The sequence below is a fragment of the Bacteroides sp. K03 genome, assembly GCF_019734355.1.
In the GTDB taxonomy this organism is placed as follows: domain Bacteria; phylum Bacteroidota; class Bacteroidia; order Bacteroidales; family Bacteroidaceae; genus Bacteroides; species Bacteroides nordii.
Genome location: NZ_JAASHC010000034.1, coordinates 1 through 57,671, shown reverse-complemented (window position 1 = coordinate 57,671; position 57,671 = coordinate 1). Strand labels below are relative to the sequence as shown.

64 protein-coding genes and 5 tRNA genes (1 of these 69 running past the window's edge) are annotated in these 57,671 nt (G+C 39.1%); 12 read left to right on the top strand and 57 right to left on the bottom strand.

Annotation, left to right across the window (positions count from 1 at the left end; translation table 11 throughout):
* From HCG69_RS17895 to HCG69_RS17860, 8 genes are all read left to right on the top strand, one after another.
* A protein-coding gene (locus HCG69_RS17895; RefSeq protein WP_221651154.1) for a sugar-binding protein crosses the window boundary here: on the top strand, positions 1 to 2,975 show its 3' portion. Its footprint begins 190 nt before the window's first position; the window shows 2,975 of its 3,165 coding nt (coding positions 191-3,165); the start codon falls outside the window, past its left edge; its stop codon occupies positions 2,973 to 2,975.
* A 32-nt stretch (positions 2,976 to 3,007) separates the two neighbouring features.
* Positions 3,008 to 6,241: a DUF6443 domain-containing protein gene (locus tag HCG69_RS17890; protein WP_255586226.1), complete on the top strand. Its 3,234-nt coding sequence runs from the start codon at positions 3,008 to 3,010 to the stop codon at positions 6,239 to 6,241.
* 52 nt (positions 6,242 to 6,293) lie between these two features.
* Positions 6,294 to 6,662: a hypothetical protein gene (locus HCG69_RS17885; protein WP_221651153.1), complete on the top strand. Its 369-nt coding sequence runs from the start codon at positions 6,294 to 6,296 to the stop codon at positions 6,660 to 6,662.
* A gap of 179 nt (positions 6,663 to 6,841) precedes the next feature.
* Positions 6,842 to 7,153 carry an RHS repeat-associated core domain-containing protein gene (locus tag HCG69_RS17880; protein ID WP_255586225.1) on the top strand — a complete coding sequence of 104 codons (312 nt, stop codon included), beginning with the start codon at positions 6,842 to 6,844 and terminating at the stop codon, positions 7,151 to 7,153.
* Complete coding sequence (locus HCG69_RS17875) at positions 7,104 to 7,841, top strand: hypothetical protein (RefSeq protein WP_221651152.1); 738 nt, start codon at positions 7,104 to 7,106, stop codon at positions 7,839 to 7,841. The genes HCG69_RS17880 and HCG69_RS17875 overlap by 50 nt, the downstream gene beginning before the upstream one ends.
* 132 nt (positions 7,842 to 7,973) lie before the next feature.
* Entirely contained in the window at positions 7,974 to 8,387 is a 414-nt protein-coding gene (locus tag HCG69_RS17870) for a hypothetical protein (RefSeq protein ID WP_221651151.1), read from the top strand.
* 6 nt (positions 8,388 to 8,393) lie between these two features.
* Positions 8,394 to 8,612, top strand: coding sequence for a hypothetical protein (locus HCG69_RS17865; RefSeq protein ID WP_221651150.1), 219 nt, complete (start codon positions 8,394 to 8,396; stop codon positions 8,610 to 8,612).
* Positions 8,613 to 8,807: 195 nt separating this feature from the next.
* Positions 8,808 to 9,140, top strand: a complete 333-nt coding sequence (locus HCG69_RS17860) for a hypothetical protein (RefSeq protein ID WP_221651149.1) — start codon at positions 8,808 to 8,810, stop codon at positions 9,138 to 9,140.
* A gap of 197 nt (positions 9,141 to 9,337) precedes the next feature.
* Here the strand turns inward: HCG69_RS17860 and HCG69_RS17855 are convergent, their stop codons facing one another.
* From HCG69_RS17855 to rpsU, 55 genes are all read right to left on the bottom strand, one after another.
* On the bottom strand, positions 9,338 to 11,569 hold the full coding sequence (locus tag HCG69_RS17855; RefSeq protein WP_221651148.1) for a GH92 family glycosyl hydrolase: 2,232 nt from the start codon (positions 11,567 to 11,569) through the stop codon (positions 9,338 to 9,340).
* A gap of 16 nt (positions 11,570 to 11,585) precedes the next feature.
* Positions 11,586 to 13,598 carry a glycoside hydrolase family 2 protein gene (locus HCG69_RS17850; protein ID WP_221651147.1) on the bottom strand — a complete coding sequence of 671 codons (2,013 nt, stop codon included), beginning with the start codon at positions 13,596 to 13,598 and terminating at the stop codon, positions 11,586 to 11,588.
* 634 nt (positions 13,599 to 14,232) lie between these two features.
* Complete coding sequence (locus HCG69_RS17845) at positions 14,233 to 14,772, bottom strand: hypothetical protein (RefSeq protein ID WP_221651146.1); 540 nt, start codon at positions 14,770 to 14,772, stop codon at positions 14,233 to 14,235.
* A gap of 97 nt (positions 14,773 to 14,869) precedes the next feature.
* The gene (locus HCG69_RS17840; protein WP_221651145.1) at positions 14,870 to 15,265 is read right to left on the bottom strand and encodes a hypothetical protein; all 396 of its coding nucleotides are present in this window, start codon (positions 15,263 to 15,265) and stop codon (positions 14,870 to 14,872) included.
* 139 nt (positions 15,266 to 15,404) lie between these two features.
* A complete protein-coding gene (gene rplQ, locus HCG69_RS17835) occupies positions 15,405 to 15,896 on the bottom strand; it encodes a 50S ribosomal protein L17 (RefSeq protein WP_221651144.1) in 492 nt (163 codons plus the stop codon).
* A gap of 3 nt (positions 15,897 to 15,899) precedes the next feature.
* Positions 15,900 to 16,892 carry a DNA-directed RNA polymerase subunit alpha gene (locus tag HCG69_RS17830; RefSeq protein WP_002558047.1) on the bottom strand — a complete coding sequence of 331 codons (993 nt, stop codon included), beginning with the start codon at positions 16,890 to 16,892 and terminating at the stop codon, positions 15,900 to 15,902.
* Between the two features lie 11 nt (positions 16,893 to 16,903).
* Positions 16,904 to 17,509, bottom strand: coding sequence for a 30S ribosomal protein S4 (gene rpsD, locus HCG69_RS17825; RefSeq protein WP_221651143.1), 606 nt, complete (start codon positions 17,507 to 17,509; stop codon positions 16,904 to 16,906).
* Positions 17,510 to 17,629: 120 nt separating this feature from the next.
* Complete coding sequence (rpsK, locus tag HCG69_RS17820) at positions 17,630 to 18,019, bottom strand: 30S ribosomal protein S11 (protein WP_002558049.1); 390 nt, start codon at positions 18,017 to 18,019, stop codon at positions 17,630 to 17,632.
* A gap of 11 nt (positions 18,020 to 18,030) precedes the next feature.
* Positions 18,031 to 18,411 carry a 30S ribosomal protein S13 gene (rpsM, locus tag HCG69_RS17815; RefSeq protein WP_002558050.1) on the bottom strand — a complete coding sequence of 127 codons (381 nt, stop codon included), beginning with the start codon at positions 18,409 to 18,411 and terminating at the stop codon, positions 18,031 to 18,033.
* Between the two features lie 33 nt (positions 18,412 to 18,444).
* A complete protein-coding gene (ykgO, locus tag HCG69_RS17810; protein WP_002558051.1) occupies positions 18,445 to 18,561 on the bottom strand; it encodes a type B 50S ribosomal protein L36 in 117 nt (38 codons plus the stop codon).
* A gap of 8 nt (positions 18,562 to 18,569) precedes the next feature.
* Positions 18,570 to 18,788 carry a translation initiation factor IF-1 gene (gene infA / locus HCG69_RS17805; protein ID WP_002558052.1) on the bottom strand — a complete coding sequence of 73 codons (219 nt, stop codon included), beginning with the start codon at positions 18,786 to 18,788 and terminating at the stop codon, positions 18,570 to 18,572.
* 3 nt (positions 18,789 to 18,791) lie between these two features.
* Positions 18,792 to 19,589 (bottom strand): type I methionyl aminopeptidase, encoded by a 798-nt coding sequence (gene map, locus HCG69_RS17800; protein WP_221651142.1) that lies wholly within the window; start codon positions 19,587 to 19,589, stop codon positions 18,792 to 18,794.
* 14 nt (positions 19,590 to 19,603) lie between these two features.
* Positions 19,604 to 20,944: a preprotein translocase subunit SecY gene (secY, locus tag HCG69_RS17795; protein ID WP_002558054.1), complete on the bottom strand. Its 1,341-nt coding sequence runs from the start codon at positions 20,942 to 20,944 to the stop codon at positions 19,604 to 19,606.
* Between the two features lie 4 nt (positions 20,945 to 20,948).
* Entirely contained in the window at positions 20,949 to 21,395 is a 447-nt protein-coding gene (gene rplO, locus HCG69_RS17790) for a 50S ribosomal protein L15 (protein WP_221651141.1), read from the bottom strand.
* A 31-nt stretch (positions 21,396 to 21,426) separates the two neighbouring features.
* On the bottom strand, positions 21,427 to 21,603 hold the full coding sequence (gene rpmD, locus HCG69_RS17785) for a 50S ribosomal protein L30 (RefSeq protein WP_002558056.1): 177 nt from the start codon (positions 21,601 to 21,603) through the stop codon (positions 21,427 to 21,429).
* A 9-nt stretch (positions 21,604 to 21,612) separates the two neighbouring features.
* Positions 21,613 to 22,131 (bottom strand): 30S ribosomal protein S5, encoded by a 519-nt coding sequence (rpsE, locus tag HCG69_RS17780; protein ID WP_221651140.1) that lies wholly within the window; start codon positions 22,129 to 22,131, stop codon positions 21,613 to 21,615.
* A gap of 5 nt (positions 22,132 to 22,136) precedes the next feature.
* Entirely contained in the window at positions 22,137 to 22,481 is a 345-nt protein-coding gene (rplR, locus tag HCG69_RS17775) for a 50S ribosomal protein L18 (RefSeq protein ID WP_221651139.1), read from the bottom strand.
* 21 nt (positions 22,482 to 22,502) lie between these two features.
* Positions 22,503 to 23,072 carry a 50S ribosomal protein L6 gene (rplF, locus tag HCG69_RS17770; protein ID WP_221651138.1) on the bottom strand — a complete coding sequence of 190 codons (570 nt, stop codon included), beginning with the start codon at positions 23,070 to 23,072 and terminating at the stop codon, positions 22,503 to 22,505.
* Positions 23,073 to 23,087: 15 nt separating this feature from the next.
* A complete protein-coding gene (gene rpsH, locus HCG69_RS17765) occupies positions 23,088 to 23,483 on the bottom strand; it encodes a 30S ribosomal protein S8 (protein WP_002558060.1) in 396 nt (131 codons plus the stop codon).
* A 54-nt stretch (positions 23,484 to 23,537) separates the two neighbouring features.
* Entirely contained in the window at positions 23,538 to 23,807 is a 270-nt protein-coding gene (gene rpsN / locus HCG69_RS17760) for a 30S ribosomal protein S14 (RefSeq protein ID WP_002558061.1), read from the bottom strand.
* Between the two features lie 6 nt (positions 23,808 to 23,813).
* Positions 23,814 to 24,371 carry a 50S ribosomal protein L5 gene (rplE, locus tag HCG69_RS17755; RefSeq protein ID WP_002558062.1) on the bottom strand — a complete coding sequence of 186 codons (558 nt, stop codon included), beginning with the start codon at positions 24,369 to 24,371 and terminating at the stop codon, positions 23,814 to 23,816.
* Positions 24,371 to 24,700 (bottom strand): 50S ribosomal protein L24, encoded by a 330-nt coding sequence (gene rplX / locus HCG69_RS17750; RefSeq protein ID WP_002558063.1) that lies wholly within the window; start codon positions 24,698 to 24,700, stop codon positions 24,371 to 24,373. The genes rplE and rplX overlap by 1 nt, the downstream gene beginning before the upstream one ends.
* Positions 24,701 to 24,720: 20 nt before the next feature.
* Positions 24,721 to 25,086 carry a 50S ribosomal protein L14 gene (gene rplN / locus HCG69_RS17745; RefSeq protein ID WP_002558064.1) on the bottom strand — a complete coding sequence of 122 codons (366 nt, stop codon included), beginning with the start codon at positions 25,084 to 25,086 and terminating at the stop codon, positions 24,721 to 24,723.
* A gap of 2 nt (positions 25,087 to 25,088) precedes the next feature.
* A complete protein-coding gene (rpsQ, locus tag HCG69_RS17740; protein ID WP_085929666.1) occupies positions 25,089 to 25,358 on the bottom strand; it encodes a 30S ribosomal protein S17 in 270 nt (89 codons plus the stop codon).
* On the bottom strand, positions 25,355 to 25,552 hold the full coding sequence (gene rpmC, locus HCG69_RS17735) for a 50S ribosomal protein L29 (protein WP_221651137.1): 198 nt from the start codon (positions 25,550 to 25,552) through the stop codon (positions 25,355 to 25,357). The genes rpsQ and rpmC overlap by 4 nt, the downstream gene beginning before the upstream one ends.
* Before the next feature lie 5 nt (positions 25,553 to 25,557).
* Positions 25,558 to 25,992: a 50S ribosomal protein L16 gene (rplP, locus tag HCG69_RS17730; protein ID WP_002558067.1), complete on the bottom strand. Its 435-nt coding sequence runs from the start codon at positions 25,990 to 25,992 to the stop codon at positions 25,558 to 25,560.
* Positions 25,993 to 26,015: 23 nt separating this feature from the next.
* Positions 26,016 to 26,750 carry a 30S ribosomal protein S3 gene (gene rpsC / locus HCG69_RS17725; protein WP_221651136.1) on the bottom strand — a complete coding sequence of 245 codons (735 nt, stop codon included), beginning with the start codon at positions 26,748 to 26,750 and terminating at the stop codon, positions 26,016 to 26,018.
* Positions 26,751 to 26,755: 5 nt separating this feature from the next.
* Complete coding sequence (gene rplV, locus HCG69_RS17720; RefSeq protein WP_221651135.1) at positions 26,756 to 27,166, bottom strand: 50S ribosomal protein L22; 411 nt, start codon at positions 27,164 to 27,166, stop codon at positions 26,756 to 26,758.
* Positions 27,167 to 27,201: 35 nt separating this feature from the next.
* On the bottom strand, positions 27,202 to 27,471 hold the full coding sequence (rpsS, locus tag HCG69_RS17715; RefSeq protein WP_002558070.1) for a 30S ribosomal protein S19: 270 nt from the start codon (positions 27,469 to 27,471) through the stop codon (positions 27,202 to 27,204).
* Positions 27,472 to 27,491: 20 nt separating this feature from the next.
* A complete protein-coding gene (rplB, locus tag HCG69_RS17710) occupies positions 27,492 to 28,316 on the bottom strand; it encodes a 50S ribosomal protein L2 (RefSeq protein ID WP_002558071.1) in 825 nt (274 codons plus the stop codon).
* A 5-nt stretch (positions 28,317 to 28,321) separates the two neighbouring features.
* Positions 28,322 to 28,612 (bottom strand): 50S ribosomal protein L23, encoded by a 291-nt coding sequence (gene rplW, locus HCG69_RS17705; RefSeq protein ID WP_002558072.1) that lies wholly within the window; start codon positions 28,610 to 28,612, stop codon positions 28,322 to 28,324.
* Positions 28,613 to 28,628: 16 nt separating this feature from the next.
* On the bottom strand, positions 28,629 to 29,255 hold the full coding sequence (gene rplD / locus HCG69_RS17700; RefSeq protein WP_221651134.1) for a 50S ribosomal protein L4: 627 nt from the start codon (positions 29,253 to 29,255) through the stop codon (positions 28,629 to 28,631).
* Positions 29,255 to 29,872 carry a 50S ribosomal protein L3 gene (rplC, locus tag HCG69_RS17695; protein ID WP_221651133.1) on the bottom strand — a complete coding sequence of 206 codons (618 nt, stop codon included), beginning with the start codon at positions 29,870 to 29,872 and terminating at the stop codon, positions 29,255 to 29,257. The genes rplD and rplC overlap by 1 nt, the downstream gene beginning before the upstream one ends.
* A gap of 18 nt (positions 29,873 to 29,890) precedes the next feature.
* Positions 29,891 to 30,196: a 30S ribosomal protein S10 gene (rpsJ, locus tag HCG69_RS17690; protein ID WP_002558075.1), complete on the bottom strand. Its 306-nt coding sequence runs from the start codon at positions 30,194 to 30,196 to the stop codon at positions 29,891 to 29,893.
* 86 nt (positions 30,197 to 30,282) lie between these two features.
* Positions 30,283 to 32,400, bottom strand: a complete 2,118-nt coding sequence (gene fusA, locus HCG69_RS17685) for an elongation factor G (RefSeq protein ID WP_221651132.1) — start codon at positions 32,398 to 32,400, stop codon at positions 30,283 to 30,285.
* A gap of 61 nt (positions 32,401 to 32,461) precedes the next feature.
* Positions 32,462 to 32,938 (bottom strand): 30S ribosomal protein S7, encoded by a 477-nt coding sequence (rpsG, locus tag HCG69_RS17680; protein ID WP_221651131.1) that lies wholly within the window; start codon positions 32,936 to 32,938, stop codon positions 32,462 to 32,464.
* A gap of 145 nt (positions 32,939 to 33,083) precedes the next feature.
* Positions 33,084 to 33,494: a 30S ribosomal protein S12 gene (gene rpsL / locus HCG69_RS17675; RefSeq protein WP_042366837.1), complete on the bottom strand. Its 411-nt coding sequence runs from the start codon at positions 33,492 to 33,494 to the stop codon at positions 33,084 to 33,086.
* 135 nt (positions 33,495 to 33,629) lie between these two features.
* Entirely contained in the window at positions 33,630 to 33,935 is a 306-nt protein-coding gene (locus HCG69_RS17670) for a DUF3467 domain-containing protein (RefSeq protein WP_221651130.1), read from the bottom strand.
* 380 nt (positions 33,936 to 34,315) lie between these two features.
* On the bottom strand, positions 34,316 to 38,599 hold the full coding sequence (gene rpoC, locus HCG69_RS17665) for a DNA-directed RNA polymerase subunit beta' (protein WP_221651129.1): 4,284 nt from the start codon (positions 38,597 to 38,599) through the stop codon (positions 34,316 to 34,318).
* Between the two features lie 113 nt (positions 38,600 to 38,712).
* Complete coding sequence (rpoB, locus tag HCG69_RS17660) at positions 38,713 to 42,525, bottom strand: DNA-directed RNA polymerase subunit beta (RefSeq protein WP_221651128.1); 3,813 nt, start codon at positions 42,523 to 42,525, stop codon at positions 38,713 to 38,715.
* A gap of 104 nt (positions 42,526 to 42,629) precedes the next feature.
* Positions 42,630 to 43,004: a 50S ribosomal protein L7/L12 gene (rplL, locus tag HCG69_RS17655; RefSeq protein WP_005928990.1), complete on the bottom strand. Its 375-nt coding sequence runs from the start codon at positions 43,002 to 43,004 to the stop codon at positions 42,630 to 42,632.
* Between the two features lie 94 nt (positions 43,005 to 43,098).
* Positions 43,099 to 43,620, bottom strand: coding sequence for a 50S ribosomal protein L10 (rplJ, locus tag HCG69_RS17650; protein WP_221651127.1), 522 nt, complete (start codon positions 43,618 to 43,620; stop codon positions 43,099 to 43,101).
* 15 nt (positions 43,621 to 43,635) lie between these two features.
* The gene (gene rplA, locus HCG69_RS17645) at positions 43,636 to 44,334 is read right to left on the bottom strand and encodes a 50S ribosomal protein L1 (protein WP_221651126.1); all 699 of its coding nucleotides are present in this window, start codon (positions 44,332 to 44,334) and stop codon (positions 43,636 to 43,638) included.
* 15 nt (positions 44,335 to 44,349) lie between these two features.
* Positions 44,350 to 44,793, bottom strand: a complete 444-nt coding sequence (rplK, locus tag HCG69_RS17640) for a 50S ribosomal protein L11 (protein WP_002558085.1) — start codon at positions 44,791 to 44,793, stop codon at positions 44,350 to 44,352.
* Positions 44,794 to 44,850: 57 nt separating this feature from the next.
* Positions 44,851 to 45,393 carry a transcription termination/antitermination protein NusG gene (nusG, locus tag HCG69_RS17635; RefSeq protein ID WP_002558086.1) on the bottom strand — a complete coding sequence of 181 codons (543 nt, stop codon included), beginning with the start codon at positions 45,391 to 45,393 and terminating at the stop codon, positions 44,851 to 44,853.
* A 15-nt stretch (positions 45,394 to 45,408) separates the two neighbouring features.
* Positions 45,409 to 45,600 carry a preprotein translocase subunit SecE gene (gene secE / locus HCG69_RS17630; protein WP_044094928.1) on the bottom strand — a complete coding sequence of 64 codons (192 nt, stop codon included), beginning with the start codon at positions 45,598 to 45,600 and terminating at the stop codon, positions 45,409 to 45,411.
* A 14-nt stretch (positions 45,601 to 45,614) separates the two neighbouring features.
* Positions 45,615 to 45,687 (bottom strand) — tRNA-Trp (locus HCG69_RS17625).
* Positions 45,688 to 45,741: 54 nt separating this feature from the next.
* Entirely contained in the window at positions 45,742 to 46,926 is a 1,185-nt protein-coding gene (gene tuf, locus HCG69_RS17620) for an elongation factor Tu (protein WP_002558087.1), read from the bottom strand.
* A 50-nt stretch (positions 46,927 to 46,976) separates the two neighbouring features.
* Positions 46,977 to 47,048 (bottom strand) — tRNA-Thr (locus HCG69_RS17615).
* Between the two features lie 12 nt (positions 47,049 to 47,060).
* A tRNA-Gly gene (locus HCG69_RS17610) sits at positions 47,061 to 47,133 on the bottom strand.
* Positions 47,134 to 47,167: 34 nt separating this feature from the next.
* Positions 47,168 to 47,250 (bottom strand) — tRNA-Tyr (locus HCG69_RS17605).
* A gap of 157 nt (positions 47,251 to 47,407) precedes the next feature.
* Positions 47,408 to 47,481: transfer RNA gene (locus HCG69_RS17600), tRNA-Thr, on the bottom strand.
* Between the two features lie 96 nt (positions 47,482 to 47,577).
* Entirely contained in the window at positions 47,578 to 47,877 is a 300-nt protein-coding gene (hpf, locus tag HCG69_RS17595) for a ribosome hibernation-promoting factor, HPF/YfiA family (protein WP_002558088.1), read from the bottom strand.
* A gap of 14 nt (positions 47,878 to 47,891) precedes the next feature.
* Positions 47,892 to 48,773, bottom strand: coding sequence for a tyrosine recombinase XerC (xerC, locus tag HCG69_RS17590; protein WP_221651125.1), 882 nt, complete (start codon positions 48,771 to 48,773; stop codon positions 47,892 to 47,894).
* 73 nt (positions 48,774 to 48,846) lie between these two features.
* Positions 48,847 to 49,038, bottom strand: a complete 192-nt coding sequence (gene rpsU, locus HCG69_RS17585; RefSeq protein WP_002558090.1) for a 30S ribosomal protein S21 — start codon at positions 49,036 to 49,038, stop codon at positions 48,847 to 48,849.
* 190 nt (positions 49,039 to 49,228) lie between these two features.
* Between rpsU and HCG69_RS17580 the strand changes: the two genes are divergently transcribed.
* Both HCG69_RS17580 and HCG69_RS17575 read left to right on the top strand, forming a co-directional pair.
* A complete protein-coding gene (locus HCG69_RS17580) occupies positions 49,229 to 51,010 on the top strand; it encodes an aminopeptidase P family protein (RefSeq protein ID WP_221651124.1) in 1,782 nt (593 codons plus the stop codon).
* A gap of 15 nt (positions 51,011 to 51,025) precedes the next feature.
* Positions 51,026 to 51,547, top strand: coding sequence for a gamma carbonic anhydrase family protein (locus HCG69_RS17575; RefSeq protein WP_221651123.1), 522 nt, complete (start codon positions 51,026 to 51,028; stop codon positions 51,545 to 51,547).
* Between the two features lie 131 nt (positions 51,548 to 51,678).
* On the opposite strand, the gene HCG69_RS17570 is transcribed toward HCG69_RS17575, so the two are convergent.
* Positions 51,679 to 52,899 carry a 3-deoxy-D-manno-octulosonic acid transferase gene (locus HCG69_RS17570; RefSeq protein ID WP_002558093.1) on the bottom strand — a complete coding sequence of 407 codons (1,221 nt, stop codon included), beginning with the start codon at positions 52,897 to 52,899 and terminating at the stop codon, positions 51,679 to 51,681.
* Between the two features lie 17 nt (positions 52,900 to 52,916).
* Positions 52,917 to 54,434, bottom strand: coding sequence for a glutamate--tRNA ligase (gene gltX, locus HCG69_RS17565; protein WP_002558094.1), 1,518 nt, complete (start codon positions 54,432 to 54,434; stop codon positions 52,917 to 52,919).
* Between the two features lie 94 nt (positions 54,435 to 54,528).
* On the opposite strand from gltX, the gene HCG69_RS17560 reads away from it, so the two are divergent.
* On the top strand, positions 54,529 to 56,589 hold the full coding sequence (locus HCG69_RS17560; RefSeq protein WP_002558095.1) for an HD family phosphohydrolase: 2,061 nt from the start codon (positions 54,529 to 54,531) through the stop codon (positions 56,587 to 56,589).
* Positions 56,586 to 57,362, top strand: a complete 777-nt coding sequence (locus tag HCG69_RS17555; RefSeq protein ID WP_221651122.1) for a hypothetical protein — start codon at positions 56,586 to 56,588, stop codon at positions 57,360 to 57,362. Before HCG69_RS17560 ends, HCG69_RS17555 begins: the two co-directional genes overlap by 4 nt.
* Positions 57,363 to 57,671 lie beyond the last annotated feature (309 nt).

The window sequence follows — 57,671 nt, the reverse complement described above, 5'->3', positions numbered from 1 at the left end:
ATATCACCATTCCGTTGTATACCATTAAAGCCGGCGATTTAGAGCTTCCTATCACTTTGACCTATCATTCTGCCGGAATTAAACTCCATCAGTTAAGCGGCTGGGTGGGTACAAACTGGACATTAAATGCCGAGCCTTCCGTCATGCGGGAAATCAAAGGTATTCCGGATGACGCAAAACGCGGAGGATACAGAACCTTAGAATACCTTAAAAACAAAGATAACAGTAACTCCGATGAACTAACTCGCTTCTTCAGACGAATTGAAGATAAGGATTGTGACAGCGAACCCGATCATTTCTATTATAAATTACCTAACCGAAGTGGTACTTTTTATTTAGGAGTAAAATATACAGGATACAACTATATTCCTTACAATGCAGGTTTTGGTATCTATCCGTATACGCCTTTAAAAATTTCCGGTTGGGAACTTATTGGCGAAAATGGTGTCGATATAGAGGACGAAAATGGTGTCTGGTATGAGTTTGGTGGAGAAATGGATGGATATACGGAGAAGACCGGAAATTATAATACCCGCTGGCTATGCAAGAGTATTAATTCCCGTCAAACAAGAGCGTGTATATCATTTAGATACAGCGGTTTACAGCGAAAGCGAATTAATCCCAGCTATTCTTCTGATTATGTTGTATTGGAAGATAAAATGGAATATAATGTTGGCAGCGGCAGAAGCTCTGTATCTGATTCTACTTGGTTTCCAATAAAAGAGAACACTTTCTTACGTCGTTCAGACAGTGTGAATGTCCCCATGTCTCGTTCTAATTATTATGGAGGCTATAGACTACTAATCAAGCAAAGAGGTCGGGTTTATTATGGAAATATCACAGATGGAAAAGTCGAGATACTCAGTTCATCTTATCCCAGCGAACAGGAATATGCGATTTTCAATCCTTACGATTCCGACTTTGTGGACGAACGCAAGCTAACGCGTATTGACTTTGGCGGAGGTATCGTTTTATTTGAGCAGGACCCGGAAGACAACCTAAGTACCATTACAGTCAAGTCAAAAGACGGAAGTATTATCCGGAAATTTCAATTCTATATCTCCAGGTACAATGCATACACGGAACTCACAAAATTAGATTCAATCGCTGTTACTGCCGGTAGAGATCCCGAGCGTCGTTTGTATTCTTTTTTATATGATAAGCCTGATTATGTTCAGCCTGTATCCAGCTCGGCAATGGATCATTGGGGATATTATAATGGACAACATGAATTAAACAACGGCACTCGACTCTTTATTCCCTACGGTCGTTATTATGTAAACGACAATTATTACTTCCATTATGGAGATAGTGCCCGCGAATGCAATGAATACTATATGAAAACAGGCGTCCTAACCGACATCTTCTCACCGGAGGGAGTACGTACAAACTTCAGTTATGAAGCCAATCGGTACGGAAAGGTATTCAGTGGTGCTGCGAATTATCAAAAGAAAGTCTATTTGGCAGGAGGACTGCGGGTAAGCATGATTAGAGAGAGCGATATGCATGGTGGCTTTTCCAGATATCGTTATTTTCAGTATGGTCTTTCTGCTCCGGAAGGAAAATATGGCAATGACGGTACCGGACTTGGTGTAGCTAAGGTAGCAGTAACTCAACGAGATTATTGTACGGAACAAGAGCGACTGACTATTGACCATCTCGGCGAAAGAAATCTTTGTCGCACACATACATGGGGCGCGACTCCTGTTTCCAATATCTCGTTCGGCAATGGTAATTCAGTGATTTATCCTTATGTGAGGGAACAAGTGATCGCCGATGGAGCAGAAATTCGTACAGACTATCATTTCAGTGCTCCTGAGTGGGATTTATATGGTGGCATTCCGCAGGATCCTTTCTCTCCGAGACAAGTTCGCCAGGATATTTCAAAACCCTTTGATCCCGACAAAGGCGAAGATGCTTTACGCTATGGGCACCTTATCAAGAAAGAGATATACAGCGGAGATACGTTGGTAGAAAAGCACGAATACGAATATTCCATTTACCAAAAGCCATTCAAAGAGGATAATGATTATACTTTCGCAGTTGTTTTTGGACGGCCTTATAAGACTCGTGTTTGTAACGTTCAGGAGTATGATAGTCGTCCTCAAGAATTATATAAAGATTATACGTGGATGAAAGAACGAGGCGCTTCCCGTTTGAAGCGTGAACGCACCACCCGTTTTTCGGATACAGGCGAGACAAGCATCCTAACTCGCGAGCATGTTTATCATCCCGACAGTAGTAATGTATACGATGGATTTGATGCAGAGTTAAATGGAGGAGGTACACTTTATGCAACCAACCACTTAAATCCACTATGGACCCGAACCCGAACAGGCAACAGTGAGATTATGGAACAGTTTATATATCCTGAAGAGGCAAAGAAGAATATAACAATAAATTTGGGGCAAGACTTTCTACTGTCATGCAATGCGATCAATAAATTACTGGTTTATAAACGCGTTTGCGGAAAAGATACGACCTCTTTAAGGAATGTATATGCGGGGCTCAATATTTACGCCGTTCAAGCCTGGAACCCAACATTATCCCAATACGAAGATCGCCTCAAATACACCTATAATGATTTTGGAAATATCAGTTCGGTCACTTCCGATGGCAAGATTTACACCAGCTATCTTTGGTCGTATTACAATCAGTATCCTGTCTTTAAAGTAGAAAATGCCAATATTGCCAAGGTACTTTCCGCACTCAATAAAGATCAGGCATGGCTTACACAGTTGGAAGCACAAGGGCAGCCCGATGTCTTCGCCTTATCCGGCACCAGCCTCCCGCATACCACCTTATATACCTATCGGCCCTTGATAGGAGTTTCCTCCATCAGAGGTGCCGATGGAGTTAATACCTATTTTGAGTATGATTACTGGGGACGTCTTATTCGTTCGTATATCCTTGAAGATGGAGTTGAAAAGACTATTTCCACATTCACATACAATACTCCCGGTTATCATCTATAGTATAAAAGTATAATCAATAAAAGTAAATCAACATGAATCGAACCATTCATTTTACACTTCTACTTTTGTGCATATCCCTGTCTCTGCCTTCTCTGCTAAAGGCTCAGAACAAAAACAAACATTATGTGCAAACTCATCTGATGACAGAGGAGGACGGTAGCCGTTCACGCGAAACAGTAACATACTACGACTCTTTCGGCCTGGAATACGAAACACTGGAAGTAGGTGCCACCCCACAAGGAAAAGACCTACAGACTCCCATTGGCTATGATGGCTTTTTCCGGAAAACGATGGAGTTCCTTCCCCGTCCCGCCGGGAATACTGATTTTTATGCGGATACCAATCCCTATCATTACACGGTATACGAAAACTCCGAGTTGAACCGGGTCCGTGAAGCATATGGACCCGGACAGACCTGGCAAGAGAACGGAAAGGCGGTGAAATATGCCTATCTGGTCAACAAAGCGTCGGGGGTTCTGTCCTGCTCCTATTACCAGGTGGAAGAGCTGGATCGTGATATAAAGCTTACCCGTTCCGGCAATTATATACCCGGCGAGCTAACCATCACCCAAGTCACGGATGAGGATGGACATATCACTTACACTTTTTCTGATTCTTCCGGACGTTTAGTTTTAACCCGCCAAATGAATGGAACCGTTGCCCATGACACCTATATCGTTTATGACGACAGAGGGCGCAAACGAATCGTCCTCCCCCCTTCCGCCGCCGATGCGCTTACCGCTGTGGAAAGTTGGCTTTGCAGTCAGAGCGAACCTATCCAATTGTATGGATATATATACCGATATGACGGGAGGGACCGTTGCATCGAAAAGAAACTTCCGGGCTGCGCACCGATCTACTACGTCTATGATAAGTCCGACCGCATGGTGCTTAAACAAGACGGCAACGACCGAGAGGTGAAACGGTGGCAATCTTATCAGTATGATCACTTGGGGCGACAGGTTATCTGGGGATTCTTAAAATCATTCAATAGCCACCAATACTGGATAACATTCTGTCAGAATAAGGTACTATCTGTTGGATATACAGGGGCTCAAACACCTATGGAAAATTACGGGTATTCTTCGGTAGCACAAATCAGCCTCCGATGCACCCCACTGATTATTAACTATTATGACGACTATGACTATACCAATATCTTTAGTGAGTTTATCGGTTCTCAAAACCGCCCGGGTTATTATTCCTCTTTTGCGTCCTCGCCAAAGTCCTCGTACGGGAAACTTACCGGGCAGGTTGTCGCACTATTGAATGATCCCTCTAAAAAGGACTACATCGCCTACTATTACGACCGGCGGGGTCGTGAAGTACAGCGTACGGCAAATTCCGCTTTTGGTTTCAAGAACTATACCTTCACTAATTACAATTTTACTGATCAGCCTGTTTCTGTTCGTAAGGAACATACAAGTATTTATCCGGACGCTGCTTCCGGCTCTACGGGAGTTGCCAGCCATGTAACCACGTATGAGTATGAGTATGACCCTGCCGGGCGTGTATCAAAATTGTATCATACATTCGACAGTGATCCCCGTGTATTGATGGCAGATTATCGGTATGACGAGGTAGGACGTTTAGAAACGAAGTTGATCCACAATCACGCTGATACGGCAAGTTATAAATACAATGTCAGGGGGTGGCCTACGGAGATCAACGAACCGGGCATGAGAGAGAAGATTTACTACAATGAAGATCTTCCGCAGGGGGTAACCCCTTTGTATAACGGGAATATTCCCTGCCTGTCAAATTCGGTAAATAAGATTCCGGTAGCTCGTTTCACGTACGACGGACTCAATCGTTTGCTGAGCACACGCAGATATAAGATGGACGGTAGGCCGACGGAACACGGGGAGAATTTTACATACGATAAAATGGGGAACCTACTTACCTACCAGCGTGTCTTTGAGGACTTTTACCCTGATTACACAACCAAATTGGCTATTAAGTATCATGGTAATCAAATTCAGTCTGCAACCGATGAAAGGCGCTCTGTTGGTTATTACAATCTTCGTTATCTTGATGACCAAAATGCTGATGTTGAATATTTCTACGACAGCAATGGTAATTTAGTGAAGAACCTTGATAATCGGATTGGAAAGATCAAGAATAATATCCTGAATCTCCCGGAGGTAGTTGCTTTCACTGATGGAAATCTCCTCACGTTCTCCTATATGGCGGATGGCCGCAAGGTGCGTGATTCTTATGGTTCTTACCCTATTAAACCGACGACCCCTTTAGATACGGTGGTAAACAACACTGACCCCTATATTACCGGAATTAATGACTGGAGTGAAGACTATTATTATCAGTCGAAAAAGCTCCGGCGGGTCACCACATCGGATGGTCATTTGAATTTTTATGATTCCCCGGATCATACCACGTATTACACTACTAAAGATCACATTGGCTGTACATGGCAACGCAAAGTAGGTAGTAGGAACGCTTTGATGTATCCGAACTATTACCCATCCGGTATAATGGATTTAAAACCTTACCCGACTTATCCGTTTGGTTTGGGTGGCAAAGAATTCATGAGTACGAATTACTTGGATGAATATTACTTTGGCGCGCGTACAATGTATGCCATCATGAACCGTTTTAATCAGGTAGACCCGTTGTGCGAGGAGTACTATTCGGTGAGTCCGTATGCATATGCATTGAATAATCCGGTGAGATATAAAGACCCGACGGGGAAATATGTAGAATCAGCATGGGATATTTTTAGCCTTGTCACCGGTGTTGAAAGTTTTGTTAGCAATGTTAGCGCGGGGAACGTTGGTGCTGCAATTGTAGATGGTTTAGGAGTAGTGGTAGATGTGGCAGCTGTCATCTTGCCGGGAATACCAGGAGGGGCAGGTGCAGCGGCTAAGGGGTTTAGGGCGTTGGATAAGGCGACGGATGCGGTTAAGGCGGTGGATAAAACCGTTGATAGCGGTAAAGCAGTGGGTAAGGCCTCACTCTCTGGTAAAGCAAGATTCATTGGCGATACTAATGGCAGCTTAATTGATACAAAGACTACATCCAAGGGATCTTATACACACCCCGATGGTAGCCGAACAGATATATTACAAGATAAGGCACATTTTGATAAAAAAACTCAAACAGATCATGGGACGACACATACCCATGAGGGACGTCAAAATGTTAATCCTAATACAGGAGAGGTAAAGAAAGTGGCTGACAGAAATAAGACACATATACCAACTTATGAAGAAATGGAACGTATTTGGAGTGGAACATCAACAAAATAGTTCATTAAAATATCTGTAGCCACTATTTATAAAATGAGATAATATATAATTAATGATTAAAGAAATGATTTACAAAAATGAAGAGATTGACTTTATCAATTTAAATGAAAGTGGTATTGTTGCCATGGCTTGGACGGGTGATAATGAAACCGATTTTGAGACGATAATAGATTGGAATGGACAAGAAAATCTAAAGAATAAATACGATTTTTTATATATCAAGACAAAGATTGTATTTGAATTTGTTACCAATTTAAGCATTCAAATTGATAGTAAAGAATTTATGGGTGCTTTAGAAATTTACGATTTTTCTTATATAAAACGGGAAGACAATACTTATAATATTACTTTTCGATTTGAACTTAGCCAAAAAGGGTTTATTAACTTGGACTGCGTTGGATTCTCTTTTGTTATTTACTGAAATTTATATCACCATTATGACAAAAAAACATCTATAAAAACGAAGAAGTTGATTCCATTATTATTGGGAATACGAGATCGGAAATAAGAAATCGTTTAGATACCCCAATTATTATCCATCCGGTATAATGGATAGAAAGCCTTATACAAACTATCCATTTGATTGGGGGCAAAGAATTCATGAGTACGAATTATCTGGATGAATATTACTTTGGTGCACGTACAATGTATGCCATCATGAACCGTTTTAATCAGGTAGACCCGCTGTACGAGGAGTACTATCCGGTGAGTCCGTATGCGTATGCATTGAATAATCCGGTGAGGTATAAAGATCCGACGGGGAAATATGTAGAATCGGCATGGGATATATTTAGCTTAACAACCTATACTAAGAGTTTTGTTAGCAAATTGATATTACAAAATTTATTTGGAGGTGAAAGAAATGAAAAAGTATTTATTGATAATATTATTTCCCTTATCGAGCTTATTTAGTTGCAAAAGCTCTTTACCTAATTCCGCGCAGGCTAATTATACTTCTCATGATGCAATATATGACATGTCGCGGTATATTAAAATGTATTACTGTAGCTATTTGGACTATCCTAATATAGAGAACCTTTATACCTATTGTTGGAGAATAACTAATAGTGCCAATGATTTTCACTTTCAGTCCTTTACCGACTATGAAAAGGCTGGGAAAAGAAATACAAATGGAACAGGTGTAGAATCTCTTTTGGGCTTTCTTTTAAAAAATAATCAGCAGCTGGTTTTCGAAAGAAAAGGTGGAACATTACAAATTCTATGGAAAAGCAAAAAGTTTTTTTTATTAGACTATGATTATTGTAAAATGAAAGACGATTATCGTGAGCAAAAAAACTTTTATTGTTTATTTGACTCACTTGGTGTCTCTATGCCAATGGATTTTGATGATGAAGAAATTTTTTATGAGCTAAGAAATAAAACTCATCAAAAATATTATCCTAATAAACAATCACAACCTATAAAAACTACCATTTTGAGATATAACAGAAATACTGGGTATAAATCATATTGCCTTACAGATATTAGTATTTACAAAAACAATTACTTAAAAGAGTTAGCACATACTTTAGATACATTTTTATTAAACAGGGATATGCAAACGATACAATTTATAGCATCAGTGGAAAACGCTTTTTAGGAATATTCCAGTAAATGTCCTTGAGACTATACACGATATTGTATGAATAAAATTACAGAGTTCAATCCTACCGGGAGTCAGATTATATCCCGGTAAGATATCCTCTGTTTCTCGGTGAGAAGCAAAATACAGGTGAGTAATAATAATATAAGAAATCGTTTTATTACTGGTGTTACAGAATTATCTGATACATACATAGAGTTCAAAAATAAGTTAGCAAGTCTTGTCACCACAGTAAACTATGGAGAAAATGGTGTTATTCAAAGTAGTACAGAACTTGTGATTAATGATCCTGAGTTAGCAATACAGCAGCTCAATTATGAGGTACAAGCAGCGGATATGAATGAGAGTTTGGGTAAACTTGATTTTACAGGTAAATCGTTAGTAGAAATTTTAAAGATGTCTGCAGAGAGAAAGACCACAATACAGAAAAAGTTAGGATTATCACCCAAAGATCTAATAATGACTGAACTTTTTACGAATCCGAACGCTTTTCAATCTATACAACAGGAAAGAAGAATTTTACCGGAATTTAATCAACGATAATAAATTATGGATAAGAAAAAATGGACAACTAAAAATACTCATATAAAAAGATTAAATAAGAGTAGTAATATAGAACTGATAAAATGGTATGATAAAGTAGCGGCATGGATTATTATAGCATGTGCTATTTTACTTATAATATTAATAGCTTCAAATAATCATATTGTAGGTTATGATAATTATATCGGTATTCCAAAGGTATGGGTACAGTCACTGTTTGAGTAGTTAGTTTAAGCAGTTTCGTTAGTCTGAAAATGAGTAATAGAATTACCCGAACGGTTATGGTTGCAATAATGCTTCTTATTTTCAATGATTCTTTTAAAAAATAATCAGCAGCTGGTTTTCGAAAGAAAAGGTGGAACATTACAAATTCTATGAAAAAGCAAAAAGTTTTTTTTATTAGACTATGATTATTGTAAAATGAAAGACGATTATCGTGAGCAAAAAAACTTTTATTGTTTATTTGACTCACTTGGTGTCTCTATGCCAATGGATTTTGATGATGAAGAAATTTTTTATGAGCTAAGAAATAAAACTCATCAAAAATATTATCCTAATAAACAATCACAACCTATAAAAACTACCATTTTGAGATATAACAGAAATACTGGGTATAAATCATATTGCCTTACAGATATTAGTATTTACAAAAACAATTACTTAAAAGAGTTAGCACATACTTTAGATACATTTTTATTAAACAGGGATATGCAAACGATACAATTTATAGAATCAGTGGAAAACGTTTTTTAGGAATATTCCAGTAAATATCCTGATACTATACAAAATATTGTGTAAACTACAGAATTCAATCCTACCGGGAATCGGATTATATCCCGGTAAGATATCCTCTGTTTCATGCCTCGAAACAAAGTATTTCCCGGTATGAAACAAAATTTTCTTCAGTATGAAACAAAGTATGCCCCGATACTTTATTTATCAGCTGCTTATCAATACCCACCAGGACGATCGTTCATAACAAAGCGAATCTCCTTAGCATCTATCAGATCAAAATAATTAATAAATGGGTTCAGAATTTTCTTTCCGTCCAAAAACACGGATTGGACATATTTATTCTCCTCCGAAAGATTATCTGCTTTTATTAACAGATCATGATCTTTCAACCGAATTTTAATTTCTGAAAATTGAGGAGCACCCATGGCAAACTCATTACTCCCGGGAGTTACAGGATAAAATCCCATAACAGAAAAAAGATACCAGGCAGACATTTGCCCACAATCATCATTTCCGTTTACACCATCAGGAGTATCTTTATAGTTCAGCTTTACATGCTTCCGTACTAACTCCTGGGTCTTCCAGGGCTCATTACAGTAATTATATAAATAGATATAATGATGGCCTGGCTCATTATCATGCTTATAATGATCTTCTTCAAAATTCCGATCCAACTTATCAGAAAAAGCCTGTGGTCCTCCCATCAAATCAATCATTCCGGGAATATCCTGAAGGACACAAAACAAATAAGTCCACTTCGAACCTTCCGTCAATCCATGCCGTGAATTATCATCCAGATCAATCCAGGTTCCATCATAGTTACGAGGCAAGAAAAAACCTTTCTCAGGATTGTATAAGTTTTTATAATTTCTACTAAATCGCATCAAATGGGCATAATCTTCCATCTTTCCCAACGATTTCGCCATTTGTGCTACACACCAGTCATCATATGCATATTCCAGTGTCCTTGAAACCGATTCGGCTGTTTTATCATCTGGCACATATCCTATCGAATGGTAATAACTTGCCCCCGCACGTCCCTCATAAGAAGTCCAATAATCACGGTCACCGTATTTTCTGTTTGTATCGCAATCAGGAGGAACCATTGCATCTTTTCGTATAGCTTCATAGGCCAGATTGACATCAAAGTTACGAATCCCTTTCATATAGGCATCTGCAATAACTGCATCCGCATGAGTGGCTATCATAATATTGGTATAGGTTGGATTAGGCCACATAGGAAGCCAGCCGCCTTCTTTATACATTTGCAATAATGAAGTGATCCAGTCACCGGTTAACTGTGGTTCTAGCAACGTCATCAGGGGATGAAAAGCTCTGAATGTATCCCATAAAGAATAATCATTATACGAAATACCCTCATGAATCTGGTCGTCAAATGCACTGTAATATCTTCCATATTCAGAAAACTCGCGAGGGAAAAGATAAGAATGATACAGTGCCGTATAAAAAATACGGGCCTCTCTTTCGCTTCCTCCTTTGATAGTTAACCGGGATAATTTATCATTCCATTCTTTTTTAGTATTCTCATATACCTGTTTTAAACTCCATCCGGGTATTTCACGCTGTAAATTCAAGCGGGCTTGCTCCAGACTTACAAAAGAGGTAGCTATCTGAGCCTTTATTTCCTTGTCCTTTTGAGAGAAATTAATATATGCTCCCATGCGTGTACCATATAGTTCCTCGGCTCCCGGGTAAAGAATAGAATCATTCCAACAACCAAAATCCTTTATATCACAATTGAAACGAATGACAAAATAACCTTTAAAGTTGGGTAGGTCTGGTCCTAACTGAGCCGACTGCCTGTCTGGATTATACCCCACAATTTCATTATTCAGTGTATCAATCTTCATCCAGCCTTTGATTTTCTGGAGACGCTGATTATAATGATTACACCAATCGTTCAACTGCGGATTCAAATTTATACCCTGAATAATCAACCGGGGAGTTTTATTTTTAGGAAAACGAAAATTCAAAATGCCACAACGTCCGGCAGCAGTCATCTCCGTAAAAATCCGGTTATTCTGTTTATCGGTTAAAGTAACAGAGTAATAATAGGGAGAGGCCTTCTCATCCTTATGACTAAAATTCATTTTTCGATCTTCCGGAAGTACTCTTATCTCCTCTCCGATTTGTGGCATAACTGATACATATCCATAATCTCCCATCCATATAGTTGGTTGATGAGATCCTAAAAAGCCCATTATAGACTCATCATCGTAAACATACGCCATACTTCCCATTTTATTCTCCCTGGTTTGAGGTAAAAAATTGGTCATTGCAAAAGGAGGACCCACAAAAGGTACCGTACCTCCCTCACCCTTAATAGCCGTTCCAATAAGCGGGTTTACCAGATCTACTACATTCTGGCTATATGAATAAATCAGATTTATACAAAATATTAGAATTAAAAACAGATATTTTCCCATGATGCTGATTATTACATTATAAAAGAATCCAATTACATTTTTCAGATAAAACATGACGATCTCTATCGCCACAAACTTCAATCTGGTTTTCGCCTTTCCTTAGACTAACGCCTTGCCAAATATAGATATTTTGCCTCTTTATAGGATCTCCACACTCTTGTCCATTCACTTTCAAACGAATATTTTCGCAATTGGAATATACCTTTACGTCTGTAATCGAATCTCTTCTTGCCACATCTCTTCTACTTGTAATATGTAGAACAGGTGATTTCGCCCAAGCTGACTTGTAGAAATAAAAAGCATCTTTCTTGATCTTTCTGTCGTAGGTTACTAAACCTTTATCGTTTCGTCCTGGTAAATTTCCTTCATTCCTGAAAGCACTTGCAAAATCAAACATATTCCAGACGAAAGATCCCCAGACAAAGTTACAATCGCTTATTGCCTGATAATTTTGTTCATGTACAATAGACTGCCACTCTTCCGGATGAAAAATCCCATCAGTCCTTGGGGCCGATTTAACATCCTGCTGGTGATGCCAGACGTTAGCCCCAGCTCCATATTCACTGACACCAATACCTTTGTTTCCAACCAAACGGTTCCAATGTGCTACCGAAGATTTCATCATGGAGGGCTGAGCCCAGTACCATCCCGGATAAGTATTGTAGGCCATAATATCTGTGACTTTATTCTCCGGCCTGTTCTCTATGTTAGCAGCAGCTACTGTCAAACGTCCCGGATCTTCCTGATGAGCCAGATCATTTAACTCTCCAATCAAATTCTTGACCTCGCCTTCAGACAATTCGTTGAACAGACTCCAACAAAAAATAGATGGATGGTTAAAATTCTGCCGAATCAATTCCGTGAGTTGTAACTTTATATTCTCCGTAAAAGCAGAACTGGTATTTACCTTACCGATAAGGGGAATTTCCGCCCATACCAACATACCTTCCCGATCACATAAAGAATAGAAATAATCGGCATGTGGATAGTGTGCCAACCTGATTCCAGTAGCTCCTATTTCTTTAATCAGATCCATGTCCTCGCTATGATCTTCATTCGATATAGCCCATCCTTTACCTTCCCGGTCCTGATGTCTGTTTACACCTTTTATTTTATAAGGTTTACCATTCAGGAAAAAGCCTTTTTCCGCGTCAACTGTATAATATCTTAAACCAGTATATTGGGATAGTGTATCCACAACCGCATCACCTTTCAACACTTCTACAAAGACACGATACAGATAGGGTGATTTACATCCATCCCATAAGATAGGACGATCTATATTCAGCTTATTAATAAACTTAGCCGTTTTTCCTTTTACATATAACTTATTGGTAGTTGTGGTGCTACCTATTGCTTCCCCTTGGGCATCAAACACACTGGTTCTAACAGATAATGCTTTCCCGGCCTGACTACTATTAACTTTTGTCACAATGGATAACTCAGCCTGTTTTGAATCGACCTGATCCTGATGAATGTAAATCCCAGAAGAAGCATAATCTAATGGAGTTATACACGTCTTAGGCAATAAGAGTAGTGATACAGGACGATAAATCCCACCAAAAACAGTAAAATCTCCAGCCAGAGGAGCAATATCATTATCCGGACTATTCGATACTTTGACCTCTAAAAAATTATCTCCTTTCTTCAACAAAGAGGTTATTTCAAAACAGAAAGCATTGAAGGCTCCTTTATGTGCACCAGCTTTTATTCCGTTAACAAAAATATCCGCAACCTGACTAACTGCCTCGAAACGCAAAAAAACACGTTTCCTCAGCATTTCCGGTAATATATCTAAGTGATAACGATATTGAGCTGTTCCACGATAATAATCGGCAGTTATACCATCTTTCGCATTCCAGCAATGAGGAACTGTTACTTTTTCCCAAATAGCATCAGCAGTCGGTTGATCAGATCGGAACTCCCAATTATTTTTCAATATATACTGTTGCCGCAATTGGGCAGAAGATTGTAAAAAAGGAAAAACACATAAAAGTCCAATTAACATTCGCTTCATTTGTATATACATAAGTACATATAGCTTTAAGATAACAATTATAAAATAGATACTCTGACAAATATAATGCGAATATCACCAACATCTAATTACAAACTATTCAATTTATAACACAGATGTATTAGAGCAAGAAGAAATCTACTTAGAGAACAGAGAGTGAAACTAACATTCTATATTTTAAGACAGTTATAACCTTTTATTTTTACCCTATAGATTGAAAGAAAAGTATTACTATTCAATAACGCATGGATTACTATACAAAATTTATAGATATCATGCGCTCGCCCTAAAAGATAAACACAATAAAAACCTCATCAATAAATGACAGAAAATTAATAATAAACATCCGAAATAGATTACTAAAAAGCAATCTTATGTAACTATAATAGTGGTTACATAAGATTGCCAAAGCTAAGTATAATTTAGATCCTTATATTTGTAATAGGAGAAAACATCCTAACAAACTTGTATCAAATTATATCAAGACACAAAAAAGTGTTTGATTTTTAGATTTCAAAAAGGAAATCATTATCCTATCCGTGAAAAAGAGATAGCAGGCGAAACATATCATCTTTATTTATAAAAGAAATATAATAAAGCTTTACCTATATCTTCTTATAAAATTAAATCACTAATAACATAAAATTTAGTGTAATCTACATTTTGAAAGAAAGTCAGCAACGGCTGATGCTTCTCCATTAGTAAAATACTGCACTGAAGTTATCGGATTATAAGTATAAGGTACAAACTGAAACAGCTGTACTGCCGCAAACTTTTTATCTTCAGAAAGAATTATGTCCATACGAAGATTACCACTTGCCCCACCTCTTAAATTTGTATCAGCAGAGAAAGTTCCCGACTTTACAATTTCTTTCAATTGATCCATATATTTCAAATCAAAGAAAATACTCTGTTCTTTTGCTATACTTCCCGTAGGCAAATAAACCACTTCTTTTGATTTCCAGAAAAGGCGAAAAATACCAATTAAAAATAGTCCGGAACCTAACACCATTAATCCCATACTCAAAGTTGAAGAACGATCTTCCATCTCAAAAGTAGAAATAAATGCCAATACACCAATTAGTAACATCAAACCGGAAAAAATAAGTCCGGAAACACTTGTACGCTTTGCAATATCAGGATGAGAAGATGCAAAAATAGTTGCATCAATAGCTGGAGTTGTCATATTATTATAAGTTTAAATTATTAGTAAAACAGTAATAAAATAGCTGGCAATACAATTTATTGTACTACCGATAAAACAGAACTAATAAAATAAATTACTAAATAATAATACGTCGAAGAGCGAATACATAGTATTCACTTGCCGGATGGCAGCTAAAAGAAGTTGTAGTATCATATATTCGTCCCCAATGTTGCGCCAAAGCTGCCTCTCGCTGTTGTAACTGCTGAGCCAATGCTCTTAAGGATATCGAATATTCTAATAAATTAATACGCTGGATACGAGATGTAGCAATCTGATGAGATTGTGCTGCATTTGAAAGCTCCCCTTCTGGTAAATACGGCAGTTGGGCAGTACTGACTTGCTGAGAATCAACTTCATACATAGGTGCATGCATCTGAGCTTCCACTGGTTTTTCAGCGAAAAAATTGTTAGCCACACCATGAAGTGCTACAGCAAACAACAAAAGCAATATCACCTTTATAAATTTAGCCATATCTCTCTGCAAATATAACAGATTATTTTATTTAAATGTTTAAAGAAAAACAAAATTAAAGTATCTTTAGACTTGACAACAAAAAAGGCCACCATCTTTCGAGGTGACCTTTCTTATATCTATAAGAATAATTGTTGAATTACTCTGCCGATTCAGCTTTCGGTTCTTCAACAGCAGGAGCTTCAGCAGCTGGAGCAGCTTCAGTTGTAGCAGCTTTCTTTGAACGACGAGTACGAGTAGCCTTCTTAGCAACTTTCTCTTTAGCCATATTTTCGTTGTAGTCAACGAGCTCAATAAAGCACATTTCTGCATTATCACCCAAACGATTACCAGTCTTAATGATACGAGTATAACCACCCGGACGATCAGCAATTTTCACAGAGATTTCTTTGAACAATTCTGTTACAGCAATCTTATCCTGCAAATTGCTAAATACGACACGACGAGAATTCGTTGTGTCTTCCTTAGACTTTGTAATCAAAGGCTCAACAAATTTTTTCAATGCTTTAGCCTTTGCTACAGTCGTAGTGATTCTTTTGTGCTTGATCAAAGAACAAGCCATGTTAGATAACATAGCACTTCTATGAGAAGCAGTACGACCTAAATGATTGAATTTTTTATTATGTCTCATTTTTTATTCTTTATCTAATTTATATTTAGAAATGTCGGTTCCAAACGATAGATTCAGACTTTCCAGCAAATCATCAAGCTCGGTAAGCGATTTCTTTCCGAAATTCCTGAATTTCAGCAAATCAGTTTTATTGAACTGCACTAAATCGCCAAGGGTTTCTACATCAGCAGCCTTCAAGCAATTGAGGGCACGAACTGATAAGTCCATATCAACAAGTTTAGTCTTCAACAACTGACGCATATGCAATACCTCTTCATCAAATTCTTCGTTACCATCAACGTCATTACTCTCAAGAGTAATCTTTTCGTCAGAAAATAACATAAAGTGATAAATCAGAATCTTTGCAGCTTCTTTCAGTGCTTCTTTCGGATGAATGGAACCATCCGTAGCAATCTCAAGTATAAGTTTCTCGTAGTCAGTCTTCTGTTCCACACGGAAGTTTTCTACAGTATACTTAACATTACGTATCGGGGTGTAAATAGAATCAATTGGAATTACATTCACATCGGTACAATATTCGCGGTTTTCGTCAGCGGGGACATAACCACGGCCCTTATTGATTGTAATATCAACCTGCATAGTTGACTTAGAATCTAAATGACAAATAACTAATTCCGGATTTAACACTTCAAATCCAGTCAAATACTTACCTATGTCACCTGCTCTAAATTCACTTGAATTCTCGACCGTGATACTTACTTTCTCACTCTCGAATTCTTCAACTACTTGCTTGAATCTCACTTGTTTCAGATTCAAGATAATGTTGGTAACATCCTCTTTTACTCCAGGAACACTAGAAAATTCATGCTCAACACCATCTATACGAATAGTGGTGATGGCAAAACCCTCTAATGAAGAAAGGAGGATACGGCGTAATGCATTACCTACAGTAATACCAAAACCGGGTTCCAACGGACGGAATTCGAACTTACCGAATCTTGAATCCGCTTCCAACATTAATACTTTATCAGGTTTTTGAAATGCTAATATCGCCATGAAATTAATTATTATTTAGAATACAATTCAACGATCAAATGCTCTTTAATGTTCTCAGGAATGTCTGCTCTTTCAGGAATATGCAACAATTTGCCAACCTTTGTAGATTCATCCCACTCCAACCAAGCATATTTACTGTGGTTAAAACCAGCAAGAGAATTAGCAATAACTTCCAAAGATTTAGATCTTTCACGAACACCAATCAGCTGTCCTGGCTTTACTGCATATGAAGGAATGTTCACTACCTGTCCATCAACAGTAATATGTCTGTGACTTACCAACTGACGAGCAGCAGCACGAGTTGGAGCAATTCCCAAACGGAATACTACATTGTCCAGACGACCTTCCAATAACTGAAGAAGAATCTCACCAGTAATACCCTTAGCGGCTTCTGCTTTCTCAAACAAGTTACGGAATTGTTTTTCTAATACTCCATAAGTGTATTTAGCTTTCTGTTTCTCACGCAGCTGAACACCATATTCTGAAGTTTTTCTTTTTCTTGAATTTCCGTGCTGTCCGGGAGGATAGTTTTTCTTAGATAAAACTTTATCAGCTCCAAAGATACCTTCACCGAATTTACGGGCTATTCTTGATTTTGGTCCAGTATATCTAGCCATTTTCTTTTTAAATATTTAATTGTTTATTCATGAACTTAATTTGTTGCAGCCGCGATTACAGAGAAGAAATTGATGCAATCCAAAAACAAAATCAAGTGTCATTTTAATTAAAGGTAAATCTTAAACTCTACGTCTTTTTGGAGGACGACAACCATTATGTGGAAGCGGAGTTACATCAATAATTTCTGTAACTTCAATACCTGCACCGTGGATAGTTCTGATGGCAGACTCACGTCCGTTACCCGGTCCTTTTACGTATGCTTTTACCTTTCTCAGGCCAAGATCATATGCGATTTTTGCACAATCCTGGGCAGCCATCTGAGCTGCATAAGGAGTATTCTTTTTAGAACCTCTAAATCCCATTTTTCCGGCAGAAGACCAAGAAATAATCTGCCCTTCACTATTTGCAAGAGAAACAATAATATTGTTGAAAGATGAATGAACATGCAATTGTCCATTAGCATCCACCTTTACATTTCTCTTCTTAGCTGCGACTGTTTTTTTTGCCATATCAACAATTATTATTTAGTAGCTTTTTTCTTATTAGCAACGGTTTTCTTTCTACCCTTACGAGTACGTGCATTGTTTTTAGTGCTTTGACCTCTAACAGGCAAACCGATACGATGACGTACACCACGGTAACAACCAATATCCATTAATCGCTTAATGTTCAATTGAACTTCAGAACGAAGATCACCTTCTACTTTATACTCTGCACCAATGATCTCACGAATCTTTGCAGCCTGATCATCTGTCCAGTCTTTTACCTTCAGATCTTTGTCTACACCAGCCTTATCTAAAATTTTTGCTGAACTACTACGACCTATTCCATATACATAGGTCAACGCAATCTCACCTCTCTTATTCTGAGGTAAATCTACACCAACTATTCTTATAGCCATATACTAAATTATTTTTTTTGCAAAAATAATAAATTATCCTTGACGTTGTTTATACTTAGGATTTTTCTTGTTAATAACATACAAACGGCCATTACGTCTAACGATCTTACATTCTGGCGTACGTTTCTTTAATGATGCTCTTACTTTCATATCTTATTTTATTTATATCTAAATACAATTCTTCCTTTCGATAAGTCGTAAGGAGACATTTCAACTCTTACTTTATCTCCTGGTAAGATTTTTATGTAATGCATTCGCATCTTACCTGAGATATGAGCAGTAATCTCATGTCCGTTTTCTAATTCAACACGAAACATTGCATTAGACAATGCTTCAACTATAACTCCATCTTGTTCTATTGCAGATTGCTTTGCCATATACTATATTGCTTTATCTCCTAAAACTTCTTCAATGAATTTAAATGATGAAAGAATATCGGCTTCTCCCGCACCTACTGCAATAGTATGCTCAAAGTGTGCGGCACATTTCCGATCTCTTGTTCTCACAGTCCATCCGTCACGCTCCATTATAACTTGCCGGTCACCTTGGGTAATCATAGGCTCAATCGCAATACAAAGTCCTTTCTTTAAAAGCGTGCCATATCCTCTTTTACCATAATTAGGTACTTGCGGATCCTCATGCATTTCTTTACCAATCCCATGGCCAACAAATTCACGCACTACTCCATAAGAATGTGATTCACAATATTGCTGGATAGCATATCCGATATCACCAATTCTTTTACCTTGTACAGCATTCTGAATGCCTATATATAATGCCTCTTTAGTAACTTTCAACAACTTACGAACTTCCTCGTCTACTTCACCGACACAAAACGTATAAGCTGAGTCACCACAAAAACCATTCATATATGTCCCGCAATCCACAGAAATAATATCACCTTCTCTCAAGACAATATCTCCTGGAATACCATGTACAACCTGCTCATTCACAGACGTACATAAAGAACCCGGAAATGGATCGCCATACTGATTCGGAAATCCTTTAAAAGTTGGAATAGCCCCATTATCTCTAATAAACTCTTCTGCAACTTTGTCCAGTTCTCGGGTAGTAACTCCCGGTTTTATTAATTTGGCAACCTCAGCCAATGTTTTTCCTACAAGCAAGTTACTCTGACGGAGTAGCTCTATTTCATCCTCTGTTTTAAGAAATATCATTTCTATTGAAAGAATTAATATGCAGCTACACCAGCACGTCCCTTAATACGACCAGACTTCAACAAGCCATCATAATGTCTCATCAACAAATGACTTTCAACCTGCTGCAGTGTATCAAGAACCACACCTACAAGAATTAACAAAGATGTACCACCGAAGAATTGAGCGAACTCAGCTTTCACACCAAATACACCGGCAAAAGCAGGCATAATAGCAACCAATGCCAAAAAGAAAGACCCAGGCAATGTAATACGTGACATAATATCATCAATATATTCAGCCGTTTTCTTTCCAGGCTTGATACCCGGGATGAAACCGTTATTTCTCTTCATATCTTCAGCCATCTGATTCGGATTTATTGTAATTGCAGTATAAAAATACGTAAACAGTATAATCATTACAGCAAAAACAAAATTATACCAGAAGCTCGTATGATCAGTAAATGCACGCACAAAACCACTTACATTATTAGCATTAGAGAAGCCAATAAAAGTGATAGGAATAAACATAATCGCCTGAGCAAAAATGATAGGCATTACACCAGCAGCATTCACTTTCAAAGGAATATACTGTCTAGCACCACCATATTGTTTATTACCAACAATTCTTTTCGCGTATTGTACAGGAATCTTTCTCGTACCTTGCACCAAGAGGATTGCAGCTGCAATTACCAACAGCAGGAATACCATTTCAAATAAGAACATGATCATACCACCACCTTTTTCACTCACGCGTGAAATAACTTCCTGGAAAAGAGATTGAGGAAGACGGGCAATAATACCAATCAAGATGATAAATGAAATACCGTTACCAATACCTTTATCTGTAATTCTTTCACCAAGCCACAAGATAAACATACTTCCAGCTGCCAAAATAATGGTAGAAGTAACCATGAACAGAGTCCAATCTAATGAAGCATTTAAAGAAGGTCCAGCCTGCATTTTAAGATTGAGCAAATAAGAAGGAGCCTGAACCAATAGGATAAGAATCGTCAAATAACGAGTATATTGGTTCATCTTTCTTCTGCCACTCTCACCTTCGCGTTGCAATTTCTGAAAATACGGAACCGCAATTCCTAACAACTGGATAACGATAGACGCAGAAATATAAGGCATAATTCCTAATGCAAAAATTGATGCATTAGAAAAAGCTCCTCCTGAGAACATGTTTAACAAGGCTAATAGGCCTTCGCTTGTTTGTTGATGCAATTGTGCCAGCATACCAGGATTAATACCAGGTAGCACAACATACGAACCGAAACGGTAAATCGCCACAAACAATATGGTGATGAGGATCCGTTGTCTCAGATCCTCAATTTTCCATATATTCTTTAATGTTTCAATAGCTTTTCTCATTGAATCAGAGTTTTACTACAGTTCCACCTACAGCTTCGATAGCAGCAATAGCACTCTTAGAGAATGCATGAGCTTCTACGTCCAGCTTAGTAGTCAAAGTTCCGTTACCTAATACTTTTACCAACTGATTTGAAGAAATAAATCCAGCTTCAATAAAGTCATTAACGCCTACCTTTTCCAGCTTCTTAGCTTCAGCTAAATTCTGAATTGTATCGAGGTTAATAGCTTTATATTCAATGCGGTTAATATTCTTGAAACCAAATTTAGGTACACGACGTTGAAGAGGCATCTGACCACCTTCAAAACCGACCTTTTTAGAGTATCCGGATCTTGATTTAGCTCCTTTATGACCTCTTGTAGAAGTACCTCCTAAACCAGATCCCGGACCACGTCCGATTCTTTTTCTTGTTTTAGTAGAACCTTCTGCAGGTTTTAAATTACTTAAGTTCATATTGTAATTCGTTTTATTATTCAACAAATAATTACTTAACAATGGTAACCAAGTGTTTTACTTTATCTACCATCCCAAGAATTGAAGGAGTACTTTCGTGTTCAACCACACGGTTCAGTTTACGAAGTCCCAGTGCATCAAGAGTCCTCTTCTGATCAGCCGGAGCACCAATTCTACTTTTAACTTGCTTAATCTTTATAGTTGACATATCTCCTCCTTATCCTCTAAATACTTTTTCAACACTAATACCTCTGTTTTGAGCAACCATTCTTGCATCACGCATTTCGCTCAAAGCCAAAATTGTAGCTTTAACCAAATTATGCGGATTTGAAGAACCTTTAGATTTTGCTAAAACATCAGTAACACCAACACTTTCCAATACAGCACGCATAGCACCACCAGCTACCACACCAGTACCGTGAGATGCAGGTTTGATGAATACTTCAGCACCACCAAACTTTGCTACTTGTTCATGAGGAACCGTACCCTTCAAAATCGGAACTCTAGTCAGATTTTTCTTTGCAGATTCAACTCCTTTTGCGATAGCTGCTGTTACCTCTCCTGCTTTACCAAGTCCCCAACCAATGATTCCTTCTTCGTTACCTACAACAACAATTGCAGAGAAACTAAAAGTTCTACCACCTTTGGTAACTTTAGTAACACGATTGATAGCAACAAGTCTATCTTTTAGTTCTATATCGTTAGATATCTTAACTCTATTATTAACTCCTGCCATAATGATTAAAATTTAAGTCCACCGTTACGAGCAGCATCAGCTACTTCTTTTACTCTCCCATGATACAAGTAACCATTACGGTCGAAAACAACAGTTGTAATACCTGCTTCCTGAGCTTTTTTAGCAATCATTTCTCCAACCTTAGCAGCCTGCTCTTTTTTAGGTAGTTTTTCAGTCATACCCAAAGATGAAGCAGCAGCCAATGTTCTGCCAGACAAATCGTCGATAATCTGGACATAGATTTGCTTGTTACTTCTAAATACACTCATACGCGGACGTTCAGTAGTACCTGACACTTTATTGCGTACTCTATATTTGATCTTAATTCGTCTTTCTATTTTTGTTGTCATGATGATATAAATTTATTTAATTTACTTAGCGCCGGCTGATTTACCAGACTTTCTGCGAATCTCTTCGCCAACAAACTTAATACCTTTACCTTTATACGGTTCAGGTTTACGGAAAGAACGTATTTTAGAGCAAACTTGACCAAGCAATTGTTTATCACAAGATTCTAAGATAATAAGAGGGTTCTTATTTCTTTCAGATTTTGTTTCAACTTTAATTTCAGTAGGCAATTGTATAAAGATATTATGAGTATAACCTAAGGCTAATTCAATAATATTTCCTTGGTTAGAAGCACGATATCCAACACCAACAAGCTCCAATTCTTTTTTATAACCTTCAGATACGCCCACAACCATATTATGAACCAATGAACGATATAAACCATGGAAAGCATGTTTTTGCTTTGGATTATCAAGCATTGCGCTTTCGTTTTCACTTAAAGTTACGTGTCCATCTTCAATAGAAATATTGATAGCAGGATTCACATATTGGCTAAGTTCGCCTTTCGGTCCCTTTACGGTAACCACATCATCCTTCAGAGTAACTGTTACTCCCGCAGGGATACTAATGGGTAATTTTCCTATTCTTGACATTGCTTTTTCCTCCTATTAATATACATAACACAATACCTCACCACCGATTTTCAATTCAGCAGCTTCTTTGTTCGTCATTACACCTTTGGAAGTAGATATTATAGCAATACCCAAACCATTAATAACACGCGGCATATCTTTATAACCAGTATACTGACGCATACCTGGAGAAGATATTCTTTCAAGTTTCTTGATTGCGTTAACCTTGTTAACTGAATCATACTTTAAGGCAACTTTTATAGTTCCCTGAGGACCATCTTCTACAAACTTATAATTAAGAATGTAGCCTTTTTCAAAAAGAATCTTAGTGATTTCTTTTTTCAAATTTGAAGCAGGAACTTCTACTACTCTGTGCTTTGCTTGAATAGCGTTCCGCAACCTCGTCAAATAATCTGCTATTGGATCAGTCATATAAAAAATAATTAAATTAATCAGGCCTTCCCTGACAATATTTAAACAATAAAATTACCAGCTTGCTTTTTTAACACCTGGAATGAGCCCATTAGATGCCATTTCGCGAAACTGGATTCTTGAAATACCAAACTGACGGATATATCCTTTAGGACGACCAGTCAATTTACAGCGATTGTGCAGACGCACAGGTGAAGCATTCTTAGGCAGTGCCTGTAAAGCTTCATAATCACCTTCTTTCTTCAGTTGAGCTCTTCTCTCGGCATATTTGGCTACTAATTTAGCACGCTTTACTTCGCGTGCTTTCATTGATTCCTTTGCCATAATTTATCAGTCTTTTTTAGCGTTTTTAAACGGTAAACCGAATTCTTTCAATAAGGCATAACCTTCCTCATCTGTCTGTGCAGAAGTTACAAAGGTAATATTCATTCCGAGAATTCTTGTAATACTATCGATATTAATTTCAGGGAAAATTATTTGTTCCTGAATACCAAGGGTATAATTACCCTTACCATCGAATTTACTCTCAATACCTTTGAAGTCACGAATACGTGGCAAAGCTACACGAACTAATTTCTCAAGGAATTCGTACATTCTTTCACGACGCAATGTTACCATTACTCCAATTGGCATTTTTTTACGCAATTTGAAGTTAGCAATATCTTTACGAGAGATAGTTGCTACGGCTTTCTGACCAGTAATAGCAGTTAACTCATTAATTGCTACTTCAATAATCTTCTTATCAGCAACAGCCATACCTAAACCCTGATTGATAACAATCTTCTTAAGTACGGGCACCTGCATTGTTGAAGAATACTGGAATTGCGACTTCAGTGCAGGCGAAATACGCTCTGCATATTCTTTTTTAAGGCTTGCAGTATTACTCATTACTTAATCTCCTCTCCTGATTTTTTAGAATAACGCACTAAAGTTCTTTTACCTTCCAAAGAACTCTCTTTTCTACCAACACGCGTTGCTTTACCAGTTTTTGGATCAACCGGATTCAAGTTTGAAATGTGAATAGAAGCTTCCTGCTTAACTATACCACCTTGTGGGTTCTTTGCATTAGGTTTTGTGCTTTTAGATACCATGTTAATACCTTCAACTATTGCACGTCCTTCTTTAACAAGAACCTTCAATACACGACCAGTTTTACCTTTGTCTTCACCAGCATTTACGTAAACTGTATCGCCTTTTTTAATATGTAATTTACTCATTACTTAAATCTTTTACAAAATTAAAGTACCTCAGGCGCAAGTGACACAACTTTCATGTTCGTAGCACGAAGTTCACGAGCTACCGGACCGAAAATACGACTACCTCTAATTTCACCTGCATTATTTAATAAAATGCAAGCATTATCATCAAAACGTATATAAGAACCATCGGGACGACGGATTTCTTTCTTAGTACGTACGATCAAAGCTTTAGACACTGCACCTTTTTTAATATCACCCGAGGGAATGACGCTCTTTACAGAAACGACAATAACGTCCCCTACTGAAGCATAGCGACGTCTTGTACCGCCTAAAACACGGATACAAAGAGCTTCTTTAGCTCCACTATTGTCACATACTGTAAGTCTGGATTCTACTTGTATCATAATTACTTAGCTCTTTCAATTATTTCTACTAATCTCCATCTCTTAGTCTTGCTCAAAGGACGAGTTTCCATGATGCTTACTGTATCACCTACATTGCATTCATTCTTTTCATCGTGAGCATGGTATTTCTTCGTTTTGCTAACGAACTTACCATATATAGGGTGTTTCTCCTTAAATTTGGCAGCAACAGTAATGGTCTTATCCATTTTATTGCTCAACACAATCCCTGTTCTTTCTTTTCTTAAATTTCTTGCTTCCATCGAGCTGATCATTTATTGTTAAGTTCTCTTTCGCGCAACTCAGTTTTCATACGCGCAATTGTCCTGCGTAACTGTTTAATTAGCGCAGGATTTTCCAAAGGAGAAATAGAGTGGTTGATAACCATTTGGTTATAATTAACTACTTCTGCTTCTATTCTTTCTACTAAATCATTAGTAGACATTTCTTTAATTTCTGCAATTTTCATAAACGTTACGCATTTTGATTTTGAATATCATAATCACGTCTCACTACAAATTTAGTAGTGATAGGAAGTTTTTGAGCAGCTAAGCGAAGAGCTTCTTTAGCGATTTCATAAGAAACACCTTCTGCTTCAATAATAATTCTACCCGGAGTAACAGGAGCTACGAATCCTTCGGGAGCACCTTTACCTTTACCCATACGTACATCTGCTGGTTTTCTGGTAATAGGTTTATCCGGGAAGATACGAATCCAAATTTGTCCCTGACGTTGCATATATCTTGTTACTGCAATACGAGCAGCTTCAATCTGGCGGCCTGTGATCCATTTTGTTTCCAAAGCCTTAATTCCAAAAGAACCAAAAGCGAGCTGGTTACCTCTCTGAGCATTACCTTTTGCCCGGCCCTTCTGTTGTCTTCTGAATTTTGTCTTTTTCGGTTGTAACATAGTTTCCTAAAATTCAAATTCGTTTAGCGATTATTTTTCTTTCTTTTGAAGTTCTTTCCGCCGCCGTTGTTTCCACTATTGTTTCCACGACCACTATCTTTGCTTTGTGTAAAGTTCGGAGCCAATTCTCTCTTACCAAATACTTCACCTCTACAAATCCAAACTTTAATACCAAGAAGACCTACTTTTGTCAATGCTTCAGCATGGCAATAGTCTATGTCTGCTCTAAAAGTGTGCAACGGAGTTCTTCCTTCCTTATACATTTCAGAACGAGCCATTTCAGCTCCATTCAAACGTCCTGAAATCTGAATTTTGATACCTTCAGCACCCATACGCATAGTATTTGCGATAGCCATTTTAATGGCACGGCGATAGGCAATTTTACCTTCTACCTGACGAGCGATGTTGTTTGCAACAATCACAGCATCCAGTTCCGGTCTTTTTACTTCAAAGATATTAATTTGAATATCCTTGTCGGTAACCTTCTTCAACTCTTCTTTCAACTTATCAACTTCCTGGCCACCTTTACCAATGATAATACCTGGACGAGCAGTGCAAACAGTAATAGTAACAAGCTTCAACGTACGTTCAATTACGATTCTTGAAACACTTGCCTTTGCAAGTCTTGCATTAAGATATTTACGGATCTTGCTATCTTCCAGCAAAGAATCACCGTAATCATTTCCACCATACCAGTTAGAATCCCATCCTCTGATAATTCCTAAACGGTTGCTTATTGGATTAACTTTTTGTCCCATCTACCTTAATTTTGATCTTCGTTATTACTCTTAGAATCAACGAACAATGTTACGTGATTTGAACGTTTACGAATTCTGTAACCTCTACCCTGTGGAGCTGGTCTCATTCTTTTGAGCGTAGCACCCCCATCAACAAAAATCTTAGTTACAAATAATTCACCGCTTTCAGCTTTACGTTCGTTTTTCTGCTCCCAGTTAGCTATTGCAGAGCGCAGCAACTTCTCCACTCTTGCAGCAGCTTCTTTTGAAGAAAACTTCAAAACGCCAAGTGCTCTGTTCACTTCCATCCCGCGAATCATGTCAGCCACGAGACGCATTTTGCGAGGAGAAGTAGGAACATTTTGCAATTTAGCAAAATACATGGTCTTAAGGGCTTCTTTTCTTTTATCAGCCGATATTTTTTTTCTTGCTCCCATTATATTTATTACTTTATTATTTCAGATAAATCCTGTTATTTTTTCTTGTTACCAGCGTGTCCTCTGAAAGTACGAGTTGGAGCGAATTCACCCAACTTGTGACCTACCATATTTTCGGTAACGTATACAGGAATAAATTTATTTCCGTTATGAACTGCAACTGTATGGCCTACGAAATCAGGCGAAATCATTGAAGCTCTGGCCCAAGTCTTAACAACAACTTTCTTGCCCGATTCATTCATAGCAAGAACTTTCTTCTCAAGCTTTACGTTAATATACGGACCTTTTTTTAATGAACGACTCATAGTTTACTCAATTAATCAGATTACTTCTTTCTTCTCTCAATAATATACTTAGATGATTGTTTCTTAGGAGCTCTAGTCTTAAGTCCCTTAGCATACAATCCCTTACGAGATCTCGGGTGTCCTCCGGAAGCACGTCCTTCACCACCACCCATTGGGTGATCAACCGGGTTCATTACAACACCACGGTTACGAGGACGACGACCCTGCCAACGAGAGCGTCCTGCCTTACCTGAGCTTTCCAATCCATGATCTGAATTACCTACACTACCGACAGTAGCTTTACAAGTGCTAAGTATTTGTCTAACTTCACCTGAAGGTAACTTAATAACACAATATTTACCTTCTCTTGAAGTCAACTGAGCAAAATTACCAGCCGAACGAACGAGAGCAGCACCCTGTCCCGGACGTAATTCAATATTATGAATTACAGTACCGACCGGAATATTCTGAAGAGGAAGTGCATTACCAATCTCTGGCGCTGCATTTTCACCTGACATCAAAGTCGCACCAACTTGCAATCCATTGGGAGCAATAATATATCTTTTTTCACCATCAGCATAATATAACAAAGCAATACGAGCCGAACGATTCGGATCGTACTCAATAGTCTTTACAACTGCTGGAACACCATCTTTATTTCTCTTGAAATCGACAATTCTGATCACTTTTCTGTGGCCACCACCAATGTAGCGCATTGTCATCTTACCTTCGCTGTTACGACCGCCAGATGATTTCTTACCATATACAAGCGACTTTTCTGGTACTGATGCAGTAATTTCCTCGAAAGTACCAATAATCTTATGTCTTTGCCCCGGTGTTGTGGGCTTAAATTTACGTACTGCCATTTTTATTAAATATTGCTATAAAAATCAATAGTATCTCCATCTTTCAGTGTTACGATAGCTTTTTTATAAGCATTCGTACGACCATTGATGATACCTGCTTTTGTATAACGGCTTTTATTTTTGCCTGCATACTTCACAGTATTCACATCAACCACTGTAACATTATAAAGGGCTTCAACTTCGCTCTTAATTTCCAGTTTATTAGCTTCAGGACGTACAATAAAGCCGAAACGATTCAGCTTATCAGTTATTGCAGTCATTTTTTCTGTCACCAACGGTTTAATAATAATTCCCATTATTTAAGCCTCCTTTTTAAATTAAGATATTGTCAATAGCCTTCAAAGAGTTTTCAGTAAGTACAACAACCCCAGCATTCAATACTCTGTAAGTATTTAATCCTGAGATAGTCTGCACGTTAGCTTTCTCCACGTTACGAGCTGACAAATATACGTTTTTATTTGCTTCTGGTAAAATCATAAGCAGCTTTTTATCAGAAACTTTAAGATTTTTTGTCAAAGCAATGAATTCCTTTGTCCTAGGAGCTTCAAAAACGAAGTCTTCAACAACAACAATTGCATTGTTCTGAGCTTTATAAGACAAAGCTGACTTACGAGCCAATGTCTTAACTTTTTTATTCAACTTGAAATAGTAGTCTCTCGGTTTTGGACCAAATACACGTCCACCACCAACAAGTACCGGAGAGTTCATGTCACCACGACGCGCACCACCGCCACCTTTTTGGCGGCCAATCTTACGAGTAGAACCGCTGATCTCACTTCTTTCTTTTGACTTATGAGTACCCTGACGCTGGTTAGCCATAAATTGCTTTACGTCCAAATAGATAGCGTGGTCGTTGGGCTCAATTCCGAAGATAGATTCGTTTAACGTAACCTTTCTCCCAGTGTCTTCACCTTTAATGTTATATACGTTAACTTCCATTATTTCTCAATTATTACGATTGAACCTTTGCAACCAGGGACAGAACCTTTAATCAAAAGAAGGTTGTGTTCCGCGATTACTTTTAATACCTGCAAGTTTTGAACGGTAACTCTGTCACCACCCATTTGTCCACCCATACGCATTCCTTTGAATACTTTTGCCGGGTAAGAACAAGCACCAATAGATCCCGGTTTACGGGCACGATTGTGCTGACCATGAGTAGCCTGACCTACACCACCAAAGCCATGTCTTTTAACAACGCCTTGGAAACCTTTACCTTTGGAAGTTCCGACAACATCAACAAATTCTGTGCCTTCGAACATTTCTACAGTAACTGCATCACCCAGATTTAACTCATTCTCAAATTCTTTGAACTCGGCCAAGTGTCTCTTTGGTGCTACTCCAGCCTTTTTAAAGTGACCCATCAACGGTTTAGTTGTATGCTTTTCCTTTTTATCCTGGAAACCCAACTGAACAGCTTTATAGCCATCTTTTTCTACGGTCTTAACCTGAGTAACAACACAAGGACCTGCTTCGATAACAGTGCATGGTACATTTTTACCATCAGCACTGAAAACGGATGTCATTCCGATTTTTTTTCCTAATAATCCTGGCATTTCACTAAATTTTAATTATCAAACTTTAATTTCTACTTCTACACCACTCGGTAACTCTAACTTCATCAGAGCATCTACAGTCTTAGCTGTTGAGCTATAGATATCGATCAATCTCTTGTAAGAAGAGAGTTCGAACTGTTCGCGAGACTTCTTATTAACGAAAGTCGAACGGTTCACAGTAAAAATACGCTTGTGCGTAGGAAGGGGGATAGGACCGCTAACAATAGCACCTGTAGCCTTCACTGTTCTCACGATCTTCTCAGCTGATTTGTCAACCAAGTTGTGGTCATAAGATTTTAGTTTAATTCTAATTTTCTGACTCATTGTTTTTTTTGTAATTAATAAATATATAAATAAGATAAAGCGGCAGGCTAAGAGTCATTCGCTAGCCTGCTGCTTCAGATATTTTATTAGAGTAGATCAGCACGTCCTTTCACTTCTTCCAATACTGCCTTAGCAATAGAGTTAGAAACCTGAGAGTGATGAGAGTATACCATTGACGAGGTTGCACGACCAGAAGTAATAGTACGCAACGCTGTTACGTAACCAAACATCTCTGCCAACGGAACCATCGCCTTAACGATGCGAGCACCTGAACGGCTTGACTCCATACCTTCAACTTGACCACGGCGCTTATTCAAGTCACCAATAACATCACCCATATTTTCTTCTGGAGTTACAACCTCCAACTTCATTATAGGTTCCATCAAAACAGGACCTGCTTTAGCACATGCATTTTTATATGCCTGAATAGCACAGATTTCAAAAGACAACTGGTCTGAGTCAACCGGGTGGAACGAACCATCAACCAAAGTTACCTTCAGTGAATCAAGCGGATAACCTGCCAATACACCATTCTTCATTGCAGTAGCAAAACCTTTCTGTACTGAAGGAATAAATTCCTTAGGAATATTACCTCCCTTAACTTCGTCAACAAACTGCAAACCACCTTCTACAAAACTTTCATCTACCGGACCGATGTTAACAATGATATCTGCAAACTTACCACGACCACCAGACTGTTTCTTGTAAACTTCACGCAAGTTAACCGTCTTAGTAATTGCCTCTTTGTAGTTCACTTGAGGCTTACCCTGATTACATTCTACCTTAAACTCACGTTTCAAACGGTCAATAATAATATCCAAGTGAAGTTCACCCATACCAGAAATAACCGTCTGTCCTGTCTGCTCGTCAGTTTTCACTGTAAACGTAGGATCCTCTTCAGCCAACTTAGCCAACCCATTAGACAGTTTATCCATGTCTTTCTGAGTCTTAGGCTCAACAGCAATACCAATTACAGGTTCCGGGAAATCCATAGACTCAAGTACAATAGGAGCTGTTTCGTCACATAATGTATCACCAGTGTGGATATCTTTAAAACCGACACCAGCACCAATATCACCAGCACCAACTACTTCCACCGGATTCTGTTTGTTAGAATGCATCTGAAACAAACGAGAAACACGCTCTTTCTTACCAGAACGAGAATTGTAGATATAAGAACCTGCCTCAATCTTACCTGAATACACACGGAAGAAAGTTAAACGACCTACATACGGGTCTGTTGCAATCTTAAACGCCAAAGCTGAAGTTTTTTCATCTTCGCTTGGCTTACGATCCTCTTCAGCACCAGTATCAGGATTTGTACCAATTACATTCTCTGCATCCAGAGGAGAGGGCAAGAAAGCACAAACATAATCCAACAATGTCTGTACACCTTTATTCTTAAATGAAGAACCACAAAGCATTGGAACAACAGCCATCTGAACAGTTGCATTGCGAAGAGCTCTCAATATTTCTTCTTCTGTAATAGTAGAAGGATCATCGAAATATTTCTCCATCAAAGCATCATCAAATTCTGCTACCTTTTCCAACATCTTATCTCTCCACTCCTGAGCTTCATCCACAAGGTTAGCCGGTATTTCTTCTACCGTATAATCAGCCCCCATTGTCTCATCGTGCCAATAGATAGCTTTCATCTTAATAAGATCTACCAATCCTTTGAAAGACTCTTCTGCACCGATAGGAATAACAACCGGGCACGGATTAGCTCCCAAAACAGATTTCATCTGGCTCACCACATCAAAGAAGTTAGCACCAGAACGGTCCATTTTATTCACGTACGCAATACGCGGTACATTATACTTATCAGCCTGACGCCATACAGTTTCCGACTGAGGCTCCACACCACCTACTGCACAGTAAGCAGCTACAGCACCATCAAGCACACGCAATGAACGCTCTACTTCAGCAGTAAAGTCAACGTGTCCCGGAGTATCAATCAAGTTGATTTTATACGTATTACCAGCATATTTCCATCTTGTAGTTGTAGCAGCAGATGTAATAGTGATACCACGTTCCTGCTCCTGAGCCATCCAGTCCATTGTAGCAGCACCATCATGTACCTCACCAATTTTGTGAGTCAATCCGGTATAAAACAGGATACGTTCAGAAGTAGTAGTTTTTCCGGCATCGATGTGAGCCATGATACCGATATTACGAGTTAAATGTAAATCATTCTTAGCCATTTTCTTCTTCCTTTACTTTTTAGTTTTAAATCTCATTTGACATCCTTAACACAAGAGTGCATTAGAATCTGAAATGAGCGAACGCACGGTTAGCTTCCGCCATTCTGTGCATATCTTCTTTACGTTTGTAAGCACCACCTTGCTCATTGAATGCATCCATGATTTCGGCAGCCAATTTATCAGCCATTGATTTACCACCTCTTTTACGAGCAAAAAGAATCAGATTCTTCATCGAGATAGACTCTTTACGATCCGGACGGATTTCTGTAGGAACCTGGAAAGTAGCACCACCTACACGGCGAGACTTAACTTCCACTTGTGGAGTCACGTTATCCAACGCTTTTTTCCAAATTTCAAGAGCAGATTTTTCCTCGTTAGGAAGTTTTGTTTTAACTGTTTCTAAAGCAGCGTAGAAAATTTCGTAAGATGTATTCTTTTTGCCATCATACATCAAGTGATTTACGAATTTTGAAACCTTTTGGTCATTGAACACGGGATCCGGAAGGATAACGCGTTTTTTTGGTTTAGCTTTTCTCATTTGTTTGAAAAATAATGTTTTTTGTTTTTGGCTGTCTATTCTTGACGTCTTCAATTCTCCCACCGGAAAATTTACTCAACCTTTATAGCTTATTCCAACAAACTAAAACGAAAGTTATTACTTTAAATAGTTGATCTTAGATCGGTTATTTTTTCTTTCCTTTTACAGGAGCAGCGGCTTGTCCTGGTTTCGGGCGTTTAGCACCATACTTAGAACGTCTTTGAGTACGTCCAGCTACACCTGCCGTATCAAGAGTTCCACGAACGATGTGATAGCGCACACCCGGAAGGTCTTTCACACGTCCGCCGCGTACCAATACGATTGAGTGCTCTTGCAAATTGTGTCCTTCTCCCGGAATGTATGAGTTAACCTCTTTTTGGTTAGTCAAACGTACACGGGCAACTTTACGCATTGCAGAGTTAGGTTTTTTCGGAGTGGTTGTATACACTCTCACGCAAACGCCACGTCTTTGAGGACATGAATCGAGGGCCGGAGATTTACTTTTCTCCACCAGCACTTCGCGTCCTTTTCTTACTAATTGCTGAATTGTAGGCATTTCAAATTGTTTTTAATTTATATTATTGTTATATTAATTTCGTAACTATACATTTTGGGCTGCAAAAATACGAATAATATTTGAATAATCAATGCACTACCTCTTTTTTTTCATTTTTAACCCTTTATATTATACTCAAGCTTCACCTTTTACAGCCATTGGAGGTAAAGATTGTTCATCGGCCAATTGCACTGGTCCAAACACACGTTCATATTTTGCAATATTTTCTTCCAATGCACGAAGCAAACGTTTAGCATGTTCAGGTGCTAAAATAATCCGTGACTGAACACCTGCTTTAGGTACTCCCGGCATAACCCGTATGAAATCGAGTATGAATTCTGAACTCGAATGAGTGATGATAGCCAGGTTAGCATAAATTCCCTGCGCAACATCTTCTTTTAGTTCAATCTGTAATTGATTGTTAGGATTCTGTTCTTCCATATTTCTAAATGTTATAAATTAAACGTATATTCCAAATTCACCAGCGGAAATAATTTCACATTCCCTTTCATAAGACTAAAAAGGGGCTTTCATTCCAGAAGATGGATATTTATCCCCTTAAAAGGCTTTATTTCTCTTTACAAATTTACAACAATCCGAATAGGAAGCAAAGATTTTATGCAGTTATTTCCAGATTAAAGATTTATCTATAACAAATTAAAGAGAGTCTTGAAAGAATCCAGATCAAACCATAATCACTACCCGAAAAGACCAAAGTACCCAAAAACAAATCGCACTGAAATAATCAAAGCCAAAACACAAAAAAGGAGCAATTACCATCATGGCAATTACTCCTTCTTACTATAGTCAATTGAATTGTATTATTCTACTTCATTATAATCAAGTACCGTTTTCTTATTAGCTAAGATACGATCATACTCTTCCTTTGAACCAACAATAACTTTATCAAACTCACGTTGACCTGTACCAGCAGGAATTAAGTGACCACAGATCACATTTTCCTTCATACCTTCAAGCTTATCAATCTTACCGTTGATAGCAGCTTCGTTCAATACTTTTGTTGTTTCCTGGAAGGATGCAGCTGACATAAAGCTGGAAGTTTGCAAAGCGGCACGTGTAATACCTTGAAGAATCTGAGTAGAGGTAGCAGCAATAGCATCACGCACTTCCACCGGTTTCAAGTCACGGCGCTTCAACATACTGTTTTCATCACGCAACTTACGCGCAGTTACAATCTGTCCTGGCTGCATTGTCTGAGAATCACCTGCATCTACAACTACTTTCTTACCCCAGATACGATCATTCTCTTCCATAAACTCAAGTTTATCAACGACCTGTTGTTCAAGGAAACGAGTATCTCCGGGTTCGTCAATTTCAACTTTACGCATCATTTGACGAACAATAATTTCAAAATGCTTATCGTTAATTTTCACACCCTGCAAACGGTATACGTCCTGAACCTCATTCACGATATACTCTTGCACCGCTGTCGGACCTTTAATAGCCAAAATATCAGCTGGTGTAATGGCACCGTCTGACAACGGAGTACCAGCACGAACATAGTCATTCTCCTGTACCAGAATCTGCTTAGATAAGTTAACAAGGTACTTCTTAACCTCACCGGTTTTAGAGGTAACTACAATTTCACGATTACCACGTTTAATTTTACCCATAGTAACCTCACCATCAATTTCCGATACAACAGCCGGATTTGACGGGTTACGTGCTTCGAACAGTTCGGTAACACGTGGAAGACCACCAGTGATATCACCAGCTTTACCTACTGCACGCGGTATCTTCACAATAACCTCACCAGCTTTCACCTTCTGACCATTCTCAATGATAACGTGTCCACCCACAGGCAAGTTGTAAGTACGAATCAAATCACCATCTTCAGTAAGAATATGAGCTGAAGGCACCTTAGTCTTATCTTTAGACTCTATGATGATAATTTCACGAAGTCCGGTTGCTTCATCCGATTCAACCTTATAAGTAACGTTCTCAACAACACTCTCAAATTCAATCTTACCAGTAGCCTCAGTAATAATAACAGCGTTGAACGGATCCCACTTAGCAATAAGTTTACCCTTCTCAACCACTTCGCCATCAGCTACATACAATGTAGAGCCATAAGGTACATTGTGAGTAGACAGAACTATATTCGTATTTACATCTACGAAACGTACTTCAGCCAAACGACCTACTACAACCTTCGCTGCTTCACCAGTTTCATCAACAACGTCTACGGTACGGAGCTCTTCAAATTCCAGACGAGCTGCATTCTTAGCCACAATACTTGCATTAGCTGCAATATTAGCAGCAGTACCACCGGCGTGGAACGTACGCAAAGTCAACTGTGTACCCGGTTCACCAATTGATTGGGCAGCGATTACACCGACAGCCTCACCTTTCTGAACCATACGGCTCGTAGCAAGATTACGTCCATAACACTTAGCACATACACCCTTCTTTGATTCACAAGTCAATACTGAACGGATTTCAACGCTCTCAATCGGAGATTCCTGAATCTTCTTAGCGATGTCTTCTGTTATTTCTTCTCCACCTGAAACAAGCAATTCACCTGTTGTAGGATGAATAATATCATGTACAGATACACGACCAAGAATACGTTCATATAGAGTTGCAATAACTTCATCGTTATTCTTCAAGTCTGTACAAACCAATCCGCGAAGTGTACCACAGTCCTCCTCATTAATAATCACATCATGCGAAACGTCCACCAGACGGCGAGTCAGATATCCTGCATCGGCAGTCTTTAGTGCAGTATCGGCCAAACCTTTACGAGCACCATGGGTAGAGATAAAGTACTCCAACACCGAAAGTCCTTCTTTAAAGTTCGATAAGATCGGATTTTCAATAATCTGTCCACCTTCTGCACCAGCCTTCTGCGGTTTAGCCATCAAACCACGCATACCTGACAACTGACGGATCTGTTCCTTAGAACCACGCGCACCAGAATCAAGCATCATATATACAGAGTTAAAGCCTTGATCATCTGAAGAAATAGTTTTCATCAAGATATTAGACAACTCAGAGTTTACATGTGTCCAGATATCGATCACCTGATTATAACGTTCATTATTGGTGATGAAACCCATATTATAGTTATTGATCACCTGTTCTACTTCGTCATAACCCTTTTGAACCAATACTTCTTTCTCCTTGGGGATAATAATATCACCCAAGTTAAATGACAAGCCACCCTTAAAGGCCATCTGGTAACCAAGATTTTTAATTCCATCAAGGAAATCAGCAGCTTTCGCTACACCGCATACCTTAATTACATCACTAATGATGTCACGAAGTGATTTTTTAGAGATAATGGTATTAATATAACCAGCTTCAGGCGGAACAATCTCGTTAACAATAACACGTCCAACCGAAGTCTCACGCATTACATCTATAATATTACCGTTTTCGTCAACATCCTTCACGATAACTTTCACCGGAGCATGAATATCAACCTTACCTTCATTGTAAGCGATCAATGCTTCTTCCGGACCGTAGAAAGTTAAACCTTCTCCTTTAGCACCCGTACGCAACTTGGTTATATAATACAAGCCAAGCACCATATCCTGTGCAGGTACTGTAATAGGAGCGCCATTAGCCGGATTCAAAATATTATGTGACTGAAGCATCAACATTTGTGCTTCAAGAATAGCTTCATTACTCAAAGGCAAGTGAACAGCCATCTGGTCGCCATCAAAGTCGGCATTGAACGCTGTACAAGCAAGTGGATGCAACTGAATAGCTTTACCTTCGATCATCTTCGGTTGAAAAGCCTGAATACCCAAGCGGTGAAGAGTCGGAGCACGGTTCAGTAACACAGGATGTCCTTTCATTACATGCTCAAGAATATCCCAAATTACTGGTTCTTTACGGTCTACAATCTTCTTTGCCGACTTCACAGTTTTTACAATACCGCGTTCAATCAACTTACGAATGATAAATGGTTTATAAAGTTCGGCAGCCATCAATTTAGGAATACCGCATTCACCCATTTTCAACTCAGGACCTACAACGATAACCGAACGAGCTGAATAGTCAACACGCTTACCAAGCAAATTCTGACGGAAACGTCCTTGTTTACCCTTCAAACTATCTGATAATGACTTCAGCGGACGATTAGCGTCCGTCTTAACAGCACTTGATTTGCGCGAGTTATCAAACAATGAGTCAACCGATTCCTGAAGCATACGTTTTTCATTACGCAAAATAACTTCCGGAGCCTTGATTTCAATCAAACGTTTCAAACGATTGTTACGGATAATCACACGACGGTAAAGGTCATTCAAATCCGATGTAGCAAAACGACCACCATCCAACGGCACCAGCGGGCGAAGTTCAGGAGGAATAACCGGTACAATACGTACGATCATCCATTCCGGCTTATTACGTCCACGAGATGCACGGAACGACTCCACCACCTGTAAACGTTTCAGAGCCTCATTTTTGCGTTGCTGTGAAGCATCATTTCCAGCGCGGTGACGCAGCTCATATGACAATGCATCCAAATCAAGACGTGCCAGAAGATCATAAATAGCCTCTGCCCCCATCTTAGCAATGAACTTATTCGGATCTGTATCTTCGAGATACTGATTTTCTTTCGGAAGCGTATCCAGAATATCCAAATATTCTTCTTCTGAAAGCAAATCATATTCAGCTACGCCATCCTCAGCTTTAACACCCGGCTGAATCACAACGTAACGCTCGTAATAAATGATAGAATCCAGTTTCTTGGTAGGCAAGCCCAACAAATAACCGATCTTATTAGGAAGTGAGCGGAAATACCAGATGTGAGCCACCGGCACTACAAGCTGAATATGTCCCATACGTTCACGACGTACTTTCTTTTCAGTAACTTCTACACCGCAACGGTCGCAGACGATACCTTTATAACGGATACGTTTATACTTACCGCAATGGCATTCATAATCCTTAATAGGACCAAAGATACGCTCACAGAACAAACCGTCACGTTCTGGTTTGTAAGTACGGTAATTAATGGTTTCAGGCTTTAATACTTCACCACTCGAATTCTCTAGGATTTCTTCCGGAGAAGCCAAACCAATAGAGATTTTCGAGAAATTGCTCTTCGTCTTATTTTCTTTTCTAAAAGCCATACTCTTATATTAGTTGAAAATTGAAAGTTAAAAGTCGAAAGTTGAAGTTTGATAATTGAAAGCAGAGAGTAATAAAACTTTCAACTTTCAATTATCAACTTTCAACTAAATAATTATTCCAGATTAATGCTTAGTCCCAAGCCTCTCAACTCGTGTAACAACACATTTAAAGATTCCGGGATACCAGGTTGCGGCATAGGTTCCCCCTTAACGATTGCTTCGTAAGCTTTAGAACGTCCCACAACATCATCTGATTTAATTGTCAATATTTCCTGGAGAATGTGTGCAGCACCGAAACCTTCGAGTGCCCAAACCTCCATTTCTCCGAAACGCTGACCACCAAACTGAGCTTTACCACCAAGTGGCTGCTGAGTAATAAGTGAGTACGGACCGATAGAACGAGCATGCATCTTATCTTCAACCATGTGACCAAGTTTAAGCATATAAGTTACACCTACAGTTGCTGCCTGGTCAAATTTCTCACCTGTACCACCGTCGCAAAGATAAGTCTTGCAATAACGCGGCAATCCTGCTTTATCTGTCCACTGATCCAAGTCCTCCATGGTAGCACCATCGAAAATAGGAGTAGCAAACTTAACGCCAAGTGTCTTTCCTGCACGACCAAGAACAGCTTCAAAAATCTGTCCGATATTCATACGCGAAGGCACACCCAACGGATTCAAGACAATGTCAACCGGAGTACCATCTTCCAGGAATGGCATATCTTCCTGACGTACAACACGGGAAACAATACCCTTGTTACCATGACGACCTGCCATTTTATCACCGACACCAATCTTGCGTTTTTTAGCAATATATACTTTTGCCATCTGAATAATACCTGCAGGGAGTTCGTCACCAATAGTGATAGCAAACTTCTTACGTTTCAATTCAGCATCAAGCTCTTTATACTTCTTGATATAGTTCATCACCAAATCACGAATCATACTATTAATATGTTCATCATTCGTCCAATTACTTAACTGAATAGAAGTAAAGTCAAGTGAGTCAAAATCTGACACATTAAATTTGGAACCCTTCGCAATTACTTCAGCTCCCAAATAATCCTTTACTCCCAGTGAAACCTTACCTTCAGTCAATGTCATTAGCTTCTTCACAAGAATACGTTTCAAGTCTGAAGCTTTTCCTTCAAACTCATCATCTATCTTCGGAAGCAAGGCTTTATCAGCCAACTTAGAACTGCGGTTCTTTATTACACGTGAGAAGAGTTTCTTATCAATAACCACACCCTTCAATGAAGGAGAAGCTTTCAAAGAAGCATCTTTCACATCACCAGCTTTATCACCAAAGATAGCACGAAGCAATTTCTCTTCAGGAGAAGGATCAGACTCACCCTTCGGAGTGATTTTACCAATCATGATATCCCCCGGCTGAATACGTGCACCAATACGCACAATACCGTTCTCATCAAGATCTTTAGTGGCCTCTTCACTTACATTAGGAATATCGGAAGTAAGTTCCTCCATTCCGCGTTTTGTTTCGCGAACCTCTAATGAGTATTCTTCAACATGTACAGAAGTGAGCAAGTCTTCACGAACAACACGTTCGTTCAATACGATAGCATCCTCATAGTTATATCCCTTCCATGGCATATATGCAACGAGCAAATTCTTACCCAATGCCAATTCACCATTTTCAGTAGAATAACCTTCTGTCAGGATTTGCCCCTTCGTTACCCGATCACCTCTATTACAGATCGGACGAAGGTCAATTGTCATATTTTGGTTGGTCTTACGGAATTTAGGAATTCTATATTCTTTCAGAGCCGATTCAAAACTTACAAATTCTTCGTCTTCGGTACGATCATACAAAATACGAATGGTAGTAGCATCAACATAATCAATTACGCCATCACCTTCTGCAGTAATCTGCGTACGTGAATCTCTAACCAACTGACGTTCGATACCAGTACCTACAATAGGAGCTTCACTTCTCAATAAAGGAACTGCCTGGCGCATCATGTTAGATCCCATCAATGCGCGGTTAGCATCATCATGTTCCAAGAACGGAATCAAAGAAGCTGCAATAGAAGCAATCTGCTGAGGAGAAACATCCATCAACTCTACTTCAGCAGGTTCCACAACTGGGAAATCAGCATCCTGACGAGATTTTACTTTGTTACGAATAAATGTTCCATCATCATTCAACGGAGCATTACCCTGTGCAATGACCTTACCTTCTTCTTCTTCTGCAGTCAGATAAATCAAACCGTTATCAGAAAGATCTACCTTAGCATTCTCTACTTTACGATATGGAGTTTCAATGAATCCAAGGTCATTAATTTTTGCAAATACACACAATGACGAAATCAAACCGATATTCGGACCTTCCGGTGTTTCAATCGGGCAAAGACGACCATAATGTGTGTAATGAACGTCACGAACCTCAAATCCGGCACGTTCACGGGAAAGACCACCAGGACCCAGTGCAGACATACGACGCTTGTGAGTAATCTCAGCCAGCGGGTTTGTCTGATCCATAAACTGTGACAAAGCATTGGTTCCGAAGAATGAATTAATAACAGAAGAAATTGTCTTCGCATTGATCAAGTCAATCGGAGTAAACACTTCGTTATCACGAACATTCATACGTTCACGAATAGTACGTGACATACGAGCCAGACCAACAGCAAACTGATTAGACAGCTGTTCACCTACTGTACGTACACGACGATTACTCAAGTGGTCAATATCATCCACATCTGCTTTTGAGTTAATCAACTCAATCAGATATTTAATGATTTCAATAATATCTTCCTTGGTAAGAACACGTACATCCATGTCAGTCGTCAGATTCAACTTTTTGTTGATTCTATAACGGCCTACATCACCAAGGTCATATCTCTTTTCCGAGAAGAACAGGTTGTTTATTACCTCACGTGCACTTGCATCATCGGCAGGATCTGCATTACGCAACTGACGATAAATATAAAGCACCGCTTCTTTTTCCGAGTTACTCGGGTCCTTCTGCAAAGTATTATATATAATGGAGTAATCAGACTGATTCGGCTCATCCTTATGGATCAGGATGTTCTGAACGCCCGATTCAATAATTTCATTGATATGTTCTTCCTCAATGACAGTTTCACGGTCGATAATAACTTCATTACGCTCGATAGAAACTACTTCACCAGTATCTTCATCAACAAAATCTTCAATCCAGGTTTTCAAAACACGGGCAGCCAGCTTACGACCCACGATTCTCTTAAGATTTGTCTTGTTTACCTTTACATCTTCTGCCAGGTTAAAAATCTCAAGAATATCTTTATCATTTTCAAAGCCAATCGCTCTCAACAGCGTTGTTACAGGCAGTTTTTTCTTTCGGTCGATGTATGCGTACATCACATTATTGATGTCGGTAGCAAACTCAATCCATGAACCCTTGAATGGAATAATACGTGCCGAGTATAATTTCGTACCGTTAGCATGAACACTCTGACCGAAGAATACACCCGGAGAACGATGAAGCTGGGACACAACTACACGTTCGGCACCATTGATGACAAAAGTCGCCTTTTCAGTCATATAGGGAATCGGGCCAAGAAATACATCCTGAATCACCGTATCAAAATCCTCATGGTCAGGATCAGTACAGTAAAGCTTGAGTTTCGCTTTCAAAGGGACACTATAAGTAAGCCCACGCTCTATACAATCATCAATGGTATAACGCGGCGGATCAATATAATAGTCCAAAAACTCAAGAACAAAATTGTTTCTTGTATCGGCAATAGGGAAGTTTTCAGCAAATACTTTATACAATCCCTCATTCTTACGCTTTTCGGGCGGGGTGTCTAGTTGTAGAAAGTCTTGGAATGACTTCAATTGTACTTCCAGGAAATCCGGATATTCAAGCGGATTCTTAGTCGAAGCAAAATTAACTCTTTGATTTACAGTATTTGAAGACATCTGTCAATGAATTTGAAGAACTTAATTTTAAATATATACACAAAAAGGTTAAGAATCCTCTTGCGAAGGATTCTTAACCGAATTACCTGATTTCCAGGCTAATGTTATTTAAGTTCAACTTCAGCTCCAGCTTCTTCCAATGTTTTCTTCAATGATTCTGCTTCGTCTTTAGCCAAACCTTCTTTTACTACGCTAGGAGCACCGTCTACCATGTCCTTAGCTTCTTTCAAACCAAGACCACAAGCTTCCTTAACGGCCTTTACAACCTGAAGTTTAGCTGCACCAGCGCTTTTCAATACTACGTCGAAAGAAGTTTTTTCTTCTGCAGCAGCAGCACCAGCTGCAGGACCAGCAGCAACAGCAACAGCTGCAGCAGCAGGTTCAATACCGTATTCTTCTTTAAGGATAGTTGCAAGTTCATTAACTTCTTTTACTGTCAAGTTAACTAATTGTTCTGCAAAAGCTTTCAAATCTGCCATTTTTTGTATGATTTTAATTGTTTAATTACTTTGTTGATTATAAAAATTATTCGGGTCTTTACTTCCTTCACAGTCAGTGACCCTTTTTTGAAACTTACGCTTCGGTACGTTCACCAAGAGTTTTGAGAACTCCGTGAAGGGTGTTACCACCTGATTGAAGAGCAGAAATAACATTCTTGGCCGGAGATTGCAACAGGGCAATAACGTCAGCAATAACTTCATTTTTACTCTTAATAGCTACGAGAGCATCCAACTGGTCAGCACCAACATAGAAGCTTTCTTCTGCATAAGCAGCTTTCAGTCCGGGAATTCCATCTTTAGCTTTATCTTTGATCAATTTAGCCGGTGCATTAGCAACGTTACTAAACATAACAGCAGTAGTGCCAGTCAAAGAATTGTAAAGAGGAGAAAAATCTTCTTCTAAAGATTCAAGCGCTTTGTGAAGCAGTGTATTCTTAACCACCATCAATTTGATGTCAGCTTTGAAACAAGCTCTTCTCAAGGCACTTGTAGCAGCAGCGTTCATAGCTGTTACATCTACCAGGTAGAAGTGACCATATTCCTTTACTGTATCAGCGATATGCGCAATAATCGTATTTTTATCTTCCTTTCTCATTATTCCTCCGTTTTATTAGATTTCCTCTACCGACTTCGGGTCGATTTTGATACCCGCACTCATCGTGCTAGAAAGATAAATACTCTTAATATATGTACCCTTGGCTGCTGTCGGTTTCAATTTATTCAATGTAGCAATAAATTCTTTTGCGTTATCGCGAATTTTTTCTGCATCGAATGAAACTTTACCAATTGAAGTATGAACAATACCGCTCTTATCAACTTTGAAGTCAATCTTACCTTGTTTTACTTCTTTTACAGCTTTAGCAACATCCATAGTTACAGTACCACTCTTCGGGTTAGGCATCAATCCGCGAGGACCGAGCACACGACCGAGTGCACCAATTTTACCCATGATAGATGGCATAGTGATAATTACATCAATATCAGTCCACCCACCTTTGATCTTTTCGATATATTCATCCAGACCAACATAGTCAGCACCCGCTTCTTTTGCAGCAGCTTCAGCATCCGGTGTACACAGTACCAACACACGAACTTCTTTACCAGTACCATGAGGAAGTGAAACGACACCTCTCACCATCTGGTTAGCCTTACGTGGATCAACACCTAAACGTACATCAATATCTAATGAAGCATCAAACTTAGTAAAAGTAATTTCCTTTACCAAAGATGCAGCCTCTTTCAGTGAGTATGCTTTCCCTGCTTCAATTTTTCCTGCAGCTAACTTTTGATTTTTTGTCAGTTTACCCATTACAATTGAAGTTTATTAATTATTAACCGGGAACTCCCCTTTTACAGCGATACCCATACTTCTAGCTGTACCTGCAACCATTTTCATGGCAGCTTCCACAGTAAAACAGTTCAAGTCAACCATTTTGTCCTGAGCAATCGTACGAACCTGTTCCCAAGTCAACTCGGCAACTTTCTTACGGTTAGGCTCAGCAGAACCACTCTTTACCTTAGCTACTTCAAGCAATTGAATAGCAACGGGAGGAGTCTTGATTACAAAATCGAAAGACTTATCTGCGTAGTAAGTAATAATAACAGGCAGAATTTTACCTGCTTTGTCCTGGGTTCTGGCATTGAATTGCTTGCAAAACTCCATGATATTGATTCCCTTAGAACCCAATGCAGGTCCAACGGGAGGTGATGGATTTGCAGCGCCTCCTTTAATCTGTAATTTGATTAGTCCAGCAACTTCTTTAGCCATTTTTTAATTGATTTATATATAAACATTAATGAAGAATACTACAGCGTAACACCTGCACTATTCCTTTTCCACTTGCATAAAGCCCAATTCAAGCGGCGTTTTGCGCCCGAATATCTTTACCATGACCTTTAGTTTCTTTTTTTCACTATTCACCTCTTCAATGATACCACTGAATCCGCTGAAAGGGCCAAAAGTAACCTTTACAGTTTCACCTACAACATATGGGATATTTAACTCTTCTCCCGTCTCCTGCAGTTCATCCACTGTACCAAGTATACGATTCACTTCCGATTGTCTAAGGGGTACCGGCTTTTCAGAGCCGCCCAAAAAACCTATCACATTAGGAGTATTTCTCAAGTGATGAGACACCTCACCTACCAGAGCAGCCTCCACCAAAACGTAACCAGGAAGATAACTTCTTTCCTTCACAATTTTTTTACCATTGCGAACCTGATATACTTTTTCGGTAGGAATCAATACCTGAGACACATATTCGCCTAGGTCGCTGTTTTTAATATCAGCTTCAAGATACTCTTTAACCTTAGCTTCTTTTCCACTAATGGCACGCAAAACATACCATTTCTTTTCAATCTCAGACATCGCCATTCCTTTTGTTTAATGTGGATAAATTATTTTCTCCATGAAATTTTGGAAACAAAGATCCATCAAGAATACCAGCACTGCAATTATCAGGGAAGCATATAAAACAGCAACTGCATTACTGGACAGTTCAGAATACGTAGGCCACGATACTTTATGTACAAGTTCGTCGTAAGATTCTTTAATATAAGCTACTACTTTTTTCATCTTATAAAAATTAGCACGGGAGGAGAGGCTCGAACTCCCGACACCCGGTTTTGGAGACCGGTGCTCTACCAACTGAGCTACTCCCGTTTGTACATAATCAGTTCCCGATTTACACCGAGAACTGATCAAGTTTATTTAATATTAGTCAAGAATTTCAGTAATCTGACCAGCACCTACCGTACGTCCACCTTCGCGGATAGCGAAACGAAGACCCGGATTCAATGCTACCGGATAGATCAATTCTACAGTGATAGTTACGTTATCACCCGGCATTACCATTTCAGTTCCTTCCGGAAGAGTGATCTCACCTGTACAGTCCATAGTACGCAGATAGAACTGAGGACGATATTTGTTGTGGAATGGAGTGTGACGTCCACCTTCTTCTTTCTTCAGGATATAAACCTCTGCTTTGAATCTAGAGTGAGGTTTGATCTGACCTGGTTTACAAAGAACCATACCACGTTTGATTTCGTTCTTATCAACACCACGAAGCAACAGACCTACGTTATCACCAGCTTCACCCTGATCCAGCAATTTGCGGAACATTTCAACACCAGTTACAACAGATTTCTTATCTTCACCCAAACCAAGGATTTCAACTTCATCACCTACGTGAATAATACCAGTTTCGATACGACCTGTTGCAACAGTACCACGACCAGTGATAGAGAACACGTCTTCTACCGGCATCAAGAAAGGTTTATCAACATCACGCGGAGGCAGTGGAATCCAGTTATCAACAGCATCCATCAACTCCATCACTTTGTCTTCCCATTTTTCTACACCGTTCAATGCACCCAAAGCAGAACCACGGATGATAGGAGTATTGTCACCGTCGAAATCATAGAATGAAAGAAGTTCTCTCATTTCCATTTCAACAAGTTCCAACATTTCTTCATCATCAACCATGTCACACTTATTCATGAATACAACCAACTTCGGAACGTTTACCTGACGAGCCAAAAGGATGTGCTCGCGAGTCTGAGGCATCGGACCATCAGTAGCAGCAACTACGATGATAGCACCATCCATCTGAGCAGCACCAGTTACCATGTTCTTAACGTAGTCGGCGTGACCCGGACAGTCTACGTGTGCATAGTGACGGTTTGCAGTAGAATATTCTACGTGTGAAGTATTAATTGTAATACCTCTTTCTTTTTCTTCAGGAGCATTATCGATTGAATCGAAAGAACGCAATTCTGAAAGACCTTTCTTTGCCAACACTGTAGTGATAGCAGCAGTCAAGGTTGTCTTACCGTGGTCTACGTGACCGATTGTACCAATGTTTACGTGCGGTTTGTCACGATTGAATTTCTCTTTAGCCATAGCTTTACTTGTTATTTATTTGATTAATAATCAGCATTTACATCCTACTGAGCTGTTACCGGGATTTGAACCCGGGACCTCTTCCTTACCAAGGAAGTGCTCTACCACTGAGCTATAACAGCAAGAAAAAAGAGAGCGGAAGACGGGGCTCAAACCCGCGACCCTCAGCTTGGAAGGCTAATGCTCTATCAACTGAGCTACTTCCGCATCTGCCAAAGTTTACACTCTGTCTTCTTGTTTGTGGGCAAAGATGGATTCGAACCACCGAAGTCGAAAGACAGCAGATTTACAGTCTGCCCCATTTGGCCACTCTGGTATTTGCCCTTAATTAGTTGAAAGTTGAGAGTTAAAAATTACAATATACTTATTAAACCCAACATCAACATTTTTCTATAATTGAACAAAGTCTCCAATTTCATCGTTTATCAATAAAAGCTATTCAAAACTTTCAATTTTAAACTCTCAACCTTCAACTTTTTCGAGCCTCTTGTCGGATTCGAACCAACGACCCCGAGATTACAAATCACGTGCTCTGGCCAACTGAGCTAAAGAGGCAACTACTCAAAAAATGCAACCGTCACGTTCTAACGCGAGCGAAACGGCTGCAAATTTAGTTATTTATTTCTTTCCCGCAAAACTTTTGCGAACTTTTTATTTACTACGTTGTTTTTCCTTGTATTTAACCAGTTGTTTTCCGAGAGCTTCCACACTCACATCAATAGCCTCTTCAAATGTGTCGCAAATTTTACTCGCATAAAACTCCCCATTTGGAACAAGCACTTTTACTCCGGCTTCCTTATTTTCTGCCGTTTCTGGTTTTACTACCTTTAATGACACCTCTACTTTCTTTATATCTTCGTAATATTTCTCCAACTTAGACACTTTCTTCTGAATGAAAGCCTGCAATTGTTCTGTTGCATCAAAGTGAATCGATTGAATTCTAATTTCCATACTTACCTCCTTTTTTAAGCCCGTGGATGGGCTTGTTTATACACTTTTTTAAGTTCTTCAAAAGTAGTGTGCGTATAAATTTCAGTAGTAGCCAAACTACTATGACCAAGAAGTTCTTTAACTGCACCCAACTCCGCTTCATTATTCAGCATCGTTGTTGCAAAAGTATGCCTTAACACATGAGGACTTCTCTTTTTAAGCGTCACCACCTTTGACAGGTTCCGTTTCACTAAATTATAGACCAGATTTTTATAAAGTCGTTCGCCATTCTCTTTTACAAAAAAAGCATCAGACATTTTTTGAATCTGCCCGTTTCGCATATCAACATATTTACGCATTTCTTCCTTCAGTTCTTCACCAAAAGGAATCAAGCGTTGTTTATTCCTCTTTCCCGTCACTTTCAAAAGAGAAGCTGAAAAATCCACATCCACATCATCAAGACCAATCAATTCTGAAAGCCTCATACCAGTAGCATAAAACATTTCAATAATCAAATGATCCCGACATCCTTTAAATCCTTCGCCAAAATCCGTTTCATCCAACAACTTGTTCATTTCATTCTCTTTCAAAAAAGAAGGAAGAGGCTTTTTATTTTTTGGACCTGTTATTTTTCGTAATGGATCCACCGTTACCTCACCTCGCTTTAAAAGAAACTTATAAAACGACCGGAGCGAACTTAGTTTACGATTTACAGAAGTCGAAGTATACCCCTTATCCATCAACAAAACAATCCATTCACGAATAAGTTCAGGTTTTACTTCTACTGGATTAAACTCTCCAATCTCATCCTGAGCGAACTCCTTTAGTTGAGAAATATCTTCACCGTAAGCTAAAACGGTTTTTTCAGAATAATTCCGCTCATACCGGAGATAATCAAGAAAAGAGTCTGTCAACATACCATCGCTACATCTATAATTTTGCAACGAATGTATGAAAAGAAATCAATAATTCAAAGGAAATTACGAATTATTAATCTTCTACTTGCTGAAGTTGCTGAACGTAAACGGCACGCTCTTTCTTAAGTCTTTTAGTTACAGATGGTTTATCAAACTGCTGTCTGCTTCTTAATTCTTTAACGATACCGGTTTTTTCAAATTTTCTCTTAAACTTCTTCAGCGCTTTTTCAATGTTTTCGCCTTCTTTTACAGGTACTACAATCATTTTATTACTATTAAATATGTTATGGTTTAAAATTTCCGCAGTTAAATTGCGCCGCAAAATTACACATACTTTCTTTATTCACAAAACTTTCGGCAATTATTTCTCAAAATCAGTGCATATGCATCTCCTTACAAGCTATTTCCGAAGAAAAATACTACCTTTGGAGGAAACTTATAATACCTATATTTATATGAAGCAAACGATTAACGAACGCATACAAGCACTGCGGTTGATACTCAAAAGTAAATCAATCAGTGCCTTCATTATTCCAAGTACCGATCCGCATCTCAGTGAATATGTAGCTCCACACTGGAAAATACGGGAATGGATTTCCGGTTTCACCGGCTCAGCCGGAACAGTAGTTATACTGGAAGATAAAGCCGGACTGTGGACAGACTCCCGATATTTTTTGCAGGCTACACAGCAATTGGAGGGTACAGACATCACTTTATACAAAGAGATGTTGCCGGAAACACCCACAATTACAGACTTTTTATGCCAGAATATTAAACCCGGAGAAACTATAGGTATCGATGGCAAAATGTTCTCAGTGGAACAGGTAGAACAAATGAGAAGAAAATTTGAGGTAGAGAATATCCATTTAGAAACTTGTGGTGATTTACCAGGAGAAATATGGAAAGAACGCCCGGACATGCCCAGTACACCAGCTTTCATATACAGACTCAAATATGCAGGAAAAAGTTGTCAGGAAAAAATTGAAGCAATCCGGACTAATTTAAAAAAACAAGGAACAGATGGACTATTTCTTTCAAGTCTAGACGAAATAGCCTGGACACTAAACCTCAGAGGAAGCGATGTACATTGTAACCCGGTAATCATAAGTTATTTATTGATTACACAAAACAATATTACTTATTTCATCTCACCGGAGAAAATAACCAAAGAGGTAGAAAATTACCTGAAAGAACAACAGGTAAGTATACAACCTTACAATGAAGTCGAGAATTATCTGAGAAAACTTAATATAAAAAACCTGCTACTTAATCCGTCCAAAACAAACTATGCCATCTATTCGGCAGTAAATCCGGCTTGTAATATCGTTTATGCCGAGTCACCCGTAACATTACTAAAAGCAGTCCGCAACGAACAGGAAATTGCCGGGGTTCATGCTGCAATGCAACGAGATGGAGTAGCATTGGTACGTTTTCTTAAATGGCTGGAAGAAGTAGTGCCTTCAGGACTGGAAACAGAACTCAGCATAGACAAAAAGTTACATGAATGCCGTGCTGCTCAAGCACTTTATATGGGTGAAAGTTTTGATACTATCGCCGGATACAAAGAACACGGAGCAATCGTACATTATTCGGCAACACCGGAGACAGATGCGACCTTACTTCCGAAAGGCTTTTTACTTTTGGATTCGGGCGCGCAGTATCTGGACGGCACAACGGATATTACCCGTACCATTGCTTTAGGTGAGTTAACTGAGGAAGAAAAGACTGACTATACATTGATACTCAAAGGTCATATAGCACTTGCTATGGCTAAGTTTCCTACAGGAACGCGCGGAGCCCAACTGGATGTTTTGGCACGAATGCCGATATGGCAACATAAAATGAACTTTCTGCACGGTACCGGCCATGGTGTAGGCCACTTCCTCAGCGTACACGAAGGTCCGCAAAGTATTCGCATGAATGAAAACCCTGTCATTCTCCAGCCTGGCATGGTGACATCCAACGAACCAGGAGTATACAAAGCCGGAAGTCATGGTATCCGCACAGAAAATCTGACACTGGTACGCAAGGCAGACGAAGGAATGTTTGGCGATTATCTGGAATTTGAAACAATCACCCTCTGCCCTATTTGCAAGAAGGGAATCATCAAAGAGATGCTAACCGCCGAGGAGGTGTCATGGTTGAATGCATATCATCAAAAGGTGTACGAAAAACTATCACCCGATTTAAACGAAGAAGAAAAGAAATGGTTGCAGGAAGCAACAGCAGCAATTTAATAATTATAGAGAAATATGGCTTTAATAAAATCAGTTAGAGGATTTACCCCTGAAATAGGCGAGAACTGCTTTCTCGCTGATAATGCTGTGATCATCGGCGACGTAAAAATGGGATGTGACTGTAGTATATGGTTCAGCACCGTGTTGCGCGGTGATGTAAATTCTATCCGTATAGGTAATGGAGTGAACATACAGGATGGAAGTGTATTACATACCTTATATGAAAAATCGACCATCGAAATAGGCGATCACGTTTCAGTAGGCCATAATGTAACTATTCACGGAGCTACTGTAAAGGACTATGCCTTGATAGGAATGGGCTCTACCCTACTCGATCACGCTGTAATTGGTGAAGGTGCCATTGTAGCAGCAGGTTCATTAGTACTAAGCAATACCATTATTGAACCTGGGAGTATATGGGGAGGTGTACCTGCTAAGTTTATAAAAAAGGTAGATCCGGAGCAAGCAAAAGAGCTGAATCAAAAAATAGCTCACAACTATCTGATGTACTCTTCCTGGTATAAGGAAAAAGAATAAAAAAAGTGAGAGATAACCCGGAAAAAGTTATCTCTCATTTTTTTATATATACTAACTTAGAACCTGTTTAAATTTTCCTCATAAAAGTTTTTATCCAGTTTGTTTTGAGCAAAATTTAAGCAGACTCTTACCTAAAAGTTAATCATATGTAGTATCCGATCGGTTGCCCCGGCATTACTTGTAACGTAATATCCGGCATTGGCTCCGGTTTCGCGTAGGAAAACCTCGTCGGAAAGCATCTTGTCCAACAGACTTTGCAACTCTTCATAATTCTTGATAGAGTAAGCTCCCTTTGCTTCCAATAATTGCACAGCCTCCATAAACTTCTGATATTTAGGGCCAAACACTACAGGAATACCATAAACAGCTGCTTCCAGTGTATTATGGATACCTACTCCAAAACCACCTCCAATATAGGCAATCTCTCCATAACGATAAATAGACGACAACAATCCATAGCAGTCGATTAACAGGCAGTCCGCTTTCAACACATTCTTTTCGTCGGCACGAGTATAACGTACATACGGACGTTTCAACTTACTGATAATTTCTACCAAATGATTTTCATCAATAACGTGTGGAGCAATAATAAGCTTCATTTCCGGATGGCTATTGAAATATTCCAAAAACAGATCCTCGTCAGGCCCCCAGGAACTTCCGGCGACAAAAGTCAAAGACTGCCCCTTAAACATCTTGACCAATGGCAGATCTTTAGCCTCTTCACGTATTTGCAACACACGGTCAAAACGAGTATCACCTACTACTGTCACACGTGTAATACCTATCTTTGACAAATAACGTTTCGAAGTTTCATTCTGCACAAACAGATGATCGAAGTCTTTCAGCACATTACGATACGTTCCACCATACCATTTGAAAAAGATCTGATCCCGGCGAAAAATAGAAGAAACACTATATACCGGAATACGGCGTTTATGCATTTCATCCAGATAGTTCTTCCAGAATTCATATTTTATAAAAAATGCCATACAGGGATTCACGATATCCAAAAACTTCTTCACATTACGAGGTTTATCGAATGGTAAGTAGCAAACGATATCCGCTCCCCGGTAGTTCTTACGAACTTCATATCCTGAAGGAGAAAAGAAGGTAAGAAGTATCTTATAATCCGGATATTTTTCCCTGATTTTTTCAATAAGAGGCCGTCCCTGTTCAAACTCACCCAAAGATGCAGCATGAAACCAGATATAACGGGCATCCTTCTCCACCTGCTGACGGAGAAGTTCATACACCACCCAATGGCCTTTCATCATTTTTCGGGGTTTCCGACTAAATGGGGCGGCCAGATGGACTACAATGTCGTAAATGACTATTGCCAGATCGTAGAGCATATCGCGTATGTATTGTATTACTTCAGAACCTCTACAGCGCGTTTCATACGAGCCACAGTTTCTTCCTTACCCAATACCCAGGAAATATCGAACATATGCGGACCTTTGCCTTCTCCAACCAATGTCAGACGGAATGCATTCATAATATTACCGGTATGATACTCCTTTTCCGCAATCCAGTCCATCACAATTTTCTCTTGTCCTTCGATGCTGAAATCATCAATACCAGCCAACACTTCTGCCAACTCGGTCATACACTTAGCAGAATCTTCCTTCCAGCGCTTTTTCACCGTCTTTTCGTCATATTCTGCAGGTGCAACAAAGAAAAAGCTGCAAACATCCCATAACTCACGCACAAAACTTACACGGTCTTTCATCATACCTACCACAGTCACCACCTTTTCAAAGGGAGCTTCCACACCATGCTCTTTCAAGATAGGAATAAAGAGCTCAGCTATTTCCTCATTGGATTTCTGTTGAATATACTGATGATTGAACCAGATGCCTTTTTTATAGTCAAATTTAGCACCCGACTTACTGCAACGATGCAAATCAAAAAGCCGGATTAGTTCATCCATTGACATCACTTCCTGATCATTACCAGGATTCCATCCCAGCAAAGCAAGGAAATTAATCACTGCTTCGGGCAAATAACCGGCTTCACGATAACCAGATGACACCTCGCCTGTCTTTGGGTCGTGCCATTCGAGCGGGAATACCGGAAAGCCAAGACGATCACCGTCACGTTTACTCAATTTACCATTACCTTCAGGTTTAAGCAACAAAGGCAGGTGAGCAAATGCAGGCATTGTATCTTCCCAGCCGAAAGCACGGTAAAGTAATACGTGCAAAGGCGCAGAAGGCAACCATTCTTCACCACGGATCACATGAGAAACTTCCATCAAATGGTCGTCCACGATGTTTGCCAGATGATAAGTGGGGAGTTCATCGGCCGATTTATAAAGTACTTTATCATCCAGAATAGATGAATTAATAATCACTTCACCCCGGATGAGATCATTAACATGCACATCCTCATTGGGTTCTATTTTAAAACGGACCACGTATTGTTTGCCTTCAGCAATCAACGCATCCACTTCATCTTTTGAAAGAGTCAATGAGTTACGCATCATCCCCCGTGTAGAGGCGTCATATTGAAAATTTGCTATTTCAGCACGCTTAGCATCCAATTCTTCGGGAGTATCAAAAGCAATATAGGCCTTGCCATTGTCTAGCAGTACTTTTACATACTTCTTGTATATTTCGCGGCGTTCAGATTGGCGGTATGGACCATGCTCTCCTCCAAAACTCACTCCTTCATCAAAATGAATTCCAAGCCATTTGAAAGATTCAAGGATATATTCTTCTGCACCGGGTACAAAACGGTTTGAATCAGTATCTTCAATGCGGAAAATCATATCCCCTCCATGCTGACGAGCAAAGAGATAATTATACAAAGCTGTACGCACACCACCGATGTGCAATGCTCCCGTAGGACTCGGAGCAAAGCGAACTCTTACTTTTCTTTCTGCCATAATTTGCGTTAGTATAGGTAAATCGTGGCAAAATTAAACTTTTTTTTCCACACGATTGTTTTTTTTTGTACTTTTCGCAAAAAATTCAAAGGATATGAATCATCTCAAGAAAAAAAACAGCTTCTCCTACAGAGATTTATTATACAAAGCACTGATATTTGTAGCTACGGTAACAGTTATTGTATACTTCCTACCCCGTGATAACAAATTCAACTATCAGTTTGACACTAACAAACCTTGGAGATATGGGCAGTTGATAGCTACATTCGGCTTTCCCATTTACAAAGATGATGCAGTAGTAAAACGAGAACAAGACAGTCTGCTTGCCTCCTTTCAACCTTATTATCAATTAAATAAGGATGTAGAAAAAGATGCACTCATCAAATTAAAAGAGAATTATCAGAATCATCTTAAAGGAATTCTACCTTCCTATGATTATATCCGTTATATTGAACGAACGTTGAAAGATATTTATACTGCCGGCATTGTTTCGACAGAAGATGCTCAGAAACTGGATAAAGACAGCACAACAGCCATAATGAAAATAGATGATAAAATGGCTGAATCACAACTTACTGCCAATCTCTATACCTTAAAGGAAGCATATGAACATCTGCTTTCTGCCGATACAGCCCATTACAGCCGGGACATCCTACGCCAATGCGCTCTCAACGAATATATATCTCCCAACCTGACTTATGACCAGAAACGTACACAAACGGTAAAAGAAGACATTCTGGACAACTACTCATGGACCAGTGGAGTGGTAGTGAGCGGACAGAAAATCATTGACCGTGGTGAAATTGTCAGTCCGAAAACATACAGCATATTAGAGTCTCTCCGGAAAGAGTCGATTAAACGGAGTGAATCGCTGGGGCAGAAGCAACTTATACTGGTAGGTCAAATACTCTTTGTCAGTATTCTCACTCTTTGCTTTATGCTTTATCTGGAGCTCTTCCGGAAAGACTACTATCAACGAAAAGGCAGTTTATCACTACTATTCATATTAATTGTATTCTACAGCGTAATCACTGCACTAATGGTGACGCATAGTATATTTAATGTGTATATCCTGCCATATGCCATGCTCCCCATTATCATACGGGTATTTCTCGATTCCCGAACCGCTTTTCTGACGCATGTCATTACGATACTGATTTGTTCAATAGCATTGCGGTTTCCTCATGAATTTATATTAACACAGCTGGCAGCAGGCCTGGTGGCTATCTTCAGTTTGCGGGAACTTTCACAGAGGTCTCAACTGTTCCGAACTGCTCTCCTGGTAATACTCACTTATGCAGCCGTTTACTTTGCATTTGAACTGATAACAGAAAATGACCTCGCAAAGTTAAACGTAAGAATGTATACCTATTTTATTATTAATGGCATTTTATTATTATTTGCCTATCCATTATTGTTCCTCCTGGAAAAAACATTCGGATTCACCTCTAATGTAACTCTGGTGGAACTATCAAATATCAACAATGACCTGCTCCGCCAAATGTCCGAAACAGTGCCCGGTACATTCCAGCACTCTATGCAAGTAGCCAATCTTGCCGCAGAGGCAGCCATCCGCATTGGAGCTAAAAGCCAGTTGGTACGTACCGGTGCCTTATATCACGACATCGGCAAAATGGAAAATCCGGCATTCTTCACCGAAAATCAATCCGGAGGAATCAACCCACACAAAAATCTGAATTACGAACAGAGTGCACAAGTCGTCATCAATCATGTAACGGATGGCCTTAAACTGGCAGAGAAATACAACCTTCCAAAAGTTATAAAAGATTTTATCAGCACTCATCACGGACGAGGTAAAACAAGATTCTTCTACATATCCTGGAAAAACGAACATCCCGGTGAAGAACCTGATGACGAAAAGTTCACCTATCCGGGCCCTAATCCTTTCTCCAAAGAAACTGCCATACTGATGATGGCGGATGCTGTAGAAGCAGCCTCACGTAGTTTGCCCGAATACACAGAAGAAAGTATCAGTAACCTGGTAGAAAAGATAATCGATTCTCAGATTGAGGAGGGATATTTCAAAGAATGCCCCATCACTTTCAAGGATATTGCAACTGTAAAAGCTGTATTCAAAGAAAAATTGAAAACGATTTACCACACACGTATCAGTTATCCGGAATTAAAAAAATGAAAATGACATCAAAGGAACAAAAACAGGCCGAAAGACTGTTGCAACGCAACGGTGTAGGACTTCATGATATCGGGAGTTTTAGTTTTATGAAACGATATTATCAGATGCCACGTAAAAGTAACCTGATATCAAAAGACAAATATGGTGCCGGAGTACTCACTTTACACTTGAATAAAGGTACAACGAAAGTAATCTATCTTCCTTTATATCGCCATCCAACAGCCATTATCCACTATTTGTTATCCCAGGGGATACCCTTCGATAACTATAAACCGGGAAAAAGAGAAGCAGGAATAACCATTCCTGAAAAGAAATACTGCCGTTCGTCTTTGTATCTCCTTTATTTTACCTCTTTATTTATTGTATTTGCTATATTAGGATGTAAGATGATTGTATCGGGCATATTATGGGGAATTATTCCGGGAATACTCTCCCTTACTCTCAGTGCTTTTCTGCTGTATGCACTACTCACCCGCTTTGGATATCTGACGCTCAATAATGATAACCTCACAGTACATAGCATCGGACGAACCGTGACTTTTCCTTATAATAGCCTGCGGAAAGTAAATTTTGATTATGCCCGTGAACGAACTTTCACATACAATATGGAGGTATTGGACCAAGGCTATAACTATTATCTATATTATATAGGAAGGGTTCCGCGTAGAAAACTGAAAGAAATTACAGAACATTTGCTTCAGGCTGGTATTGATGCTACCTGCTACATAGAGACAGATAAACGTTACTACCAGGATGACTATAGCAAACATTAGTTCTCGGAATGAGTATTCATATAAATAGCACATTGCAATTTGTAAATATTAAGAAACAGCGAATAAACTGAGAAATCTAAATGTAATTCTTAAAACCAAGAAAAAAAACGCTACAATCAGACTCACTCACAAAACACTGTACATCAATATGTTATATAAATATTTTTTTTCTCGCAGACAAACGAAGCGTTCCTCTACGAGTTTCGACTCGTTTGTCGTAGAGAAACGCCCCTTTCCTCTACCATTATCTTTGCCATGGAAAACATAGTTCTTTATGAACGTTAATAAGAATAAATTTCTTAATATTGT

Excerpts from the sequence above, each read along its gene's own strand:
- HCG69_RS17890 (WP_255586226.1), top strand. The coding sequence starts at position 3,008 with ATGAATCGAACCATTCATTTTACACTTCTACTTTTGTGCATATCCCTG.
- HCG69_RS17885 (WP_221651153.1), top strand. The coding sequence starts at position 6,294 with ATGATTAAAGAAATGATTTACAAAAATGAAGAGATTGACTTTATCAAT.
- HCG69_RS17880 (WP_255586225.1), top strand. The coding sequence starts at position 6,842 with ATGAGTACGAATTATCTGGATGAATATTACTTTGGTGCACGTACAATG.
- HCG69_RS17875 (WP_221651152.1), top strand. The coding sequence starts at position 7,104 with ATGAAAAAGTATTTATTGATAATATTATTTCCCTTATCGAGCTTATTT.
- HCG69_RS17865 (WP_221651150.1), top strand. The coding sequence starts at position 8,394 with ATGGATAAGAAAAAATGGACAACTAAAAATACTCATATAAAAAGATTA.
- HCG69_RS17860 (WP_221651149.1), top strand. The coding sequence starts at position 8,808 with ATGAAAGACGATTATCGTGAGCAAAAAAACTTTTATTGTTTATTTGAC.
- HCG69_RS17855 (WP_221651148.1), bottom strand. The coding sequence starts at position 11,569 with ATGGGAAAATATCTGTTTTTAATTCTAATATTTTGTATAAATCTGATT.
- HCG69_RS17850 (WP_221651147.1), bottom strand. The coding sequence starts at position 13,598 with ATGTATATACAAATGAAGCGAATGTTAATTGGACTTTTATGTGTTTTT.
- HCG69_RS17845 (WP_221651146.1), bottom strand. The coding sequence starts at position 14,772 with ATGACAACTCCAGCTATTGATGCAACTATTTTTGCATCTTCTCATCCT.
- HCG69_RS17840 (WP_221651145.1), bottom strand. The coding sequence starts at position 15,265 with ATGGCTAAATTTATAAAGGTGATATTGCTTTTGTTGTTTGCTGTAGCA.
- rplQ (WP_221651144.1), bottom strand. The coding sequence starts at position 15,896 with ATGAGACATAATAAAAAATTCAATCATTTAGGTCGTACTGCTTCTCAT.
- HCG69_RS17830 (WP_002558047.1), bottom strand. The coding sequence starts at position 16,892 with ATGGCGATATTAGCATTTCAAAAACCTGATAAAGTATTAATGTTGGAA.
- rpsD (WP_221651143.1), bottom strand. The coding sequence starts at position 17,509 with ATGGCTAGATATACTGGACCAAAATCAAGAATAGCCCGTAAATTCGGT.
- rpsK (WP_002558049.1), bottom strand. The coding sequence starts at position 18,019 with ATGGCAAAAAAAACAGTCGCAGCTAAGAAGAGAAATGTAAAGGTGGAT.
- rpsM (WP_002558050.1), bottom strand. The coding sequence starts at position 18,411 with ATGGCTATAAGAATAGTTGGTGTAGATTTACCTCAGAATAAGAGAGGT.
- ykgO (WP_002558051.1), bottom strand. The coding sequence starts at position 18,561 with ATGAAAGTAAGAGCATCATTAAAGAAACGTACGCCAGAATGTAAGATC.
- infA (WP_002558052.1), bottom strand. The coding sequence starts at position 18,788 with ATGGCAAAGCAATCTGCAATAGAACAAGATGGAGTTATAGTTGAAGCA.
- map (WP_221651142.1), bottom strand. The coding sequence starts at position 19,589 with ATGATATTTCTTAAAACAGAGGATGAAATAGAGCTACTCCGTCAGAGT.
- secY (WP_002558054.1), bottom strand. The coding sequence starts at position 20,944 with ATGAGAAAAGCTATTGAAACATTAAAGAATATATGGAAAATTGAGGAT.
- rplO (WP_221651141.1), bottom strand. The coding sequence starts at position 21,395 with ATGAACTTAAGTAATTTAAAACCTGCAGAAGGTTCTACTAAAACAAGA.
- rpmD (WP_002558056.1), bottom strand. The coding sequence starts at position 21,603 with ATGTCAACTATAAAGATTAAGCAAGTTAAAAGTAGAATTGGTGCTCCG.
- rpsE (WP_221651140.1), bottom strand. The coding sequence starts at position 22,131 with ATGGCAGGAGTTAATAATAGAGTTAAGATATCTAACGATATAGAACTA.
- rplR (WP_221651139.1), bottom strand. The coding sequence starts at position 22,481 with ATGACAACAAAAATAGAAAGACGAATTAAGATCAAATATAGAGTACGC.
- rplF (WP_221651138.1), bottom strand. The coding sequence starts at position 23,072 with ATGTCAAGAATAGGAAAATTACCCATTAGTATCCCTGCGGGAGTAACA.
- rpsH (WP_002558060.1), bottom strand. The coding sequence starts at position 23,483 with ATGACTGATCCAATAGCAGATTATTTGACGAGGTTGCGGAACGCTATT.
- rpsN (WP_002558061.1), bottom strand. The coding sequence starts at position 23,807 with ATGGCAAAGGAATCAATGAAAGCACGCGAAGTAAAGCGTGCTAAATTA.
- rplE (WP_002558062.1), bottom strand. The coding sequence starts at position 24,371 with ATGAGTAATACTGCAAGCCTTAAAAAAGAATATGCAGAGCGTATTTCG.
- rplX (WP_002558063.1), bottom strand. The coding sequence starts at position 24,700 with ATGAGTAAATTACATATTAAAAAAGGCGATACAGTTTACGTAAATGCT.
- rplN (WP_002558064.1), bottom strand. The coding sequence starts at position 25,086 with ATGATACAAGTAGAATCCAGACTTACAGTATGTGACAATAGTGGAGCT.
- rpsQ (WP_085929666.1), bottom strand. The coding sequence starts at position 25,358 with ATGATCAGCTCGATGGAAGCAAGAAATTTAAGAAAAGAAAGAACAGGG.
- rpmC (WP_221651137.1), bottom strand. The coding sequence starts at position 25,552 with ATGAAAATTGCAGAAATTAAAGAAATGTCTACTAATGATTTAGTAGAA.
- rplP (WP_002558067.1), bottom strand. The coding sequence starts at position 25,992 with ATGTTACAACCGAAAAAGACAAAATTCAGAAGACAACAGAAGGGCCGG.
- rpsC (WP_221651136.1), bottom strand. The coding sequence starts at position 26,750 with ATGGGACAAAAAGTTAATCCAATAAGCAACCGTTTAGGAATTATCAGA.
- rplV (WP_221651135.1), bottom strand. The coding sequence starts at position 27,166 with ATGGGAGCAAGAAAAAAAATATCGGCTGATAAAAGAAAAGAAGCCCTT.
- rpsS (WP_002558070.1), bottom strand. The coding sequence starts at position 27,471 with ATGAGTCGTTCATTAAAAAAAGGTCCGTATATTAACGTAAAGCTTGAG.
- rplB (WP_002558071.1), bottom strand. The coding sequence starts at position 28,316 with ATGGCAGTACGTAAATTTAAGCCCACAACACCGGGGCAAAGACATAAG.
- rplW (WP_002558072.1), bottom strand. The coding sequence starts at position 28,612 with ATGGGAATTATTATTAAACCGTTGGTGACAGAAAAAATGACTGCAATA.
- rplD (WP_221651134.1), bottom strand. The coding sequence starts at position 29,255 with ATGGAAGTTAACGTATATAACATTAAAGGTGAAGACACTGGGAGAAAG.
- rplC (WP_221651133.1), bottom strand. The coding sequence starts at position 29,872 with ATGCCAGGATTATTAGGAAAAAAAATCGGAATGACATCCGTTTTCAGT.
- rpsJ (WP_002558075.1), bottom strand. The coding sequence starts at position 30,196 with ATGAGTCAGAAAATTAGAATTAAACTAAAATCTTATGACCACAACTTG.
- fusA (WP_221651132.1), bottom strand. The coding sequence starts at position 32,400 with ATGGCTAAGAATGATTTACATTTAACTCGTAATATCGGTATCATGGCT.
- rpsG (WP_221651131.1), bottom strand. The coding sequence starts at position 32,938 with ATGAGAAAAGCTAAACCAAAAAAACGCGTTATCCTTCCGGATCCCGTG.
- rpsL (WP_042366837.1), bottom strand. The coding sequence starts at position 33,494 with ATGCCTACAATTCAGCAATTAGTAAGAAAAGGACGCGAAGTGCTGGTG.
- HCG69_RS17670 (WP_221651130.1), bottom strand. The coding sequence starts at position 33,935 with ATGGAAGAACAGAATCCTAACAATCAATTACAGATTGAACTAAAAGAA.
- rpoC (WP_221651129.1), bottom strand. The coding sequence starts at position 38,599 with ATGGCTTTTAGAAAAGAAAATAAGACGAAGAGCAATTTCTCGAAAATC.
- rpoB (WP_221651128.1), bottom strand. The coding sequence starts at position 42,525 with ATGTCTTCAAATACTGTAAATCAAAGAGTTAATTTTGCTTCGACTAAG.
- rplL (WP_005928990.1), bottom strand. The coding sequence starts at position 43,004 with ATGGCAGATTTGAAAGCTTTTGCAGAACAATTAGTTAACTTGACAGTA.
- rplJ (WP_221651127.1), bottom strand. The coding sequence starts at position 43,620 with ATGAGAAAGGAAGATAAAAATACGATTATTGCGCATATCGCTGATACA.
- rplA (WP_221651126.1), bottom strand. The coding sequence starts at position 44,334 with ATGGGTAAACTGACAAAAAATCAAAAGTTAGCTGCAGGAAAAATTGAA.
- rplK (WP_002558085.1), bottom strand. The coding sequence starts at position 44,793 with ATGGCTAAAGAAGTTGCTGGACTAATCAAATTACAGATTAAAGGAGGC.
- nusG (WP_002558086.1), bottom strand. The coding sequence starts at position 45,393 with ATGTCTGAGATTGAAAAGAAATGGTATGTTTTGCGTGCCATTAGTGGA.
- secE (WP_044094928.1), bottom strand. The coding sequence starts at position 45,600 with ATGAAAAAAGTAGTAGCTTATATTAAAGAATCTTACGACGAACTTGTA.
- tuf (WP_002558087.1), bottom strand. The coding sequence starts at position 46,926 with ATGGCTAAAGAGAAATTCAATCGTGACAAACCGCACGTAAACATTGGT.
- hpf (WP_002558088.1), bottom strand. The coding sequence starts at position 47,877 with ATGGAAATTAGAATTCAATCGATTCACTTTGATGCAACAGAACAATTG.
- xerC (WP_221651125.1), bottom strand. The coding sequence starts at position 48,773 with ATGTTGACAGACTCTTTTCTTGATTATCTCCGGTATGAGCGGAATTAT.
- rpsU (WP_002558090.1), bottom strand. The coding sequence starts at position 49,038 with ATGATTGTAGTACCTGTAAAAGAAGGCGAAAACATTGAAAAAGCGCTG.
- HCG69_RS17580 (WP_221651124.1), top strand. The coding sequence starts at position 49,229 with ATGAAGCAAACGATTAACGAACGCATACAAGCACTGCGGTTGATACTC.
- HCG69_RS17575 (WP_221651123.1), top strand. The coding sequence starts at position 51,026 with ATGGCTTTAATAAAATCAGTTAGAGGATTTACCCCTGAAATAGGCGAG.
- HCG69_RS17570 (WP_002558093.1), bottom strand. The coding sequence starts at position 52,899 with ATGCTCTACGATCTGGCAATAGTCATTTACGACATTGTAGTCCATCTG.
- gltX (WP_002558094.1), bottom strand. The coding sequence starts at position 54,434 with ATGGCAGAAAGAAAAGTAAGAGTTCGCTTTGCTCCGAGTCCTACGGGA.
- HCG69_RS17560 (WP_002558095.1), top strand. The coding sequence starts at position 54,529 with ATGAATCATCTCAAGAAAAAAAACAGCTTCTCCTACAGAGATTTATTA.
- HCG69_RS17555 (WP_221651122.1), top strand. The coding sequence starts at position 56,586 with ATGAAAATGACATCAAAGGAACAAAAACAGGCCGAAAGACTGTTGCAA.